This window comes from Streptomyces sp. NPDC047072, from assembly GCF_040643855.1.
In the GTDB taxonomy this organism is placed as follows: Bacteria; Actinomycetota; Actinomycetes; order Streptomycetales; family Streptomycetaceae; genus Streptomyces.
Window position 1 is genome coordinate 1 of sequence record NZ_JBEYVC010000052.1, and the last position, 56,980, is coordinate 56,980.

Here is a 56,980-nt window from a genome sequence, read left to right on the forward strand (position 1 = left end):
GGGCAGGACCCCGGAGGCACGAGACCGCTCAGGTGCTGCCGAGCGCAGGATGGACGTCAGTACCGGCCGGCCAGGGCGATCAAGGCGTTGACCCCTGGTCGGGAAGGCGCAGTTGCCCACTGCCGACCAGGCAGATCCCGCCGCTGCCGGTCGAATTCCCGAAGCCGCTCTTCGAAGGCGTCGATCAGCGCATCGTGCTCCTGCCCGGTAGGACGGGCTTCCCGGGCGACGCTGGACAGCAGTTGCTGGATGGCCGGGATCATCTTGTTGGTACTGGCGATGATGTACGGATGCACGTCCGCCGCGAGTGCGTCCGTCGTCGCGTACAGCTTCGAGTGGAGCGCCCTGTACTCGTCGCCCCCAAGCCGGGTGCCCTGCTCCCAGTGTTTCAGGACGCTCTGCGCGATCTCCGTGACGGCGGCTGCGTACCGGCGGTACTCCGCCCCGCGTACGCCTGCCGCGCGCCGGCGGCCCCCGCGAGTCGTCACACGCGCCGCTCCTTGCCGGCCACAAACCAGGCGGCGACCCGAGCGCGCCCGAACAACCTTTCGCGCTAGGCACCACGGGGCACAGTGAGGGGACCCGGGCCGCCGTGGTGGACAGCCTCGCCCGCGACGAGCAGCCGTAGTCCAAGGACGGTCACGTTCACTCACGTCCGTGCCCAGCCGGTCACTTCGTGCGGTCAAAGACGCTCAGTTTGTCCGGATCTGCCGCGGTCGGCGGACGCGCCCGGGTCCCGGTGCGATACTGGGCCGATGCCGGGCGGGACACAGCGCACCAAGTCGCCGAAGGAGTACGTGACTTCGGGCGAATGGCCCTACGCCGAGCTGGAGGAGTACCGACCTGCTCGTGTCGCCCAGCACGTGGCCCGGACCCTGAAGGAGGCCATGACGTACGGCGAGATCAGCGCCAAGGCTCTTGGCCGGGCCAGCGAGGTCAACCGGCAGTGCATCGCTAACGTCCTGCACGGACGCGTCTGGCCCGATCTGCTCACCGTCGCCAGTCTCGAAGAGACACTGCAGACCATGCTGTGGCCGCTGGAGGAGTCCCCGGCTGGCTGACAGACGATTCCCCCTCATCGTTTGCCCCTCAGCTTCCACCGCCGAAGAGGATCAACAGAGCACATGACCGCCCCCGCCCCCGTCCCCGCGCAGGAGCGCCGTCACCGTGCCGCCGCCGCATTCGGCTGCACGACCGGTGATCTGGCCGCCGGACTGCTCCGGTTCGCCGGACTGCCACAGCCCCCACAGCCCACCGACGGCCCGGCTGGCACCGCGCTATCCATGGCCCTGGACCTCGTTGCCGAGGAACCCCACCTGCCCGACTGGCTCGAACTCGCCCGGATCTGGATGTGGCACGCACGGCTACATCCCCTCACCGACGTCGAGGTCCTCGCCCCGCCGGCCCGGTCGGTACTACAGCAACTGGGCCAGTATGCGCAGGACATGGACGGCGAGACCCTGCGCGGCGCCACCCTCGCCCTGGTCCCCGACGGATGGCTGCTGGAGGTCTTGACCGACGCCGTGGAGGCGCACGCCGCCGGACCGGACACCGAACCGCCCGCACACGCCGTGCAAGACGCCGCACGGGACGCGGCCCTGCAGACCGCGGCGGAACATGAACTCGAAGCCCTCAGGAACGACCCGCCCTCCACCTGGGGAAGGGCGGCATGGACCGCCATGCGTGCCGCCTTGGTCGGGCGCCTGGCCTATCTGAGCTCCGTCTTCGCCGAGGTGGCAGGACTGCCGCAGGCTCCCCCGCTGACATGGCAGGAAACCGGACCGGGGTACTGGCGCGCCGTGGAGATCCTTCCCGGCGCCACTGCCCCGGTCGTCGTCACCGCACAGGAGAATCCAGCCCCCACGGACGACACCGACGCCTCACCGAATCTGTCCGTGTTCGGCCCCGTCCACTGGAACGTGACCTGGGACGCCCTGGACGCCTCAACGGCCACGTATGAGGCCGGCAACACCTCCGGGCTCGCCTTCGCCCAGTGGCACGCCCACCAGCACGTGCAGCGTCTGCGGCAATCCCCGGGAGGCGCCCGCCGCGGTGGGCGCCTGCTGATCCCCGTGGACCCGTCCGCCCCCGCCCCCGCTGTGGTCCCGGTATGGCATCTCGGCCTGGGCCACGTGCTCAACTCGGTCATCAGCCGGTGGGAGGACGACCTCCTCGCCCCCAGCCTAGTCGGCGGCCTGTGGGTCTCCCAGCCGCACAGCCTTCCCGACGGCGCCCCCGCCAGCGCCGCGGCCGTGCTCCTCCACGATCTCGAAGCTCCCTGTCCCACCGCCACGGAACCCGCCAACAGCGCCGCCGTCGACGACCCGCTCTTCGCCGGCTTCCTCGCCGCCCACGCCGTCTGCCTGACCCCGGCCGCCCGCGCCTACCTCGCAGGCCTCGCCGACTGCGGCCCCGGCCCGACCACGTTCCCACACCGGCACACGACCGCCATGCGCGCCGTCCTGGCCCTGCTCCTCGCCCCGGCCCACGCCGCCGCAGTCGCCGCAGAGATCGGGCCGCCGCCCGCCGACGGCGGCTACCAGACGCTGCTCGATCCACACCGCTTGGCCGACCACCTACGCCTGCACACTCGCGACGACGAACCACCCGACGGACTCGATCCCACCCAACTGGCTGCCGTCCGACAGGACATCTGCGACGGACTCGCCGCCGTCGCCCGCCTTTACATGCGCCGCGACCTGCTCCGGAAACACACTCCGTACGAGGACCTCAAGGACGTTGCCCTCGACGTCATCGCCCAGCGCAACACCTTCCCCGATCCCGACAGCGAACCGGCCGGACCGGGCCCCTACGACCACCTTCTGCCCGATCCTCCCCTCGCCTTCGCCGTCTCCTTCTGCACCATGGAGGAGTACTACGAGACCGGCTTCACCCACACCACGGCCGAACCCGGGCCCGCAGCCCTTACCCTCAACATCACTACCGGCTGGGGCCGGAAGGTCGCCGCGCCAGGCTGGGCCGTTCTGGCACGACGGCCCGTACTCGACATCCTTCGGACAGACGGCCAGGGCCGCCCGGACGTGCTCCGCATCCTCGACCTCGATGCCACCAGCCGGTCCAGCGCCACGAACCCCGTGTGGCACCTGGGCGCCTACTGCCCGATCGTCAACGTCGACTGGAGCTCAGGCCGTCCCCACCTGTACATGCCCCAGCCCGCCCAGGAACGCTGAGCCCTGCTCCATGCCCCTGTAGATGCCAGGGGGCCCAGCTGCACGACGGCGCGAAAGTGTCCAAGGCATGTTCGTGAGAGTCACCACGGGGCGTTCCGCGAGGACCTCCACCGCGGCCAGCACCGCGGACATTTCCCGTGCGCGGCTATGAGACCGCGCCCGGTTCGGCCCTCCACGTTCCCGCCCTCACGGGAGCGCGCGTCCACCCACGGAGCGTCTCCAGCACGATCCTGATGCGGAAGAGCCAGAATGCGGGCGTCAGCGGCGGGCTTCCGCGGCCGCCTTGCGCTTGGCCTCGACTTCGGGCGGAAGCGGGAGGACCGGTGCGGCGCCCGGGTTGGTCGGCCCCTCGTCACGGACGCCGTCGGGCCCGGCGACGGCCGACCAGCGGCTGACCTCACGGACCTGGTGCGCGGAGACCTCCCACAGCGAGTGCCCGGCCCCCATCGAGTCCGCACCGCCCATGTCGAACCAGTTGATCCGCATCCACCCGCCGTACAAGGCCAGCGCCGTCGACATCCACTGCACCGACAGCGGGTCGACGTCGCAGGCCCACCCGTCGTGGTGCGGATGCGTCCGGTACTCGAAGTAGCCGAAGCCGTTCCTCCGGGCGAACGCGGGCAGCGGGCCGGACGCCGGCACACGGCCACTGCCGTCACTCGTCAAGTACATCTCGCGCGCCGCGCACCTGGGATCGTCACAGGACACCTCGGTGTCGGACAACCGCAGCCACAACGCCACCTGTGCGTCGGTGCCGTTCTCGGTGGGCAGCGACCACACTCGCTCACGGCACTGCGACGCCTCATGGTCGCGCACTCTCCACTGCTCGGGGAGGTCATGTGACAGCCGGTGCAGGTAATGGCCGACCAGCCGCCACCCCTCCTCGGCCGACGGGTTGATGACGTGGGCGGTCTCGGCAGTCATGCCCGGATTCTAGGGCCGCCACAGACGCCCTCTGCGCCGTACGCCGGGAAAGCCTACGAGCTGGGAGGCGTCGCACCCGGAAGCTGCCCCGCAAAGTCGAGCCACTGTTCGATGGTCCATATGACTGTGCTCCTGCGGTCGGTTGACATGCGCATCCACACCTCGTCGCCACCAGGCATCAGGGCCACCTCTATGTGCGGTTCGTCCCACGTTCCCAGGGGGTAGAACCAGTCGATGCCGTCGGGCCAGGTGCGCATGGCGACCGTCTGCACGCTGAGCGCCGCGGCCATCGCGTCAAGCGCCGCGCGCGGGATCCGCACTTCCGCCGGCTCCATGCCGAACGCTGCCATGAGGGCTCCATTTCTGTGTGAAGCGTCGCTTCGCGGTCGGTACCCATAGCCATGTCCACTGCGGCGCGAGCCACACCCAGCCTGCGGTGACAACGATTCCGCGGACGATGATGCCCTGGGTACCGGGGCAACCGTGTGCGCCGAAGAATCCCGGCACCGCGAGGGTGTGTGCGGAGACGAGAAGACGCGCCTGATCGTCTGCCGGATGGCCGGGCTCGAGGGAAGATCGACGCAGCGGATCGCGGCCACCCGCTGACGCCCACGGCAAGGTTCCGATCGTGGGACGTCAGCGCGTGGCGGCCGATTGCGGTCAGGCAGTGCCGTCTTCGTGCCGGCGGCCGTGGAACATCATCGAGGTTCCGTCTTCGGGCAGGTACCAGCCGTCCGCGGCCATGTAGGGCGGGATGTAGGCCGGGTTGGTGTCGGTGTTCCGCTTCGATTCCGGGTCGGTGACGTCCCGGATGACCCGGCGCTGGACCTCCCGGAAGCCGTAGCCGTCGGGTCCGTCGACCTCCCAGGTGATGTCGCGCAGTACGGCCTCGTGCTCGGTGGGATCACCCGTCGCGGTGGCGGTCTCGATCATGGGATGGGCCTCGATCAGACCGCCGTACAGGCACAGGACGATGAGGAGCTGGCAGACGCGGTCGGAGAACTCGCCGAAGCCGTACTCCTGGCCGCAGCCGCAGGACGGGTCATGAGCGTGGACGTCGAATTCCACCTCGAAGGGCTTGCCGGTCAGGGCGTACGCGGGCAGGGCCTGGGCCGGTCCGCTCGGGCAGGGGTGCGCGGTGTCGAACAGGTTGATCCACACCTTGACCCTCGTGGCCGCGAATCCGGTGTACTCGGCCTCCAGGGCCTTCTCAAGGCGCTGGTGGGCGGCGTAGGCCTTCTCGTCGACGCTCTTCCAGCCCTTGCCGAGCCGGTGTCCTGCCAGATGAAGGAACTGGTTGGTCAGCAGCGACAGTTCACCGAGCGTGGGGAGCGCCCCCTCCGCCGTGCCGGGGCTCGTCCCCTTGGCAGGGACCTCGTCCGTGGAGTCGGGGGAGCTGGGGGAGGGCCAGACCTGGGTGAGGTCGTCTCCGGGTTCGGCCTGGCGGACCAGCGCGATGTCGGTCAGCGTCAGCCCGAACACGGAGTGCCCGTCCCATACGCTCAGCCACGGCAGATCCCGGGGGCCGGTGCTGTGCTGGTGGACGCCGGTGGCGTCGACGCAGATCTGCACGGGTTCGGGGAGCTGTCCGTCGGGCCCGAACCACAGCACTTGCACCCGTGTCTTCGAGGAGAGGAACTGCTGCGCCTGGCGCACCGCGTGGGGAGCGTGGTCCGAGGGAATCCACCAGCCGTTACGGGCCCACGCCTGGTCGGCGTCGACCGCCGCCGCGGACCCGTCGAGGTCGTAGAGGGCCCCGGCCGCCTGCTGGCGGGCCTCGTCCCGGACCGCCCGGCACAGATCGCTCGCGGGCGCGGTGCTGCCCAGGCCCTGGGCATCGGCTCCGGATACTGCTGCGCCGTCCCAGACGGGGACGCCGGGCGGAGTGAAGGGGATCGTGCCCAGGATGACAGCGACCTGGTTCGCGCGGTCGATGCCGTGGCTGAGGTGGGCTTCGGTCCGGCTTGGGGCGGGACGGTCGTCGTCGGGCTGGGCTCCGTACCGGCGTCGGGGGTCGTCGGGTTCTTCGTCGAGGCGGTACCCGAGGAACATCGGGAGCAGCTGGTGCTTGAGGAGTGCTTCGAGCCCGTACTCGATGTTCGAGGCGTCCCCGGTGACGGCGAACGGCTTCATGGTCTGCTCGAGCCCGTCGCCGAGAGAGTGGACGACGTGGAAGGGGGTGCGGTGGCGGTCGCGCTCATGGGCTTGGGTCGTGAAGGCCACGGCGTAGGCGACCACTTCCCTATTGAATGAGCTTGTTGAAGCTGGTCAGAAGGGGTGCGTACGGATGGATTGGCGAGTGTTCTGGGTGCCACGAGACGCGGAACGAGTCGGCGTACGGAAGGGGGTGCTTGAGGGGTGGGGCGACCTCTCCTCGCGGGAGGACGAGGTGGGTGTACGGGCCGGGGATCCGATCTTCCTCTCGCCTGATCACTGGGTGGATCCGGTTCTGAGCCTTTACGGGCAGTCCCGCGTCTTCCGTAAATACACGGCAGAAACGAAGCGGAACTACACGACGGATATCGCCTTGCTCTTGACCTCTCTGTCGAACCGCGGAAAGTCATGGATCGAGGCGACGCCGAAAGATCTGGAGGATTACGAAGACTGGCGGTGCAATGCGGCAGCGAACCCAAGGCAGATCGGGGGCTCCAAGTGGAATCGCGAGCTCGCGGCATTCACGAGTCTGTACGGGTGGGCCAAGAAGGCGGGCTACCTGACTCGAAACCCGGTGCTCATGAGGGAGGTGGTGGGCACAAACGGCGAGGTCCGGACGGTCGCTGAGCAGAAGGCCGTGGACTCCCGGCCGAGCAATGTGCACTGGTTGACGCCACGCACCTGGGATTTGTGGACCGACGTGGGCCTTCGTGGTCACACCCGGGACGGGGTTCCGCAGCCGGGCTGGGTGGGGCGGCTTGAGGACCGCAACGTCGCGTTCGTACGGACGGTGAGGTCGTCAGGTCTGCGGCGGCTGGAGGCGGGGTCGCTGCTGACCTTCGAAGTGCCCGAACTGCGGCTGGACGGCGGGCGGTACTACCACGGGAAGGTCGCCGCGCAGGTGACCCGATCGAAATCGGCCCGGACGTACTACGTCTCGGCCGGCGCGGTCGGCGACACGGAGACCTACAGGGAGTCCTCGCGGGCTTGGGCGGTTCGACAGGCCCAGATAGCCGGCCGCTACGACCGTCTGCCAGAGATGTGGCTGGTCACTGAGGTCACCCGAGGCCTGAAGCCGAAGGTCCGCTGGTGCGACCAGAACGGCGTCATCGGCGAGCGCGAGCTCAACAAGCTGACCTGGCAGGAGCGGACGCTGCTGTTCGAGGAGGGGCCGCACGGGCCGGAGCCGTTGTGGCTGTGGCTCAACGAGCAGGGCCTGCCGTTCCAGCCGCACTCGTGGGACGGGGTGTTCCGCACGGCGAATCAGCGCTGCGAACAGGTACTGACCCCGCCGCGGCACCTGGGCATGGACCCGCACAAGGTCTACGCCCCCTACGCGACGGTGCATGCCGCCCGGCATTCCTTCGCCTTGTTCATGCTGGTGGTCCTGAACGATCTGATGGACCGGAAGTACGGGCTCACGCCTGAAGAGCGTCGGGACTTCCGGCTTCTCTACGGTGACCCGTGGTTTCTGGTCCAGAATCTGCTTGGCCACGCCAACCGGAAGACCACCGTCAAGCACTACCTCTCGCCGGTCGCGAACTTGCAGCTGGAGTCGATGCTCGCCACAGCTGATGCACCGATCGATGCTCCGATGCCCGACCTGGACCGCGTGTTTGCCCGGGTCGCCCGGAATGCGGAGGGAATCCAGGACATCGACGCCCGTATGGAACCCCCTGCCGGTGGCGCCGCATGAGCGGCCGTGGGCGCAAAGCCTCGTTGCCTCCCGCAGACCACTCGCGTCCCGAGCCGTTGGGGCCCGACGGACTGGTCGTTCATCACTACAACAAGGCGGGCCGCGTCAAGGACTACGACTTCGCCGCACTGCCGGTCGCGGAGCCGCTGCAACGTTCTCTCGCGGTGCTGTTCGCAGCCCGCTGCACACCCAATCGCTGGACCTCTCACGGGTCTTCGAAGCAGCCGTGGAACTACCTGAAGACGTTCACGAAGTACCTGTCCGAACAGCACCAGCCTCCTCGTGATGTCGACGAGTTGACCGGCCCCCTGATCGACCGTTGGTGGGAGGACAAGGGCAAGACGGCCGGCGGCCGCTCCACCTTTCGGAGTGTCTGCGGACTGCTGCGGGAGGACGCGCGACTTCAGTCCGGGACCGTGGCTGATGCCTTGGCCCGGCGCATCTCGGCCTCCAAGAGCACGACCCAGTCCTACGGCACGAAGGAGTTCGACCGGATCGTAGCGGCAGCACGGCGGATGTTCCGGGCTGCTTTGCTGCGGATCGAGGAGAACGCTCTGCACTTGGACCGCTGGAGGGCAGGAGAGTTCGAGGAGGGCAGTCGGGACTGGATCATCGGGGAGGCACTGGACATCCTGGCCGGCACCGGCGAGCTTCCCTACCTCGTCGGCCCCACGGGGAAGGCCGACCTGGTCAAGAAGTACCGCCGCGCGCTGGGCGGCCAGGCCACGGAACTGACGTGGCAGAGACTGTTCCTCTCGCGAGCCGAGGCAACCGCGCTGGCAGTTCTGCTGCTGGCCGAGTACGGATGGAACCTGTCCGTGATCAACCGGGCCGTCGTCCCGAAGGCTACTCCGGACCCCGGTCTGGACGGCCGTCCGACCTACCGCATCCCTATCGAGAAGCGTCGCCGTGGTGGCGGGAGTTGGTACGCGACTGAGAACGTCACCGATCACGGTGCTGACTCTCCGGGACGCCTGATCACCCAGGCACTGCAGGCCACCCGTTTCGCCCGGGCGATCGTCGAGGACATGGCTCCTGGCACCGACCTCCTCATCGTCTTCCGGGTCGGCAGGCGCGGGCGCGACACCATGGACCAGGAGACGACGGACAAGGACTATCACCCCCACGTCGGCCCGTTCGCCTTCACCCTCAACTCGAGAAACGGCTACGACTGGGCGAAGTCGGCAGGGTTCCGCGGTTCCCCGTTCCGGCGGGGACGCAGGACGGCGGTCGCGGTCAACCGTCGTGAGCCGACCCAGCACTCACAGGAATCCCACGACCGGGACTACGTCCTGCCCGACAAGCAGGTCCAGGATGCGGCTGTCCCCGTCATCGCGGCCGCCGCCGAGGCCGCGGCCCTGCGCGCTCGCGAAACGGTGCTGGTCGCCGAGATGCGGGACACCCGGGACCCTGATGATGTCGAGACCGCGACCGCGGACTGCTCGGACTTCGACAACGGTCCCTATCCCTCCCCCGACGGGGGCTGCGGCGCCTCGTTCCTGATGTGTCTGGCCTGCACGAACGCACGCGTTCACGCCGACCATCACCCCCGCCTCGCCCACCTGCACGAGGCCCTGACGAACGTGCGCTCAGTGCTGCCGCCACCACGCTGGGAGAGGGACTGGAGCGATCCTCACGCACGCCTCACAGACCTCAAGAAGAAGATCGGCCCCGGCGGCTGGCAGCGGGCCCTGGCACGGGTCACCAGCACCGACCGCGAACTGATCCACCTCCTGCTGACCGGAGATCTCGACGCATGAGCACGGCCCTGGAACTGGACCCCTACCGCCTGCCTCTGCCCAACCCCACCACCGCTGTCGTCCCGGCCCACCGGGTCGTCGCCCAGCATGCGCACCTGAATGCCCGCTACGCGGACCAGGTCTGGCCCCTCGCCCCCTTGATCGAAAACCCCAGCACACGGAGGTACTCGATCTACTGGAAAAATTGCCCGGCTTCCCTCCGGGAGGAAATACGCCTGGCGGCCTGGACGATGATCAACGGGCAGCTGCGGCCCACCTTCCTCAAGGAACGCTCCAGCCGCCTGAGGGCCCGCCTCTCCGGAGAAAGTACGAGCGACACGCTGGGCTTCTGGATGGCCCTCGGAACATGGCTGGAGACCCGCGGCATCCACACCCTCGCCGACTGCGACAGCGGCATCCTGCACGAGTACGGCCTGCACGTGCGGGACAGCGGAAGCAGCCGAGACCACGTTCAGAAGATCCTGGGCAGCCTGACGCGGTTGTGGGCATTCGACCAGCTCAGCGCCAGGCCGACAGGGATCGGACGCCCGCCATGGGACGAGCTCGGCGCGGACGACTATCTGCCCCAAGAGTCGTCTGCCGCCGGCGAGAACAGCAGAGAGCCCCTGGCCGAGCAGACGATGGGCCCGCTGTTGGTCTGGGCCATGCGCATGATCGACGATCTGGCCGACGACATCCTCGCCGCGTGGGCCGAGACCAAGCGCATCAGCGACATTGCCGAGCAATGCAGATACACCGCGACGGCTTCGGGCAAGGCTGTCCTGGACGACTACCTTGCCGCGGCGATCACGGGTCAGGCTCCCGTTCCCGCGTCCAGCACGCAGGGGAAGCCCGCCTTCGCGCGGACCTACGTGATGGGGCTGACGGGCGCCTCAGCAGGTCAAGTCGACAGGTTGAACGAGCGCCATCGTCTGACACAGGCAGCAGCTGAACGCCCCGGGCCTTGCCCTCTGGACGTTCCAGTGACCGGGCTGATCGCGGGAGCACCCTGGCGGGAAGCGCTCGACTTCAACGAGACCCCCACCCTCATGAGGCATCTAGGCACCGCCGCGTTCATCGTCTGCGCCTTTTTGACAGGTATGCGTCCAGAAGAGTCGCTCGGCATGCGGTCCGGCTGCTGCCCCGACCCGGAGCCTGACGAAGAGGGCAAGATCGGGCGCCACCTGATCCGCAGCTACGAATACAAGTCCGCCACCGACGACGACGGCAATCACCTGTCGGCCGGCATCGAACGAGACGTGCCCTGGGTGGCCATCACGCCCGTCGTCAACGCGATTCGTGTGCTGGAACGGATAGTGCCTGTCGGCAGCCTTCTCTTCGACCAGCGCACCCACGACATTCGGGCCTCTCGCGCAGGCACCGGGTCTCTGAAGCTCAGTGCGATGCGGAAGCGGATCGAGGACTTCGTCAGCTGGGTGAACACAGAGGCCGCCGCTCAAGGGCTCCCCCACGAGGTGATTCCTCCAGATCCGCACGGCAAGATCGGCACCTCACGATTCCGCAGATCCCTGGCCTGGCACATCGCACGCCGCCCAGGCGGACTTGTCGCTCTCGCCATCCAGTACGGCCACATGCGCACCGCACTGAACACCGAGGTTTCCGGACAATACGGCTCCCGCAGCCGCAACGGCATCCACAACCTGGTCGACATGGAAACGGTCCTGGCTACCGCCGAGACAGCCGCTGAACTCCGTGAATCGTTCGACTCCGGCGGTGGCGTCTCCGGGCCCGCGGCCAGGCAGGCGCTGCACGCAGCCCTTCACACTCCGCTCTTCGAGGGACAAGAGGTGAAGGCCGACTACGCCCGCAAATACCTAGCGCGTGACGGAGCCGTGCTCTATGACAACCCTCAAGCTCTCTTGATCTGCCGCTTCAAACGCGATCGGGCACTCTGCCAGCGCGACGGCATCAAGGACACTCCCAGCTTGGACGGTTGCGTCCGCGGGTGCGGAAACATCGTCCGCACCGATGCCCACGCAGCCGAACTCCGCATCCGTGCCGACATCCGCGACAAGCGTGCCGTCCACACACCGGAGCCCGTCAGCGCCCGCCTCCGGGCCAAAGCCGCTCAGGACCGCGCTGACGCCGACGCCCACGACCAAACTCGGATCACCCGCCAGGAGGCTGCCGCGTGAGTCCCGCCCTTGACGAACGTGATCGGATCCGCGCGGCGATGGATCGCATCCTGACCGGGGCTCCTACGGCCTCCACCGGGGCTCTCACAATCGTCGCCCTCGCTCAGGAAGCCGGCGTCCCGAGGAATGCCCTGACCCAGCGGCATCTCGATCTGAAGAATGAGTTCTACGACCGTGTCAAAGAGCGCGGGGCAACCCCAGACGTTGAAGCAAGACTTCGCGAGAAGATCGTGAAGCTCAAGAAGACGATCGCCAACAAGAACGAAGAACTTGATCAGCTTCGTTCCGACGTCCCCGCGCTCGTTCGTGCCGTCAACCAACTGACGCTGGAAAACCAGCAGCTCCGCGAGGCACTCGCCCAGCCCGCACCGAACGTCGTCCAGTTCCGCAGCAAGCGATCAGCCCACCTGGGCGAGTGACAGCGCGCCTTACAGATCTCCTGGCAGGGGAGCCTCCGGCTCCCCTGCCACAAGCCAACAGACGGGCCCTCCGGGCCCTTGGACAGTCCCGACACGCTGACTTGACAGGGAAGACGACCGCCGCCCGAACCCGGTCCTTGCTCTCCGTCAAACTCTTGTCCGGCAACCCCACCAGCGTGAACGCCGCCACCCCCGGCTCCAGATCCGCCTGGACCTCGACCACCACGCCCTCGACGCCCACCAGCGCCACCGAGCACGTCCGCGCGAACCCCATCTCAGGCCACCCCTCGCGCGTGCTCGACGACCGGCGCCCCGCGCTGCGGCAGCAGGACGCCGACCAGGTCGATGCGGACGCCACCCGGTGGCGCACCCCCGTGCGCGTGGATCCAGTGCGCCGCGAGCCCCCGCAGCCGCTCCGCCTTCTCGGGCGTCACCGCGGCCATGGGGTGCTCGAAGGGCCCCGCCCGCCGCGTCTTGACCTCGCAGACGACCAGGACGTCCCCGTCCCGCGCCACGATGTCGATCTCACCGGTCCTGCCACAGCGCCAGTTGCGCTCCAGGACCGTCATCCCGGCCTCGGTCAGCCGCCTCGCGGCCAGACTCTCGCCGTACTTGCCGAGTGCACTGCGTGCGTTCATGTCGGCACCACCTCCGGCACCGACGATCACGCAATCCCGCCCACCGAGTTGATCTTGGTGGACTACTCACCGGTTGTGGAAAACCCCGTCACCCACACGGGCCACAACAACACCACCGGTCAGCTGCCCGGCAATTCCAGATCACTCTTGTTCAGCTCCTCGATGTTCACGTCCTTGAACGTCAACACTCGGACCTGCTTCACGAAGCGAGCCGGCCGATACATGTCCCACACCCACGCATCCGCCATCGACACCTCGAAGAACACCTCACCCTGGACCGAGTGCACCTGCATCTCGTAGTCGTTGGTGAGGTAGAAGCGCCGCTCGGTCTCGATCACGTATTTGAACAGCCCGACGACATCGCGGTACTCCCGGTAGAGCTTCAGCTCCATCTCGGTCTCGTACTTCTCGAGGTCCTCGGCGCTCATGGCATGTTCCCCTTCAGCCGTGCGATCCCACCATTGTGCGCCAGTCCCGTCAGCCCCTAGACGATTTCGGTGTCGAGGGTCACGGGTCCGGCCGGGGGACCTTCGTCGAGCAGCCTGCGCAGCAGCTCGGCGAGTCTGGTCGGATACACCGTCTCATGTGCCCGGGTCAGTTCCTGACACGTCCACCAGCGCGCTCCGGCGACACTGCGCCGTTCCAGGTCGGTCAGGCCCAGTGCCCGCGTGGCCGTCCGGGTCGTCCGGGCCAGGTAGTACCACTCGTCCTGGTCCCAGCGACGGCCCGCGAAGGGGAAGGAGCACATCCGCCGCCAGAGCACCGGGCCCAGTTCGACCTCGGTGATACCGGTCTCCTCGGCGAGTTCCCGGAGAGCGGCCTCTTCACGAGTCTCGTCGCCCTCCAGTCCGCCGCCGGGCGTGAACCACCAGTCGTCGGCCGGATCGTCCGGCTCATGACCGTGCAGCAGCAGAATCCGGTCCTCGGGATCGAGCAGCACGACCCGGGCGACCTTCCGCAACCCGCCCTCGAACGCGTCGGCCGCCCCCTCCACAGCCCCGGTCTCACCCGGCACGAACAGCCTCCACCCGCCCCCGCGAGCGCCGCGACCGCTTCACCAGGCCCTCGATCGGCCCGTACGCCCCACCGCCGAGAACCAGCACCCCGCCCACGACGATCACCGCGAGGATCGTGTTCAGCGGTCCCGGCGAGGAGAGCGCGCCGAGTGCCTCGAAGCCGGTCGGGCGCCCCAGCATGCCCTTCCAGGGCCACACCACGGAGTCCACCCGGGCCTGCACGGCGGTACGCGCCACCGTGCCCTGGGCGGCGTCGGTGAGGTGGGCGGAAGAGTCCAGGGAACCCTGACGCTCGTCGCCCAGCAGGAAGAGCCGTCCCTCAGGGACCTTGACCGTCCCGAAACCCGTCACCTCCGCCGCGCTGCCTTTGGGCAGGTACGGCTCCTCGATCTGCTTGCCGTTGACGGTCAGCTTGCCGTCCGTGCAGCAGGAGACCGTGTCCCCGCCGACCGCCACGACCCGCTTGACCACGTCGGCGTTGGTCACCCAGCTCTTGTCCTTGAAGACAACGACGTCACCCCGGCGCACCTCGTCGCCGTCGACGCGCTGGGCGAGCACCCGGTCGCCCGCGGCGATGGTGGGCGACATGGAGCTGGTGGGCACGGTGTAGGGCCGGTAGAGCACCGCTCCCCAGGCGAATCCGCCGAGAAACAGCACGATGCCCAGTGCGACGGCCAGACCAGACAGTCGCTGTCCGGTCCGGCTGCCCACCGGGCCCGTGCTGGTGCCGCCGCTCTGCGGGGCCGTACGTGTTGCGCTCTCGCCACCCATGGGTCCGCACCCTACCCGGCGGTACCGGACGGGGTCAGCCCTTCCCGGCCGCCCGGAGCCGCAAGCTCCGCAAAGCTTTCACCAGGCGGTGTTTCAGCGGGTCCGCTCGATCGTGGACTTCCTACGGCGCCACAGCGCCACCGGCACCACCCCGGCCAGCGCCAGCCCCTGCGGGGCGACCGTCAGGGCCGCGGACGCCGAGGACTGGGTGTTGATGCCGGCCTGGTCGAAGGTGTCCGGCTTCGGCAGCGTGCCCCAGCGGTCGATCGGCCAGGCCTTGACGATGGCACGGCCCACGACGTCCTTCACCGGGACCATGCCGTGGTGCCTGTCCGTCTGGTTGTAGCGGGAGTCCCGGGAGTTCTGGCGGTGGTCGCCCATCACCCAGATGTAGCCCTTGGGCACCTTCACCGTGAACTGGCCGCCCTGGTCGTCCTGGCTGCACGGGGTGTTGCCCGCGTAGACGTACGACGTCTCGTCCAGCGCGTGGCCGTTGACCTTCAGCGGGCCGGTGCCCTCGCAGGAGACCGTGTCGCCGCCGACGCCGATGACGCGCTTGATGAGGTCCTTCTCCTCTGCGGACGGCATCAGGCCGATCCAGGAGAGGAACGTCTGTACGGCGTTCGGGTCCGCCGTCGGCTCGCCCGCCAGCCAGTTGTCGGGGTCGTGGAAGACGACGACCTCGCCGCGCTCCGGCTCGGAGCCGAACCACGGGGTGAGCTTGTCGACGAGAACCCGGTCGCCCTGCTGGAGGGTGTTCTGCATCGAGTCGGACGGGATCGAGAAGGCCTGTACCAGGAAGGTCTTGATCAGCAGCGCCAGCACCAGCGCGATGCCGATCAGGATGGGCAGCTCCTTCCAGAAGGAGCGCGGCTTCTTCGGCCGCGGGGTCGAGTCGCCGGAGCCACCTCCCGCGCCCTGTTCCGCCGTCCCGTCCTCGGTCGCCCCGGAGTCATTCCCGGAGGTCACGGCGCTGTCCGCGGCCGGGTCGGCTGCATCCACGGGGCGTCCGCGGTGCTCCTCGCCGTCGTGCCCGGATCGTGCGCCAACCGCCACATCCCCCACGCCAACTCCTTACTCTGTGCCGCCGCCTGCCCCAGGTACGACGCAGGCCCACCACTCCCATAACGAGCGGGAGTTCCGCAGGGCTCGGGAGTTGGATCGATCCGTTCGGATCGTCGGGAGCAACCCTAAGCGACGCCTGGGAGGCTGCGGTCGCCCCGGACACAGAGTCGGCAACGGAAGAGTAAGTTTTCGGTTCTTTCAGCGAGGTCCAGTGACCGAAAGGCCAAGCGATGACCATGGCTCGGCCCACCACGGAGTCCTCGGAGACCGTGCCGCCGTAGTCGGTGTTCTGGTGCGAGCGGGAGTCCGCGGAGTTGGCCCGGTGGTCGCCCATCACCCACAGCCGGCCCTGCGGGACGGTGATGTCGAACTGCTGGGTGGAGGGGGCGTTCCCGGGATACAGGTAGTCGGTCTCCTGCAGCGGAACGCCGTTGACGGTCACCCGGCCCTGTGTGTCGCAGCACTTGACGCGGTCGCCGCCGACGCCGACGACCCGCTTGATGAGGTCCTTCTCGTTGTCGGAGGGCAACAGGCCGATGAAGGTGAGCCCTTCCTTGACCTGCTTGACGACGATGGGGTCGTTCTTGGTCGTGGTGCCCTGCTCGTCCTGGAGCCAGCCGCCGGGGTCCTTGAACACCACGACGTCCCCGCGCTGCGGCTTGGAGCCGAACCACGGGGTGAACTTGTCGACCAGGACCCGGTCGCCGATCCGGATCGTCTGCTCCATGGAGCCCGACGGGATCACGAACGCCTGGACCAGGAAGGTCTTCAGGACCAGTGCTATCAGGACCGCCACGCCGACGAGGAGCGGTATCTCCTTGACCGCGCCGCGCCTTCTGCGCCGCTTGACCTTGCGCTGGAGCTTGCGCCGCTCCGCGCGCGAACGGCCGCCGGAGGGGCTGGCGGCGCGCCGGACGCCGGTGGGCAGCAACGGGGCGGCGGCGCCGCCGTCCACGCCGCGGGGCTTGCCGCGGTTACCCATGCGCGCCCCCCGCCGCGGGCACGCGCGCGTAGGCCGCGGGACGGTGCAGACGGGTCAGATGGGCGTACGGCCATACGATCCAGTCGGCCCGCCCGATGACCTCGTCGACGGGGACCATGCCGCCGCCCGGGGAGCCCAGATGGTCGCGGGAGTCGCTGGAGACGCTGCGGTGGTCACCGAGGACGAACAGGGTGCCGTCGGGCACCTCGACGTCGAAGGGCACCGAGGACGGGCCGTCGCCCGGGTACAGGAAGCCCGACTCGTCGACCGAGCGGCCGTTCACCTGGATCCTCCCCTCCTTGTCGCAGCAGACCACGTGGTCTCCCCCCACACCCACAACGCGTTTGATGTAGTCCGCGTCCCCGAAAGAGCCGGTTCCGTCGAACACGACGACATCTCCCCGCTGTGGCCGGGCACCGAAACGGTACGCCAACTTATTTACGAGAACCCGGTCCCCGATCCTCAATCCGTTTTCCATGGATCCGCTGGGAATCTGGAAAGGTTTGACCACGAACGTGCTGAGCAGGAGGAAAAACACCAGGCAGGCCAGCAGGCCGAGGGTGATCCGCCCGCCGGGCACCTGTTCGGTGATCCGCGCCACCAACGCGGAACGCGACCGCCCCTCCCGCCCCGAACCGAGGGGCGTGGAGGACCGGTCGCGCTCCGTCTGCTGTGCTTCGGTGTCCATCGGTGCCAGATGCTATCCGGCGCCGCTGTGACGTCCGAAGAGCGCTCAGTTGTCGCGCTTCTCCTTGATCTTCGCGGCCTTGCCACGGAGCTCGCGCAGGTAGTACAGCTTCGCGCGACGCACGTCACCGCGGGTGACGAGCTCGATCTTCTCGACGATCGGGGTGTGCACCGGGAAGGTGCGCTCGACGCCGACCGAGAAGGAGACCTTGCGGACCGTGAAGGTCTCGCGGACACCGGAGCCCTGACGGCGGATGACGACGCCCTTGAACTGCTGCACACGGGAGCGGTTGCCCTCGATGACGCGCACATGGACGTTGACGGTGTCACCCGGGCGGAAGGCCGGGATGTCGCTGCGCAGCGACGCGGAGTCGACGGAGTCGAGCAGGTGAGACATTTCGTCTGCTTTCTTCACCCATGCCACAGGTCATAGGCGGGAGCTAGGTGTATCGGAGGATGCTGTCCGTGTCGGGACGGGCGTCGTGTCCCCCTGTGGCAGGGGCGCACGCCGGACGACGCACAACAGCGACCTATTCTTCCACGTCGTCGACCCGACGCCAAAATCGACCGTACGGCTCCCCCGCCGGGTCGGGCGCCCAGCCCAGGATCGAGAGCATCTCGCGGTCCTTCTTGTCGAAGGCCTTGGGCTCGCAGCGCTCGATCAGGTCGGGCCGGTTGGCCGTGGTCCGCTTGAGCGCCTCGTCGCGCCGCCAGCGGGCGATCTTGCCGTGATGGCCGCTGAGCAGCGTCTCCGGGATCTCCCGGCCGCGCCAGGCGGGCGGCTTGGTGTAGACGGGCCCCTCCAGGAGGTTCGCCATGGCGCCGGGCGCGAAGGAGTCGTCCCGGTGCGACTCGGCGTTGCCGAGGACCCCGGGCAGCAGCCGCGCCACGGCTTCCGTGATCACCAGGACGGCCGCCTCGCCGCCGGCCAGGACGTAGTCGCCGATGGACACCTCGTAGACCGGCATCCGGGTCGCGTACTCGTCGATCACCCGGCGGTCGATGCCCTCGTAGCGCGCGGGCGTGAAGACCAGCCAGGGGCGCTCGGAGAGCTCTACGGCGAGTTCCTGGGTGAAGGGGCGGCCGCTCGGGGTGGGGACGATCAGGACGGGCCCATGGGAGCCCGTCTCGTAGCCGTCGGCCAGCGCCGCGTCCAGGGCGTCGCCCCAGGGGCCGGTCTTCATGACCATGCCCGGGCCGCCGCCGTAGGGGGTGTCGTCGACGGTGTTGTGGCGGTCGTAGGTCCACTCCCGCAGGTCGTGCACATGGACGTCGAGCTGCCCACGCGCGCGTGCCTTGCCGACGAGGGAGACGTTCAGGGGGTCGAGGTACTCGGGGAAGATCGTGACGACGTCGAGCCTCATGCGCCGTCTTCCTTCGACGAGGCGACCTCGGCCTGATCGTCGATCAGCCCGGGCGGCGGCGCGATGACCGCCCTCTGCTCCTCCAGGTCGATCTCCGTGACGATCGCCTCGACGAACGGGATCATCACCTCGCTGCCGTCGGGCCGCTCCACGATGAACAGGTCCTGCGAGGGCAGATGCGAGATCTCGGTGATCCGGCCGACCTCCACCCCGTCGACGGTCACCACGTCCAGGTCCATGAGCTGGTGGTCGTAGTACTCGTCCTCCTCCTCGGGCAGCTCGTCGGGGTCGACGTCGGCGATGAGGAGGGTGTTGCGCAGCGCCTCGGCGCCGGTGCGGTCGGTGACGCCCGCGAAGCGCAGGAGGAGGCGGCCGCTGTGGACGCGGCCGGTCTCGATGGTGAGCGGGCCGGTCGAGGCGGGGTCGGTCGCCAGGACGGCGCCGGGCGCGAGCCGGAGTTCCGGCTCGTCGGTACGGACCTCGACGGTGACCTCGCCCTTGATGCCATGGGCGCGGCCGATGCGCGCGACTACCAGCTGCACTGTGCTTGATCTCCTGGACGACAAGTAGGTACGACTACGGGCCGGGGACGGCCCGATGGCCCTCCCCGGCCCGAGCCGGTGTTGCGTTGCGTCAGCGGACGTGGTCCACGTCGACGAGGTCGACCCGGACTCCGCGGCCGCCGATGGCACCCACGACGGTGCGCAGGGCACGCGCGGTGCGGCCGTTGCGGCCGATCACCTTGCCGAGGTCGTCGGGGTGCACCCGGACCTCCAGCACCTGCCCACGGCGCAGGTTGCGCGAGGCGACCTGCACGTCGTCGGGGTTGTCGACGATGCCCTTCACGAGGTGCTCGAGAGCCTCCTCGAGCATGCTCAGGCCTCGGCCGACTCAGACGAAGAAGACTCAGCGGCGGCCTCGTCCTTCTTCTCCGCCTTCTTCTTCTGGGTGATGGCCTCACCCTTGCCCTCGTCGTCGCCGCCCAGGGCCTCGAACGAGGGGCGCGCCTTCTTGGGCTCGGCCACGAGCAGCGGAGCCGGGGCGGGCTCGCCCTTGAACTTCTGCCAGTCGCCGGTCTTCTTCAGGATGGCGAGGACGGGCTCGGTCGGCTGCGCGCCGACACCCAGCCAGTACGCGACGCGGTCGGCGTCCACCTCGATGACCGACGGGTGGTAGGTCGGGTGGTACTTGCCGATCTCCTCGATCGCACGGCCGTCACGGCGGGTGCGGGAGTCGGCGACGACGATGCGGTAGTGAGGCGAACGGATCTTGCCCAGACGCTTCAGCTTGATCTTGACTGCCACGGGAGTGGGTTCTCCTGGATTTGACGTGGTTGGGCACGGCGAGATTGCCGCGTGGGGTTGCGGTACCCGAGTGCCCGATGGACGCGTCAGCCGGAGGCGAGAGGGTTCCTGTGCGGCTGTCGAGTACAGCTAGCCATTGTGCCACACCCGGCGGGCCGCGTCGGACGGCCGGCCCCGCGCCGGGGCATGCCGGAACGGCGCCCGGGGTCCCGGGCGCCGTCACACGGACGGCGGCTGTACCGGCAGCCACGAGTTGCCGGTCCTGCGCGCTCCGCTGTTACGCGGCTCCCACGACCTCGGGGATCCGGAACGGCTTGCCGCACCCGCCGCAGACGATCGGGGCCTGGGCCAGGACGGAGGGCACCACACGCACGTTGCGACCGCAGTCGCAGACCGCCTTGACCCGGACGCCGCCCCCGGAGGAGCCGTGCCGGGCCGCCGGTCCGCGGAAGGAGCGGGCGGTGTCGGCGGAGGTGGCCGCGGTGTGGGCCTTGAGGGCGCGCTGGAGCCGCTCGATGGTCGGGCGGTAGCGGCGCTTCGCGTCGGGGGTGAGCGTGACCAGCGAGAAGCCGCTGCTGGGGTGCGGCTCCTCGGGGTGGTCCAGGCCCAGCTCCTCGGCGATCGCGAGGAATCTGCGGTTGTGGTAGCGGCCGGCGCGGGAGGTGTCGCGGATGCCTCGGGCGGCGGCGATGCCGTGGACTGCCTCGTGAAGCAGTCGCTCGAAGGAGAGCTCGTGACCGCAGGCGGACGACGACTCCCCGATCAGTGACTCTGGCGCGGCAAGGTCGGGCAGCTCGGGGTGGTACCGCTGAATGTCGGCCCACGCCTCTGCCAGCTCTGCGGCGAGAACAGGTGGTGTCTGTGTCGTGCTCACGTAATGACAACGAGCCAGAGTGCCGCTGTGTTCCTATTCCGGGCCATCCCAAATAATTTGCACGTACCCGTCAGTTGCCGCTGATGCGTGGAGACGAGGGCGGGTGCGCTGATCTGCGGAGAAGCCTCACAGCTCGTACCAAGCCGGTGCGTAGTGTGAGGTACGCCCCAGCGCGTAGATCGCGTCCACGCGCCGGGGCGGTTGTGATCCGCGGGTGCGCAAGGGGCGTTTCGGTCGCTCTCGCGCCGGAGGCCGCTGTCTCAGTAAGCGCGCGCTACCACTGCGACGTTACCGGGGGCGTCATCGGTTCCCGGCACCGCCCCGTCCTCCGCGACCAGACACCGTACGGTCGCCCCGTGCTCGGCCAGCCTGGCCTCGCCCTCCTCGCCGAGCACCGCCCACGGGATCCGCGCCCAGCCGCCGCCGACGGCCGCCTCCACGGCCTCGTCGAACGTCGACACGTCGGTCGTCCGGGACTCGCGGCGCTCCCGGGACTGGGCCAGCAGCAGCGCCTGGTCCTCTTCGAGAACGGCCGGCAGCAGTCGTACGAGATCGTCGAGCGCGACCGCTTCCTTGCCGCCCGGGATCCGGCGGGCCACCATCGCGGTGCCGTTCTCCAGGTCACGGGGCCCGACCTCGACGCGGACCGGCACGCCCTTGAGCTCCCAGTCGACCGCGCGGCGGCCGAAGGGGGTGTCGGTGCGGTCGTCGACGTGGACGCGCAGGCCCGCCGCCTTCAGCCGGTCGCCGATCTCGCGGACCTTGGCCAGAACCGCCTCGTCCCCCTTGATGGCGAGAACGACGACCTGGGTCTGCGCGAGCCGGGGCGGGACCCGCAGACCGTTGTCGTCGCCGTGCATCATCACCAGCGCGCCGATCATGCGCGTGGTGGAGCCCCAGGAGGTCTGCCAGACGAGTTCCTGGGTGCCGTCCTTCGACAGGTACGTGGTGTTGAAGGCCTTGGCGAAGTTCTGGCCCAACTCATGGCTGGTGGCCATCTGGAGGGCCTTGCCGTCGCCCATCATCCCTTCGAGCGTGAGGGTGTTGATCGCTCCGGCGAACCGCTCCTTGACGGTCTTGCGGCCGGGGACGACGTCCATGGCGAGGACGTTCGTCATGAAGTCCTCGTAGACCTCGCGGTGGATGTGCGAGGCGAAGTCGCGCGCGTCCTCAAAGGTGGCGTGCGCGGTGTGGCCCTCCTGCCACAGGAACTCGGTCGTACGGAGGAAGAGCCGGGGCCGCAGTTCCCAACGCACCACATTGGCCCACTGGTTGATCAGCAGCGGCAGGTCGCGGTAGCTCTGCACCCACTTGGAGAAGTAGTCGTTGATGATCATCTCGGAGGTGGGGCGGACGACCGCGGGCTCCTCCAGCTCCTTGCCGCCGCCGTGGGTGACCACCGCGAGTTCGGGCGCGAAGCCCTCCACATGGTCCGCCTCGCGGGTGAGGTACGACTGGGGGATCAGCAGCGGGAAGTACGCGTTCTGGGTGCCCGTCTCCTTGATGCGGGCACCCATCTCGGCCTGCATCCGCTCCCACAGCCCGTACCCGTACGGTCGGATGACCATGGTGCCGCGCACCGGGCCGTTGTCGGCCAGCTCCGCCTTGGTGATCAGATCCTGGTACCAGCGGGGGAAGTCCTCAGCGCGGGGCGTGAGGACGGGTGCCTTTGCCATGGCGCGATGGTACGGGCGCACGTTGCCGTGATGTGAATTCTTTTCGCTCGCGCGGCGAACCCGTAAACCGGGCCCTTCGGCCTCTGGACGAGCGGTCGGGTGCGGAGTTACCTGGCATACGGGGGAAGTGCGAGCGCACGTCACGGGGGCCGGTCAATCGGGCACAACGGCAACTCTCGTCGGATTGGGGCGTTTGTTCATGACACCTACGCTCGTGCGGCAGCACCGGACTCCTGCGGACGAGACGTCCCGCACGGATCTCGGTGCACGCGCGCGTGACTGGTCCGAGATCCAGGAGCGGATGCTGGTCCCGCTCTACGAGACCGTCTACGAGCGACTTGAAGTGGGGCCCGCGACACGGCTGTTGGGGCTCGGCTGCGGCAGCGGACTCGCCCTGCTGATGGCCGCCTCCAGAGGCGCGGCCGTCGCCGGCGTCGAGGGCGGCTCACCCGAGCGCCTCGCGCTCGCGCGGGAACGGCTGCTGCCCGAGGGGACGTGGCACGCGCGCGCCGGCACCCGGCTCGTCGCGGGGCCGCCCCGGGACGCGGCGGCCCCGGACGCACCGCTGTTCACCGCGGTGACCGCCTTCGAGCCGATCGGCTGTCTCGCGGGCGACTCGGAGGGGCTCGAAGAACTGCTCGCCTCGGCGACACCGCTCGCCGAGCGGGGAGCGCCCGTGGTGCTCGCCGGCTGGGGTCCGCCGGAACGCTGCACCACGTCGTCCGTGCTGCGGGTGGCCGCCAAGCTGGCGGATCCGCTGCGCAGCACGGGCAGTTGGCGCCCGGCGCTCCGGGACGACCTGGAGGAGGTCGCCCAGCGGGCGGGCCTACGGCCGGACGGCTCGGGGCGGGTCTCCTGCCCCTTCGGGTACGCCGATCTCGCGAGCGCCCTCAAGGGGCTGCTGTCGACGGGCCTGTTCGACGCGGCGATCGAGGCGACCGACCGGGCGCAGGTGGACAAGGAGTTGGCGGAGGCGGTCCACCCGTACCGACGCCAGGACGGCACGGTGTGGATGCCGAACGTGTTCCGGTACCTGATCGCGAGGGTTCCCTAGGAATCCTTGGCGAGCCGTGTGATCCCCGCGATCCGGTACGCGTCCGCCTCCTCCAGCGTCTCCCGCTCCAGCAACGCCCCGGCGAGCGCGTCCAGTTGACCCCGGTGGTCGCGGAGCTTGCGGCAGGCCTCCTCGTAGCACTCGTCGACGATCCGCCGCATCTCGCCGTCGATCACGTCGAGGGTCTGGGGCGCGGCGGCGAGGCCGTACGCCTGCTGGGCGTCGTTCGGGAGGGCGGAGAGCCGTCCGACCCGGTCGCTCATCCCCCACCGGGCGACCATCCCGCGCGCGATGTTCGTGACCTGCTCCAGGTCGTTCTCCGCACCGGTCGTGATGACGCCGTAGACGACCTGTTCCGCGGCCATGCCGCCGAGCGCGCCGATGATCCGGCCGCGCAGGTACTCCTCGGTGTACGCGTACTTGTCGGCGTCCGGCGTGGACAGGGTCACGCCGAGCGCGCGTCCGCGCGGGACGATGGTGATCTTGCGGACGGGGTCGGCGCCGGGCTGGAGCATGCCCAGGAGGGCGTGTCCGCTCTCGTGGTAGGCGGTGCGCCTGCGTTCCTCCTCGGGCATCACCAGGGGCCGTTCCGCGCCCAGTTGGACCTTCTCCAGGGCTTCCGAGAGGTCGGTCTGCGTGACGCGTTCCTGCTTGCGCTTCACCGCAAGCAGCGCGGCCTCGTTGGCGAGGTTGGCGAGTTCCGCGCCGGTCATGCCCGGGGTCGTACGGGCGACCTGGGCGAGGTTCACGTCGTCGGCGAGCGGGATCTCGCGGGTGTGGATCTCCAGGATGGCCTCGCGGCCGCCGCGGTCCGGGGGCGAGACCATGACCACCCGGTCGAAGCGGCCGGGGCGGGTCAGGGCCGGGTCCAGGACGTCGGCGCGGTTGGTGGCCGCGATGACGATCACGCCCTCGGAGCCGGAGAAGCCGTCCATCTCGGTGAGGATCTGGTTGAGGGTCTGCTCGCGCTCGTCGTGACCGCCCATCCCCGAACCGCCGCCCCGCGCGCGTCCGATGGTGTCGATCTCGTCGATGAAGATGATCGAGGGAGCCACCTTGCGGGCTTCGGCGAACAGTTCCCGCACCCGTGAGGCGCCGACGCCGACGATCATCTCGATGAACTCGGAGGCGGAGGCCGAGAAGAACGGCACCCCCGCCTCACCGGCGACCGCCCGCGCGAGCAGCGTCTTGCCGGTGCCGGGCGGGCCCGCGAGGAGGACGCCCCGGGGCATCTTTGCGCCCATCCGGCGATACGCGTCGGGGTTCTTCAGGAAGTCGACGACGTCGTTCAGCTCGCCCTCGACCTCGTCGATGCCGGCCACGTCCTCGAAGGTGGTGCGCCGGGTGCCCGCCTCCAGCTCGACCGGCTTGGGCGGCGCCTTGCGGCCGAGCATGCCGCCCGCGCCGCCGAGCCCCGCGCTCATCCGCCGTGCGATGAAGATCCACAGCACGACGAGGAGCAGCATGGGGGCCAGCGCGATCAGCAGGTTGGCCAGGAAGCTGCGGTGCTGGACGACCGGCTCCGCGGTGACCGTGACGTTGTGCTTGGTCAGGTCCTCCCAGAGCTGGTCGTCCGCGAAGGTCGGCCGCTCGGTGTTGAACTTGGTGTAGGTGCCGTCGCCCTCGGGGTTGTCCTGCTTCTTCTTGAGCTGGCCCTGGATGGCGTCGCCCTTGGCGTAGATCTTGCTGACGTTGCCGGCGTCGACCTGCTTGCTGAACTCCGTGTAGGAGATCGTCGGCTCGTCGCCCTCGTTGAAGAAGGACAGCACGAGGTTGGCGATCAGGTAGACGACCAGCGCGGTGACGATCAGGCTCCACCAGCCGCCGCGCGGCCGCCGCCCACCGGACGGCGGCTTCGGCGGCTCCTCGGGGGTGCCCTCGGTACGCCAGGGCTGCTCGGGAGACTTGCGCGGCGGGGCGGGGTTGGTCATATCCGGACGTTACGACATGGACCAACCCCTGGCACTCGCAGAGCTGAACTCAGCCCATGAACTTCTTGAACTCGTCCGGCAGCTCGAAGTCCTGCGGGGCCTGCTGACCCGGCACCCCGAAGGCGCCGCCCTGGGCCGCGGCCGCGCGGCGCGCCGCCTCCTCGGCCTCCTGCTGCTTGCGCTTCATCGGGTTGCCGGAGCGCTGCTTGCCCTTGGCCTGCTTCTGCTGCTTGCGCTGTCGGCCGGGGCCGCCACCCATGCCCGGCATCCCGGGCATCCCCGGCATGCCGCCGCCCTGGGCCATGCGGGACATCATCTTGCGGGCCTCGAAGAACCGCTCGACGAGGTTCTTCACCGCGCTGACCTCGACACCGGAACCGCGCGCGATACGGGCGCGACGGGAGCCGTTGATGAGGTGCGGGTCCTGGCGCTCGCCCGGGGTCATCGACTTGATGATCGCGGCCGTGCGGTCGACGTCCCGCTCGTCGAGGTTGTTGATCTGGTCCTTGATCTGGCCCATGCCCGGGAGCATGCCGAGCAGTTTGGAGATGGAGCCCATCTTCCTGACCTGCTCCATCTGGGCCAGGAAGTCGTCGAGGGTGAAGTCCTGACCCTTCTTGGAGGCCAGCTTCTCGGCCATCTTCTGGGCTTCGGCCTGGTCGAAGGTCTTCTCCGCCTGCTCGATCAGGGTGAGCAGGTCACCCATGTCGAGGATGCGGGAGGCCATCCGGTCCGGGTGGAAGGCGTCGAAGTCCTCGAGCTTCTCGCCGTTGGAGGCGAACATGATCGGCTTGCCGGTGATCTGGCGGATCGACAGGGCCGCGCCACCGCGGGCGTCGCCGTCGAGCTTGGAGAGCACCACGCCGTCGAAGCCGACGCCGTCGCGGAAGGACTCGGCGGTGTTGACCGCGTCCTGGCCGATCATCGCGTCGACGACGAAGAGGATCTCGTCCGGGGAGACCGCGTCCCGGATGTCCGCGGCCTGCTGCATCATCTCGGCGTCGATGCCGAGACGGCCTGCGGTGTCCACGATCACGATGTCGTGGACCTTGGACTTGGCGAACTCGATGGAGTCCTTGGCGACCTTGACCGGGTCACCGACGCCGTTGCCCGGCTCGGGGGCGTACACGGCCACGCCCGCCCGCTCGGCGACGACGCTGAGCTGGTTCACGGCGTTCGGGCGCTGGAGGTCGCAGGCGACCAGGAGCGGGGAGTGACCCTGCTCCTTGAGCCAGCGGCCGAGCTTGCCCGCGAGGGTGGTCTTACCGGCGCCCTGGAGACCCGCGAGCATGATCACGGTGGGCGGCTGCTTGGCGAAGCGCAGCCGCCGGGTCTCGCCGCCGAGGATCGTGACGAGTTCCTCGTTGACGATCTTCAGGACCTGCTGGGCGGGGTTGAGCGCCCGGGAGACGTCGGCGCCGAGGGCGCGGTCCTTGACGTTCTTGATGAACGTCCGCACCACGGGCAGCGCCACGTCCGCCTCGAGCAGCGCGATACGGATCTCGCGCGCGGTGGCGTCGATGTCCGCCTCGCTCAGACGCCCCTTGCCGCGGAGGTTCTTGAAGGTCGCTGAGAGGCGATCGGAGAGAGTATCGAACACGGCGGCGTCGGTCCTCGGAGTCGGGGGCAGTGTGAGCGCCTTCCAGGGTATCCCGGCTCGGTGCGGTGCCGGGATCCCGTGTCACGCCCGCAACATCTCCTCCAGCTTCCGCGCCACGGCGGCCGCGTCGCCGCTCGCCAATGGGGCGTCCTTGCCGTCGGTGACGTAGAACGCGTCGACCGCGTTGGCGCCGAGCGTCGAGACGTGTGCGCTGCGCACCCGCACCTCGGCGTCCTCCAGCGCCGCCCCGATCCGGAAGAGCAGTGCGGGGGCGTCCTGGGCGCGCACCTCGATGACGGTGGCGTGCCGGGAGGCGGCCGGGGCGACGGTCACCCGCGGCGGGGGCGCCACGACACCCCGGCGCCGCGGATAGGCGGCGTCGCGCTCGGCGAGCCGCCCGGCGATGTCCAGCGAGCCGTCCAGGGCCCGTACGAGATCGGCGCGCAGCCGGGCCGCCTGGGGCAGCGAGCCGTACTGGGCGGCGACCCGCCAGTTCAGCAGCAGGACCGAGCCCTCGACGCCGTCGGGCAGGGCCAGGGTGCGCAGTTCCGCCGTACGGACCGTCAGGCGGTGCATCGCCAGGATGCCGGCCACCGCGGGCAGGACGCCCGGCTGGTCCGGTACGGCGATCACCAGCTCCACGCCCAGTGGCTCGGGGTCCCCGGACGGCTGCTCCTCGGAGGGCGCCTCGGTCTGGGCGCGCAGGGAGAGCACGGGACCGCCGGTGGCGATCGCCTCGATGGCGAGCCGCTCCTGCTCGGCGGTGGGGGCGGCCGCCTCGGGCTCGTCGGGTTCGTCCCCGGCGAGCACCGCGGCGACCCGTTTGACGAGGTCGGCGACCAGGGAGCCCCGCCAGGTCGACCAGGCTGCCGGTCCGGTGGCCAGGGCGTCCGCCTCGGTCAGCGCGTGCAGCAGCTCCAGGGTGCCCTGCGAGCCGACCGCCTCGGCGACCGCGCGCACGGTGGCCGGGTCCTCCAGGTCGCGCCGGGTGGCGGTGTCGACGAGCAGCAGATGGTGCCGTACGAGAGCCGCGAGAACGGCGACGTCGTCGCGGTCGAAGCCGATCCGGCCCGCCACGTCGCGCGCGATGATCTCGCCGGCCACCGAGTGGTCGCCGGGCCAGCCCTTGCCGATGTCGTGCAGCAGGGCGGCGACGAGGAGCAGGTCGGGGCGGTGGACGCGGCGGGTGAACTCCGAGGCGCGCACGGCGGTCTCGATGAGGTGCCGGTCGACGGTCCAGATGTGCACGGCGTTGCGCTGGGGGCGGCAGCGGACCCGCTCCCAGTCGGGCAGCATGCGGGTGATCAGGCCCTCGGCCTCCAGCGCCTCCCAGACCTCGATGGTGGGCTGCCCCGAGCCGAGCAGGGTCACCAGTTGCTCGCGCGCCTCGGCGGGCCACGGCGTGGGCAGGGGGCGCACCCCGGCCGCCATGCGCCGCACCGCGTGCAGGGAGAGCGGGAGTCCGGCCTGCGCGGCGGCGGCCGCGGCGCGCAGTGGGAGCACGGGGTCGCGGTCGGGGCGCGCGGCACGGGCGAGCACCACCTCGCCGTCCTGCTCGACCACGCCCTCGGCCAGCGGGGACCGCTCGGCGACCGGCTTGCCGCCGCCCAGCATGGCGCGCAGCCGCGGCCGCACGGAGCGCGACCTGAGCACCCGCCCGACCTCGCGCCAGGTGACGTCACTGGCGTACGAGATGACGCGCGCCGCTTCGTAGACCTGGCGCAGCAGGGTGTCGGCGTCCAGGAGGCCGAGTTCGGCGGCGACCTGGTCCTGCTCCTGGAGGGCGAGCCGGTCGGTCGCGCGCCCGGTGGTCAGGTGCAGGGCGTCCCGGACGTCGAGCAGCCGGCGCCGGGCGTCGTCGAGGCCCTCGCGCGGGGCGTCGGCCAGCCAGGAGGCGGCGACGGCGCGCAGGGCGGTCGCGTCCCGGAGTCCGCCGCGGGCCTCCTTGAGATCGGGTTCAAGGAGGTACTGGAGTTCGCCCTGGCGCTCGGCGCGCTCGGCGCACAGCTCCTGGAGCTCGGGCAGACGCTTGGGCGCCTGGTTGCGCCAGTCGGCGAGGACCGCCGTGCGGAGTCCGGCGGTCAGCCCCAGGTCACCGGCTAGGTGACGGGCGTCCAGGAGACCGAGTTGGACTTTCAAATCCTCCCCGGCGGTCTTGCGGGCCTCCGCGGGGGTGCGCACGGAGTGGTCGAGGGCGAGGCCCAGGTCCCACACCGGGTACCAGATGCGGTCGGCCAGGGCGGCGACCGCGCCGGAGTCGCTGCCGTCGTGCAGCAGGACCAGGTCCAGGTCGCTGCGCGGGGACAGCTCGCCGCGGCCGTAGCCGCCGACGGCGATCAGGGAGACTCCGCGCAGCCCCTCGCCCGCGGCGCCGAAGAGGCCGGCCAGCCACTCGTCCGTCAGTTCGGAGAGGGCGGAACGGCGCGGCGGCCCGGACCGCGCCCCCTCTTGGAGGAGGCGCAGCCGGGCCGCCGCGTAGCCGCTGGGTCCCGAGTCCTCTGCATCCTTGCGCACGTCCGTGCTCGTCACCCAGCAGCTCCTGTTCTGTTCTTCGGTCAGAGCGCGTCCGGGCCGCGCTCGCCCGTCCGGACCCGTACGGCGGTCTCGACCGGGAGGGACCAGACCTTGCCGTCACCGATCTTGCCGGTGCGGGCCGCCTTGACGATGACGTCGATCAGCTGCTCGGCGTCGTCGTCCTCGGCGAGGACCTCGATGCGGATCTTCGGGACCAGGTCGACGGTGTACTCGGCACCGCGGTAGACCTCGGTGTGGCCCCGCTGACGACCGTAACCGCTCGCCTCGGTGACCGTCAGGCCGTGGACCCCGAAGGCCTGGAGGGCTTCCTTGATCTCGTCGAGCCGGTGCGGCTTGACGACGGCGGTGATGAGCTTCATGCGTCCACCTTCTTGGACTCGACAGCGACGGCGACCTTGGCGGCACCGCCACCGGCACCGCTGAAGTCGTAGGCGGTCTCGGCGTGCTCGGCCTGGTCGATGCCCGAGATCTCCTCGTCCTCGTCGACCCGCATACCGATGGTCTTGTCGAGGAGGAAGGCGAGGATCGCGGAGGCGATCAGGGAGTAGGCGAGGACCGCGAAGACACCGGCGCACTGCTTCCAGAACTGGTCCAGGCCGCCGCCGTAGAAGAGGCCCTCGACGTCGGACTGGCCCTTGCCGCTGGCGAAGAAGCCGATCAGCAGGGAGCCGATGACACCGCCGACCATGTGGACGCCGACGACGTCGAGCGAGTCGTCGTAGCCGAACTTGTACTTGAGGCCCACCGCCATGGCGCACAGGACACCGGCGATGACGCCGACGCAGATCGCGCCGATCGGGGTGACCGCACCACCGGAGGGGGTGATGGCGACCAGACCGGCGACCGCGCCGGAGGCGGCGCCCAGCGTGGTGAACGCGCCGTGGCGGATCTTCTCGTAGAGGAGCCAGCCGAGCATGGCCGCGGCGGTGGCGATCTGGGTGTTGACGAACATCAGGGAGCCGACGCCGTCGTCGTTGCCGAGCCACGAGCCGGCGTTGAAGCCGAACCACCCGAACCACAGGAGGCCCGCGCCGAGCATGACCAGCGGGAGGCTGTGCGGGCGCATCGGGTCACGCTTGAAGCCGACGCGCTTGCCGATGACCAGGATCACGCCGAGTGCCGCGGCACCCGCGTTGATGTGGACCGCCGTACCACCGGCGAAGTCGATCACACCGAGCTCGAAGGCCCAGCCGCCGGTGCCCCAGACCCAGTGCGCGACCGGGAAGTAGACGACCGTCGCCCACAGCACGACGAACAGCGACCAGGCGCTGAACTTCACGCGGTCGGCCAGGGCGCCGCTTATCAGGGCGGGGGTGATGATGGCGAACATCATCTGGAAAACCGCGAAGGCGAAGACGGGGATCGTGTAGCCGGACCAGATGTCCGCCTTGTCGATGCCGGTCCAGCCGAAGAAGTCGTTCTCCCAGCCGATGAGCGAGCCGTGGTCGGTACCGAACGCCATGGAGAAGCCGTAGACCACCCACAGGATGGTGACGATCCCCATGCTGATGAAGCTCATCATCAGCATGTTGAGGGTGCTCTTGACGCGGACCATGCCTCCGTAGAAGAAGGCGAGACCCGGGGTCATGATCAGCACCAGGGCGGAACAGATCAGCATGAAGCCTGTGTTGGCCACGGACAGCTTGTCCGCGGCGAGCGTGATGGCTGGTGCCATCGGCGTCTCCTCGTCGTAGGTACGGCCCCGTGCGGGCGAAGCCAGAGCGGATTGAGGGGTGGGCCGGTTATGCGCCATGAGATTGGCGCAGCGCGGTTTCGGTGGAAGCCCCTCGTTGTTTCGCCGCCGTGACGAAGGCGCCGCGTGTGTTACGCGTCGATGAACTGGCAGATTCCGGCCGCGTCGATCGTTATCGTGGCGCAACCTTCGTAGAAGGAAAGAAACCGGCCGCGGTCGGCCTTCCGATGACCTGGCATGGGGGAGCCGAGTCGGGCAGTTCGGGAGGGCCGGCCGCGGCCGGGGTTCAAGGGATCCGCGGGGTTGTCAGACGGCTTCCGCGGTCTCGGGCAGTTCGACGGCGAGCTTCTCCGTCAGGTCCACGACCTCCGCGAGATCACCGAAATCGCGTACGGCAGTGTCGATCGTCTTTCGGATACGAGTGTTGACGCGCTCGGAGCGGACTTTCCTGGCGATTCCCATGGCCTGTTCCGCCAGGACCGTGCTCTGCTCGGGCTCGCGCTGGAGCAGATGGACCGTGGCCATCCCGATGAGGTTCAGTGCGTACGACCGCTGGTGCTCGGTGTCCTCGGCGAAGAGCTCCACGGCCTTCTGCATGAGGGGCTCGGCCAGCGAGGCGTAGGTGGGGCTGCGACCGGCGACGTAGGCCAGGTCGCGGTAGGAGTGTGAGTTCTCGCCGTACAGCTCGGCCTCGGAGAAGAAGCGGATCCAGTCGGGGTCCGGCTCGTCCCACTCGCCGGCGTCGGCGAAGGTGTCCTCGGCCATCCGGACCGCCCGCTTGCACCGGCCGGGCTGGCCCATGTTGGCGTAGGCGCGAGCCTCCATCGCATACAGCATCGACTGGGTGCGCGGGCTCGCGCAGTCCCGGCTGCCGTACTGCGCGAGGTGGATCAGCTCCAGGGCGTCCTCGGGCCGGCCGAGGTGGATCATCTGGCGGCTCATGCTGGACAGGACGTACGAGCCGAGGGGCCGGTCACCGGCCTCCTTGGCGGCGTGCAGCGCGAGGACGAAGTACTTCTGGGCGGTGGGCTGCAGCCCCACGTCGTACGACATCCAGCCGGCCAGCTCGGCCAGCTCGGCGGCGACCTTGAAGAGCTTGCGGGTGGTGGCCTCGGGCTGGGGCTCCTGGAGGAGGTCGGTCACCTCGTGCAGCTGGCCTACGACCGCCTTGCGGCGCAGGCCGCCGCCGCACTGGGCGTCCCACTCGCGGAACATCTTGGTCGTCGACTCGAGGAGCTCCAGCTCCGGCCGGGAGAGCCGGCCCGCGCGCCGGGAGGCGGGCTCGGGTTCGCGGTGCGGGGTGGCGGGGCCGGGGACCAGCCAGCGCTGCATGGGCTCGATGAGGGTCGGGCCCGCGGACAGGGCGAGCGAGGTTCCGAGGAAGCCGCGCCGCGCCAGCATGAGGTCGCTGCGCGAGAACTCGCTGAGCAGGGCCACCGTCTGCGGGCCCGTCCAGGGCAGGTCGACGCCGGTCGCGGAGGGCGACTGGCGGGCGGCGCGCAGTCCGAGGTCCTCGACGGAGACGACGCAGCCGAACCGCTCGGAGAACAGCTCGGACAGGATCCTGGGGATGGGTTCGCGGGGGTTCTCGCCGTCCAGCCAGCGGCGCACCCGCGAGGTGTCGGTGGAGATGTGGTTGGCCCCCAGCTGGCGGGCCCTGCGGTTGACCTGGCGGGCGAGCTCGCCCTTCGACCAGCCGCTGCGCACGAACCAGGAGGTGAGCAGTTCGTTGGGGCGCTTGTCGACCGGGGAAGAGCCCTGCGCAGCGCTACCGGCGCTCGTCCCGCTCCCGCTGTTGCCGCCCACTGGAACGCCCCCATCCCTGAGACCACTTGCCCTGAGGCCACTCGCCGTCGAGTGCGCCAAGCCCTATCAGAATGCCGGTAAATACGGCCGTCCGTCCGGCGGTTGTCATCCTTCGAACGGGAAGCCGACTTGCCTCCGGCATACCCACAAGTGCATGTGCCCCCAGGACTCGTGCACTCAAAGTAATCCTACGATCACCCGTCCAGCCATGGCGATCCCGGAAACGCCACCATTCGCCACCCCTTCGAATGAACTCACGGTCGCCTCCACACGATTCACTTGACATAGACCGACCGGGGGTGGGCGGAGCGATGCACTCAGGGGCGCACTCGGCCGAGCGCACCACCCGGAGCACATCCGAGCGCCACCGGAACCCGAAAGGGGAGACGGAGAGTGACCGGGCGAGTCCGTCACGTAACCACCGGCGCGCTGGACCCGTTGGAGGGGGCATGGGCTTCACGATCGGCGGCATCCGGGAGATGCGTTCGGGCACGCGTCGGCGCGGCCGCTCCTCGGAGTGCACGGCCGTCGCCGAGTTCACCGGACTCTGGGGCTGGGACGTCGTCCCGGGCGCGCGGGCCGCGGCGGGCGCCTGCTCCTGCGGACACGCGGACTGCCGTGCCCCGGGGGCCCATCCGCTCGACTTCGCGCCCCACATCCCCGCGGGTGCCACGCTCGACGACGTGACGAAGGCCTGGTCGGAGTTCCCGGGCGCCGCGGTGATGCTCCCCGTCGGCCGCGCGTTCGACGTCATCGAGGTGGCCGAGCCCGCCGGCCGCCGCGCCCTGGTCCGCCTGGAGCGCATGGGCCTGCCCCTCGGCCCGGTGACGGCGACCCCCGAGGGCCGCGCCCAGTTCTTCGTCGCCCCGGGCGCCGCGGCCGACCTGACGGAGCTGCTCTACCGCATGGGCTGGGACGACGCGACCTCCCTCGACCTGCGCGGCCTGGGCCCCGGCACGTACGTCACCGCTCCCCCGTCGGACCGGGGCGGCCTGGGCCCGGTCCAGTGGCTGCGGCCGCCCTCGCTGGACACGGCCACGAAGCCGCCGGCGGCCCGTCTGCTGCTGGGGACGCTGGCGTACGTGGCGCACCGGTCGCGCGCATAGCCGTACATGACGAAGCGCCCGCTCCAACTGCACCTTGGGGCGGGCGCTTCCTACAGCACCTACGGACATCCGGAGGTGGTCAGTCGCCGATAAGCGCATCCACGAACGCCTCCGGCTCGAACGGCGCCAGATCGTCCGCCCCCTCCCCCAGCCCCACCAGCTTCACCGGCACGCCCAGCTCCCGCTGGACCGCGACCACGATGCCGCCCTTGGCGGTGCCGTCGAGCTTGGTCAGGACGATGCCGGTGATGTCGACGACCTCGGCGAAGACGCGGGCCTGCACCAGGCCGTTCTGCCCGGTGGTGGCGTCGAGGACGAGCAGCACCTCGTCGAGCGGCGCGTGCTTCTCCACGACCCGCTTGACCTTGCCGAGCTCGTCCATGAGCCCGGTCTTGGTGTGGAGGCGGCCGGCCGTGTCGATGAGGACCACGTCGACCCCCATCTCCTTGCCCTCCTTGACCGCGTCGAAGGCGACGGAGGCGGGGTCCCCGCCCTCGGGCCCGCGCACGGTGTAGGCGCCGACCCGCTCGCCCCAGGTCTGGAGCTGGTCCGCGGCGGCGGCCCGGAAGGTGTCGGCGGCGCCGAGGACGACCGTACGGCCGTCGGCGACGAGGACGCGCGCGAGCTTGCCCGTGGTGGTGGTCTTGCCGGTGCCGTTGACCCCGACGACCATCACGATGCCGGGCTTGCGGTCGTCCGGCTCGGTCTTCACCGTGCGGTCGACCTCGGTGCCGACGAGCTTGAGCAGCTCCTCGCGCAGCAGGCCGCGCAGTTCGACGGGGGTGCGGGTGCCGAGCACCTTCACGCGCTCGCGCAGCCCGTCGACCAGTTCCTGGGTCGGGGCCACGCCGACGTCGGCGGTGAGGAGGATGTCCTCGATCTCCTCCCAGGTGTCGTCGTCGAGGTGCTCGCGCGACAGCAGGGCGAGGAGCCCCTTGCCGAACGCGTTCTGGGAGCGGGAGAGCCGGCCACGGAGCCGGACCAGGCGTCCCGCGGTGGGCTCCGGGACCTCGATCTCGGCGGGTGGGAGCTCTTCGGCGACGGGCGGCGCGGAGCCGTCCGGGAGGTCCACCTCCTCTATCGTCCGGCGCGGTTCGTCGCGCGGGGTCTCGGCCTCGTCGCCGACGTGCGGCTCGGCCGGAGGGGCGGTGATGTCGGGAGCGGCGGGAGGGGGCGGGGGCAGCGACTTCTTGCGCCGGCTGCCGACGACGAGCCCGCCGAGCACACCGAGCACGACCACGGCGATGACTACAGCAAGGATGACGGTTTCCATAACGCGTCCAGTATCCATCCCTCCCTCGCGGGGGCTCCCTGGAGGACATGGGCCGATCCCGTGGTCATTTCATCCCCTATATGGTGATTGACCATGAGTGCCCTCGAAACCCACGGCCTGGAACCGGTTCCCGACGCCGAGCGCACCGCCCGGACCCGCGGCCTCTTCCCCACCTGGGTGGCCGCCAACATCAGCGTCCTGCTGCTGACCATGGGAGCGGGCCTGTCCGTCTCGTACGGCCTGAACTTCTGGCAGGCACTCGTGGTGGGCGTCGCCGCGCCCGTCGTGTCGTACGGCCTCGTCGGCCTGATCGGTGTCGCCGGCAAGCGCGGCGGCGCGCCCGGCATGGCCCTGTCCCGCGCGGTCTTCGGGCAGCGCGGGAACCTGCTGCCCGGGGCGCTGATCTGGGTCGCCCGCTGGGGCTGGGAGACGATCAACGCGGTGACCGGCGCCTATGCGCTGCTCACGGTCCTGGACATCCTCTTCGGCGTCCGGAAGAGCACGCCCCTGATCGTCGCGACCCTGCTCCTCTTCGTGGCCACGACCTTCGTGATCTCGGGCCTGGGCATCGAGGCCGTGCGGGTGTGCAACCGCTGGGCGACCCGCCTCTTCGCGGTCTTCTCCGCGCTGGTCCTGGCGTATCTGGTCGCCGAGACGGACTGGAGCGAGGTCTTCGGGCGGCCCGCGGGACCGGCGTCGGCGGTGGTGGCGGGCGTCGGCCTGATCGCGGCGGGCGGGATCAGCTGGGTGCCGACCTCCCCCGACTTCACGCGCTATCTGCCGCGTACGGCGTCCTCGGCGGCGATCGTACGCAACACGGTGGGCGGCGCCGGGATCGTCGTCCTGCCGATGGTGCTCATGGGCGCGGTGATGGCCTCCGGCACCCCGGACCTGGCCTCGGCGCCGGATCCGGTCTCCTTCCTCGGCGAGATCCTCCCGCTCTGGCTGGCCGTCCCCTACCTGCTGATCGCCCTGGTCGGCACCCTCCTGATCAACGCGATGTCGATGTACTCCGCGGGCTTCACCGCCCAGACACTCGGCTTCCGGGTCCCGCGACACTGGGCGGTCTCGGTCAACGCGGTCATCTCGCTGACCCTCGGCGCCGTCCTGATGCTGGCCGCGACGAGCTTCATGGGCACCTTCGTCACCTTCCTGTCCCTCCTCGCGGTGGCCTTCTCGGCCTGGGCGGGCGTCTTCGGTACGGACATGCTCCGCCGCCGCTTCTACGACCCTGAGGCCCTCCTCGACACCGGCCGCACCAGCGCCTACTGGTACCGGGGCGGCTTCAGCCCGGCCGCCGTCACCGCGTGGGCGGCCGGACTCGGCACGGGACTCCTCTTCACGGCCTCCGACTGGTTCAGCGGCCCGTTCTCCTCGGGCAACCCGATCGGCGAGTACGGCCTCGGCTGGCTGGCCACGATCACCGTCTCGGGCGCGCTGTACGCGGCGCTGCCCAAACCTGCGGTGGTCACGTCCGCCGACCGGCGCCTGCCTCTGGCCGTCTGACGCACCGTCAGCTACCGTCCCCCGCACCAGCCGCCCGGTGAAGGGGGACCCCCATGCCCGTCACGGTCGTACGCTTCAACCTCGTCGAACCCGGCGCGACCCCGGCCTCCCTGGGCGCGCGCTACAAAGCGGCCCTGGAGATGGCCGCCTACGCCGACGAGCACGGCATCACCACCGTGCAGACCGAGGAGCACCACGGCGTCGCCAACAACTGGCTGCCCTCGCCCTTCGCCTTCGCGGCCGCGGTCTTCGGCGCGACGCAGCGCATCGCGGTCACCGTCTCCGCCGTCATCGGCCCCCTGCACGACCCGCTCCGCCTGGCCGAGGACATCGCCGTCCTGGACCTGCTGAGCGGCGGCCGCCTCGTCACGGTCGCCGGCATCGGCTACCGCCCCGAGGAGTACGCCCAGTTCGACGTCGACTGGAAGCGCCGGGGCCGCCTCCAGGACGAACTCCTGGAGACCCTCCTCAAGGCCTGGACCGGCGAGGAGTTCGAGTACCGCGGCCGTACGGTACGGGTCACCCCGCGCCCCTTCACCGACCCGCACCCCCTCCTCCTGGTCGGCGGCTCCTCCAAGGCGGCGGCCCGGCGAGCCGCCCGCCTCGGCCTCCCCTTCTTCCCCAGCGCGCATCTGCCGGAGCTGGAGGCGTACTACAAGGAACGGCTCGTGGAGTACGGCACGGAGGGCTGGACCATGATGCCGACGGCCGAGACACCGCTGCTGCACCTCGCCGAGGACCCGGACCAGGCGTGGGCCCGGTACGGCGGGCATTTCCTGCACGAGGCGCAGACCTACGCCTCCTGGCAGTCCGGGGACATCCGCTCGGCGGTCCGGTCGGCGGCCACGTCCGTGGACGAACTCCGCGCGGAGGGCGTGTACCGGATCCTCACCCCGGACCAGTGCGTGGAGCAGGGTCTCGACAACCTCGTACTGCATCCGCTGGCGGGCGGAATGCCGGTGGAGGAGGGCTGGCGGAGTATGCGGCTGTTCGCGGAGCGGGTGATTCCGGCGCTGGGTGACTGAGCCGGGGCGTCACGGCCGGGGAGGTGCACGCGTTTCTGCGGGAGATCGCGCTGCTGCGCGCGCATCTCGACCCGCTCGCCTACAGCACCGAGCGCCGGCGGGCGACGGCCGAGGAGCACGAGCAGCAGATCGCGGAACTGCTGCGGATCATCGAGGAGGCCGCCCTGCGGGCCCTGTTGATCGGCGGCGGGGTCCTCGTCCGGTGACCCCCGGCGCGTAGGACACCGCCGCCCCCGGTCCAGGCGGTTGCCGGGCCGGGGGCGGCGGAAGGTTCGGGGAGAGGGGCAGCGGGGTGGTGACCCCTCCCCCCGGGCTCGTGGGCGGGCCGTCAGCCCATCTCCTCCAGCGCCTTGCCCTTCGTCTCCTTGACGTACTTGAGGACGAACGGGATGGAGAGCGCGGCGAAGACCGTGTAGATCACGTAGGTGACGGAGAGGTTCCAGTCGGCCAGCGACGGGAAGCTCGCGGTGATGGCCCAGTTGGCGATCCACTGCGCGGAGGCGGCGACGCCCAGCGCGGCGGCGCGGATCCGGTTCGGGAACATCTCGCCGAGGAAGACCCAGACGACCACACCCCAGGACAGGGCGAAGAAGAGCACGAAGACGTGGGCGGCGATGAGTGCGGTCCAGCCCTGCGCGGCGGGCAGCTTGCCGTCGACGAGGTCGAAGGAGAACGCCCAGGCCTCCAGACCGAGCCCGATCACCATGCCGACCGAGCCGATCAGCGCGAGCGGCTTGCGGCCGATCCGGTCCACGAAGATCATCGCGATCACGGTGCCGACGATGTTGATGATCGACGTCGTGAAGGAGTAGAAGAACGAGTCCGTCGGGTCGACACCGACCGACTGCCACAGCGTCGAGGAGTAGTAGAACGCGACGTTGATGCCGACGAACTGCTGGAAGACCGACAGCCCGATACCGACCCAGACGATCGGCTTGAAGAAGAACGAACCGCCGAGCAGGTCCTTGAAGGTCGACTTGTGCTCGCTCTTCATCGCGTGCTCGATCTCGGCGACCCGGGCGTTCAGGTCGATCTTGTCGCCCTCGACCTCGGCGAGGATCTCGCGGGCCCGCTCGTGCTTGCCGACGGAGATCAGGAAGCGCGGGGACTCGGGGATGGCGAAGGAGAGCAGCCCGTACAGGACGGCCGGGACCACCATGACGCCGAGCATGACCTGCCAGGCCTCAAGACCCATCAGCTTGCCGCGCTGGTCGCCGCCGGCCGCGTTCAGCAGGCCCCAGTTGACCAGCTGCGAGATGGCGATGCCGATGACGATCGCGGCCTGCTGGAAGGAGCCGAGGCGGCCGCGGTACGCCGGCGGGGCGACCTCGGCGATGTAGGCGGGGCCGATGACCGAGGCCATGCCGATGGCGAAGCCGCCGACGATCCGCCAGAAGGCGAGGTCGTACAGCGCGAAGGGCAGCGCCGAGCCGACGGCGCTGATCGTGAAGAGGACGGCCGAGATCTGCATGCAGCGGATCCGGCCGATGCGGTCGGCGATCCGTCCCGCGGTCGCCGCGCCGATGGCACAGCCGATCAGGGCGATGGCGATGACCTGTGCCAGGGCCGCGGAACCGATGTCGTAGCGGTCCCGGATGGCCTCGACGGCACCGTTGATCACGGAGCTGTCGTAGCCGAAGAGGAAACCGCCCATCGCGGCCGCCGCCGCGATGAAGATGACGTGCCCGAGGTGATCGGGATGAGCCGTCCGGGCTCCTGACTGCTGCGCCTGCGCTGTATTGGTCACGTTCAACTCCTAAGGCCACACAGACCCTATGCCTTCAATTCCTAAAGTCAAAGGTGGGGTGATGTGAGAAAGCAGGCACTGATCGAGACTCTTGTGTTCAAGTCTTGAAGGAATGGAAACGGAGTGGACCGGCTAGCGCAGCCGCTGGCTGATGACCTTCGAGACGCCGTCGCCCTGCATGGAGACGCCGTACAGCGCGTCGGCGACCTCCATCGTCCGCTTCTGGTGCGTGATCACGATGAGCTGCGAGGCCTCTTGCAGTTCCTGCATGATTCGGATCAGCCGCTGGAGGTTGGTGTCGTCGAGCGCGGCCTCGACCTCGTCCATGACGTAGAACGGGCTCGGCCGCGCCTTGAAGATCGACACGAGCAACGCTACGGCGGTGAGTGAGCGCTCGCCACCGGAGAGCAGGCTCAGCCGCTTCACCTTCTTGCCCGGCGGCCGCGCCTCGACGTCCACGCCCGTGGTGAGCATGTTGTCGGGGTCGGTGAGGATCAACCGCCCCTCGCCACCCGGGAAGAGCCGGCTGAAGACGCCCTCGAACTCCCGCGCCGTGTCCCGGTACGCCTCGGTGAAGACCTGCTCGACACGCTCGTCGACCTCCTTCACCACCTGAAGCAGGTCGGCGCGGGTCTTCCTGAGGTCCTCCAGCTGCTCACTGAGGAACTTGTGCCGCTCCTCCAGCGCCGCGAACTCCTCCAGGGCGAGCGGGTTGACCTTGCCGAGCTGCTGGTAGGCGCGCTCGGCGGCCTTGAGCCGCTTCTCCTGCTCGGCCCGGTGGAACTGCTTCGGCTGGTTGCGCGGATGCTCCGGATCCTCCGGCAGCTCCTCGCCCTCGGCGGGCAGCGAGGGCGGGACGAGCTGATGGGGGCCGTACTCCTCGACGAGCCCCGCGGGCTCCACGCCCAGCTCCTCCAGCGCCTTGGTCTCCAGCTGCTCGATCCGCATCCGCTTCTCCGCGCCGAGCACCTCACCCTTGTGCACGGAGTCGGTCAGCTTGTCGAGCTCGGCCTTGAGATCGCGGCCGGTGGTGCGGGCCGCCGCGAGCTCCTGCTCGCGCCGGGCCTTGGCCGCGTCGGCGACGGTCCGCTCCTCCTGTGCGCGGCCGAGCGAGACCTCGACGTGCGCGAGCAGCTGCCGGGCACCGTTCGCTACCGCTTCGGCGACGGTGGCCTCGTGGCGGAGCCTTGCCTTGCGCTGCTCGGCACGCGCGCGTGCGTCGCGCTCCGCTCGGGCGGCGCGGTCGAGGGAGTCGGCCCGTCCGGCCAGTCCCTTGACGCGTTCCTCGTGCGTACGGACCTGGAGGCGGGCCTCCATCTCGGTCTGCCGTGCGTTGGCGCCGTCGGCGGCGAGACGGTCGCGTACGGAGGTGTCCGGTTCCTCCTCGACCGGCATCTCCTCGGCGACGGCGAGGCGTTCGGCGAGCTCCTCGACCTCTTCGAGGGCCTTCTCCAGGGCGTCCTGTGCGCGGGCTGCTGCTGCCGTGGAGCGTTCTGCCTCGCCTGCCGCTCCGCGGGCCTGGCCTGAGAGCCTGCCGAGTTGCTGGGCGACCGCCGACTTCTCACGGTCTGCGGCTCTACGGCGTTCTCCCAGCTCCTCCACTTGGGCGGCTGCGGCTTTGCGGTGCTCTACGGCGGTGTGCTGGGCCTCGGTGAGTTCCTCGCAGCGGACTGCCAGCTCTTCGAGTTCCGCCGCCGCCTCGTCCACCGAAGCCTGTACTTCGAGGAGGCTGGGGGCGCCTGCGGAGCCGCCGTGGGCGAAGTGGGCGGCCAGGAGGTCGCCTTCTTCGGTGACTGCGGTGAGGTGGGGGTTCGCGTAGACGAGGTCTTCGGCGTCTTCGAGGGTGCCGACGATGACGATGCCGTGGAGTAGGCGTCTTACGGCCGGCATGAGGTCCTGTGGGGCGCGGACCAGGTCTGCCGCGTGTTGATGGGTGGCGTCTGCGGGGCCGTCGTGGCTGGTCGCGCAGTTCCCCGCGCCCCTGGGTTGGTCTGCCGACCCTGCGACAAGAAGTGAAGCCCTGCCTCCGTCTTGTTTCCGCAGCAAGCGGATTGCGTCTGCCGCTGCCTGTGGGGATGTCACCGCCAACGCGTCCGCTGCCGCGCCGAACGCCGCTGCCAGGGCCACCTCGTGGCCCGGTGTCACCGTCAGGAGTTCTGCCGCCGGGCCGAGCAAGCCGGTGAGGCGGTCCTTTGCGTTCAGGAGGGCTCCTGTGCCGTCCTTCCTTCGCAGTCCCAGCGCCAAGGCCTCGTGTCTCGCCTGGGTCGCCGCCCTCTTGCGTTCCGCTGCTGTGGCCGCCTCTCGGGCCGCCGTCAGTGCGGACTCCGCTTCGGCCAACTGCCGCTTGGCCGTCTCGTGTTGTGCCGCCAGTTCCGCGTCGTCCGCGTCCAGGCCGTCGACCTCGGCCTTGAGGGTCTCGTACTCCTCCTGGGCAGCGAACGCGCGCTCCTGGGCCTCGTCCCGCGCCGCCGCCAGGCGGTCGATCTCGGCCTGGGCGGAGGCGGCGCGTGAACGGGCCGCGTTGACCTGGCCGTTGAGACGGGCGAGGCCCTCGCGGCGGTCGGCGATGGCGCGGGCCACGTCCTTCAGGCGCCGCTCCTCCTGGACCAGCGTGCGCTCCAGTTCGGCGCGGTGGGCGACCGTGTCCTCCAGGGCGTGCTCGGCCGCCTCCAGGGCCGCCTCCAGCTCGGCCTCCTGCTCGCGGATCCGGGCGGCCTCGCGCTCCATGTCCTCGGGGTCGCGGCCCCGGCGCTCCTCGGGCGGCGCCGAGGTGGCGCTCTTCACCCGCGCGTCGGCCAGCGAGATCGTGCCGCGCACCCGCTCGGCGAGCTGGGAGAGTTCGTACCAGGTCTGCTGGGCCCGCTGGAGCCGGGGCGTGAGCTGCCGGACCTCGTCCTCCAGGAGGGCCTCGCGCTGGAGGGCCTTCTTCAGCTCCTGCTCGGCGGCCTCCTTGCGCTCCTTCAGCGCGGCCTCGTCCGCGACCTCGGTCTGGAGCGCCTGGCGCAGTCGTACGAGATCGTCGGCGAGGAGGCGGAGGCGGGCGTCCCGCAGGTCCGCCTGGATGACGGCGGCCCGGCGCGCGACGGCCGCCTGGCGGCCCAGCGGCTTGAGCTGCCTTCGGAGTTCGTCCGTGAGGTCCTGCACGCGGGCGAGGTTGGCCTGCATCGCGTCCAGTTTGCGGAGGGCCTTCTCCTTGCGCTTGCGGTGCTTCAGGACACCCGCGGCCTCTTCGATGAAGGCGCGGCGGCCCGTGGGGTCCGCGTGCAGGACGGAGTCGAGCTGGCCCTGGCCGACGATGACGTGCATCTCGCGGCCGATACCGGAGTCGGAGAGCAGGTCCTGGATGTCGAGGAGACGGCAGGTGTCGCCGTTGATCTGGTACTCGCTGCCGCCGTTGCGGAACATGATCCGCGTGATGGTGACCTCGGCGTACTCGATGGGCAGCGCGCCGTCGGAGTTGTCGATGGTCAGGGACACCTCGGCGCGGCCCAGCGGGGGACGCCCGGTGGTGCCGGCGAAGATGACGTCCTCCATCTTGCCGCCGCGCAGCGACTTGGCGCCCTGCTCGCCCATGACCCAGCTGAGGGCGTCGACGACGTTGGACTTGCCCGAGCCGTTCGGTCCGACGACACACGTGATGCCCGGCTCGAACCGGAGTGTGGTCGCCGAGGCGAACGACTTGAACCCTCGGAGGGTCAGGGCCTTGAGGTGCACGCCGCTGGACTCTACCTTCCGGGGGTGTCTCACTCCATGAACGCGGAGTTTCCCGCGGTTTCACCTTTGAACGTGCAGGGCACATCAAACGTTGAAGAGAGTGAAGGGATTGCGCGGGGGCAAGAAAGAAGGGACGCCGAAGCGTCCCTTGCAAACTCTGACAACTTAGCGGTTGATACAGGCCTACCGACCACTGCGTGAGCTGTCGTGGAGCGATGCAGTGATCAGGTGAGCGCAGGCTCCGCCTGGTGTGCGTCGATGCTCTCCAGGAGACTTTCGTGAGAAGCGGCAGCCGCGAGCGCGTCGTTCTCCGCCTGGATCCGAACGAGCTCGGATTCCAGGTCCTGGACACGCTGCTGGAGCCGTCGCATCTCGGCGAGGAGTCGCGGGTCGGAGCCGCCGACGTAACCGAGAAGCGCCTTTGCCATGATGGATGGTCCTCCACACTGAGTGACCGACCGAAGCGGTGTGGGTCGTGAGGGATTCGCACCCGCGGTGCTTGACACTCTTGAGTTCGTGCTGCCGTTCATCCATGCCAAACAGCTAAGGTGCGCGGGGTGCTTTCAGCGTCTCACCAAAAAGTTTGACGGTCAACACGATCACGCCCCGTATTGGGGGCGACCCCGGCGCGCGCGGCCTGGAAACGGCGGCGCTGCTGCTCCTCGGGGGCCCGTGGGGCGTGACGATCAATCTTAGGTGCGGAGCCTGCCACGAGAAGCCCTTCTTGGCAACCACCAGCGCCTTTCTGCTCCGGGCAGGTGCCGGTGGCATGTCCCTCCGCTTCCACCGGGGCCGGTTTACAGAATCGGCTCAACGGATGGCGAAGCCGTCGTAACCCCCACGAGGTGTGTCCCAGATCTCGGTGACGCCGTCCACGCGCCCGGGCGTGTCGTCACCCTGGAGCCAGTCGAGGAGTCCTTCGCAGCCCCGTTTCGGTCCTTCCGCGACCACTTGGACCCGTCCGTCGTCCAGATTGAGAGCAAAACCACTCAGGCCGCCGATCTCCAGCGCCTTGGCCCGCGTGAACCAGCGGAAACCCACACCTTGGACGCGTCCGCGCACCCAGGCGACCAGTCGTACATCCTCGCTCATGGGTGCAACCTAACCGGCCAATGTCTCTCCGGGCACTCCTTCCTCTGGCGCCATGCGGTACCGTCCCCTGCCAATGAATCTCATACGAAACTCACTCGATCGTGTGAGTTTTGTGACTTTGGTTGACCGGGGGGACGCGTCGACCTCACGAACAGACGAGGAAGGCAAGGACATGGGACGCCACCGACGCTCCGCCGCCGGCCGCGCCGCCACGGGCCGCGCCACGGGGGTCACGGAAACACTCGGCTCCTACCCGAGCGACTACGCCCCGCAGGACTCGTACAGCAACAGCTACGGCTACGCCCCGCAGAACCAGTTCGCCACGGTGGGCGCGGCCGCTTCGGCGGACTTCTCTTCCGCGGACTTCTCCGCCTCCGACTTCTCCGCCCCCGACTTCCCCGTCGTCGGCGAGACCTCGGCGGACTCCTTCGCCCGCAGCGACGCCTACCTCTTCGCCTCCGAGGAGGAGTACGCCCTCTACCGCGGCGAGAGCTACGTACCCGCCGACGGCCCCCGGCGCGGCTCGCACCGCCGGCGGAAGAAGAAGGTCGCCACCCCGGTGAAGTCCGGCCTGCTCGGGGTCTCCGCGGCCGTCGCCATCGGCACCGTCGCGGTCGCCACCGGCATGGTGCCGGGCCTGGACAACTACAAGATCGGCAGCACCAAGAACCCCGGCGGCGACGTCCAGGCCGCCGGTTCGCCGACCAACTCCCCGGCCGAACAGGGCGGCACCTCGGGCAGCGCCGAGGGCCGCGAGGAGGGTTCCTCGACCAGCCGGGACTCCGAGCGCGCCTCCTCCCCCGCGCCGGCCCCCTCCACCTCGACGGCGGCACCGGCCGAGAAGCAGACGGAGAAGCCCTCGGCCACGCCCAGCGAGGAGCCCGAGACGACCCCTTCGAAGGAGAAGACGAAGGAGCCGGCGGAGAAGGAGACCACCGCCCCCGCGCCGGTCTCCGTGGAGGCTGCCGCCGAGGCCGAGGTCCTGCGGCTCGTCAACGTGGAGCGGGCGAAGGTCGGGTGCAGCCCGGTCGCCGCGAACAGCGCGCTGACCGAGCTGGCCACGGCGTTCAGCAAGGCCATGGCCGACGAGGACTTCTTCGACCACACCGACCCGAGCGGGGCCACGCCCTGGGACCGCGCGGCGAAGGCCGGCATCACCAGCCTCGGCGGCGAGAACATCGCCCGCGGCCAGGCCGACGCGGCCGCGGTGATGGAGGCCTGGATGGAGAGCCCCGGCCACAAGGCCAACATCCTGAACTGCGACTTCCAGACGCTGGGGGTCGGTGTGCAGTTCGGGGCGGGCGGCCCCTGGTGGACGCAGGACTTCGGCTACTAGATCCTTTACGGCCGTCCTTTACTGACCGATACGGGCAGCGCTTTCCATTGGTTAGCGCTCCCTGTCGGTCAGTGCTTTCTTCACGTACTGTTGACATATGGACATCACGCACGACCTCCCGTTCGACGTGTTCGCCAAGGCCTGTCCCTCGCGCGGCACCCTGGAGCACGTCACGGGACGCTGGGGCGGGCTGACGCTGGGCGCGCTGTACGAGGGCTCGCTGCGCTTCAACGAACTGCGGCGCCGGGTGGACGGCGTGAGCGAGAAGATGCTGTCCCAGACCCTCCAGGCCCTGGAGCGCGACGGCCTGGTGCACCGCGAGGCCCAGCCCACCAACCCGCCCCGGGTCGACTACGAACTCACCCCGCTGGGCCGCGGTGTCGCCGAGCGGCTCATCGGCCTCATCGAGTTCCTGGAAGGGCGGATGGGCGACGTCCTGGCCGCCCGCGAGCGTTACGACGTGACGCGCGGCGCCCGCTGACACCGCGGGCAGAAGTAGCTGGACCGGTTCATCCAGGCCCGCCTGCGCATCGGCGTACCGCACCTCTTGCACGGCAGTCCTTCACGGCCGTACGCGTCCAGGGACCGGTCGAAGTAGCCGGACTCGCCGTTGACGTTGACGTACAGGCTGTCGAAGCTGGTGCCGCCGACCGCGAGGGCCGCGTTCATCACGTCCCTGATGTGACCCAGGAGTTCGGCCGTGCGCGGGCGCGTGAAACCGGCGGTGGGGCGCTCGTAGTGGATCCGCGCGCGCCAAAGCGCCTCGTCCGCATAGATGTTGCCGACCCCGCTGATCAACGACTGGTCGAGCAGGGCCCGTTTGATGGTGCTGCGCTTGCGGCGGAGGTTGTCGTGGAAGGCCTCGTCGTCGAACTGCTCGTCGAGGGGGTCACGGGCGATGTGCGCGATGACGTCCGGCAGCCCGTCGGGGGTGTTGTCGTGCAACGACAGCCCGCCGAAGGTGCGTTGGTCCACGAACCGCAGCTCGGTGTCGACCTCGTCCGCGAACCTGACGCGAATCCTGAGGTGCTTCTCGTCGGGCGCGGCGTGCGGCTGGACGAGCAGCTGGCCGCTCATGCCGAGGTGCGCCAGGACCGACTGGTGCGTGTCCTCCAGCGGCAGCCAGAGGTACTTGCCGCGCCGGCTGGGCGTACCGACACGGTGCCCCTTGAGCCGGCGGACGAAGTCGTCGGCCCCGGCGATGTGCCGGCGCACGGCACGCGGGTGCAGCACCTCGGCCTCGGCGACCGTGCGATGGGCGACCCACCGCGCAAGCCCCCGCCGTACGACCTCGACCTCGGGCAACTCGGGCATGGGGTTCCCCCGTCACAAACCGGTGTATGAGCCGAGCGCCCGTCCCGGTTGTCCGGGGCAGGCGCTCGGATGCGCTGTTCGTTCGGCCTTCAGAGGGTCAGGCGGAGACGGAGGACGGACCTTCGTCGTCGTCCTCGGCAGCTGCGGCGGCTTCTTCGGCCGCTGCCTTGGCGCGCTCGTCCGCGGCGGCCCTGATGGACCTCCACGCGGACTCCGCGGCCTGCTGCTCCGCCTCCTTCTTGCTGCGGCCGGTGCCGGTGCCGTACGAGACGCCTCCGACGCGGGCGGCAGCAGTGAAGGTCTTCTCGTGGTCGGGGCCGGTCTCCGTGACCAGGTACTCGGGCACGCCGAGTCCTTCGGTCGCGGTGAGCTCCTGGAGACTGGTCTTCCAGTCCAGGCCGGCACCGAGGTTGGAGGACTTCTCGATCAACGGGTCGAAGAGCCGGTGGACGAGCTCGCTCGCCGCATCGAGACCCTGGTCGAGATAGACCGCGCCGATCACCGCTTCCAGGGTGTCGGCGAGGATGGATGCCTTGTCCCGGCCGCCCGTGCCCTCTTCACCGCGGCCGAGCCGGATGAAGGAGCCGAGTTCAAGGCCGCGACCGACCTCGGCCAGCGCACGCGAGTTGACCACCGCGGCCCGCAACTTGGCCAGCTGGCCTTCGGGCAGGTCGGGGTGGGTGGTGTACAGCGTGTCCGTGACGACGAGCCCCAGCACGGAGTCCCCGAGGAACTCCAGACGCTCGTTGGTCGGCAGGCCGCCGTTCTCGTACGCGTAGGACCTGTGGGTCAGCGCACGCACCAGAAGGGCGGACTCGAGCTTGTACCCGAGCCGCCCTTCCAACAGCGTGTGGGACGAGGCCTGGTTGTCGCCCGAGTTCTTCTTCGGAGTGGACACAGTGCCTCTCACCAGCCCGCTCAGACCTCGAGGACCTGGCGCTTGTTGTAGGTGCCGCAAGACGGGCACGCGATGTGCTGCAGCTTGGGCTCGTGGCAGCGCTCGCACGCAACCAGGGTGGGGACCGCAGCCTTCCACTGCGACCGGCGGTGGCGCGTGTTGCTGCGCGACATCTTCCGCTTCGGAACAGCCACGGCTACTTCTCCTGCTTCTCGTCGACGCCGGTTTCAGCGCCGCTGATCTCGTCCTTCTCGCTGTCCTTGCCGGATACAGCGAGTCCCTGCAAAGCCGCCCAACGGATGTCGACGGCGTCGTGATGGTGGTCCGGGTCGTCCGTGAGCCGCGCCCCGCACTCGGAGCACAGGCCCAGGCAGTCGTCCTGGCACACCGGCTGCATCGGCAGTGCGAGCACCACCGCATCACGCAGCACGGGTTCGAGGTCGAACAGGCCGTCCTCGATGAAGAGCCTGTCCTCGTCTTCCTCGGCGTCGTCGGCCGGTTCCGCCTTCACGCGGCCCCGGTCGTCGGCGTCAGGGTACGAGAACATCTCCTGGAAGTCCGCTTCGAGCTCCAGCTCCAGCGGCTCCAGACACCTTACGCACTCCCCCTTGGCCTGTGCACGGGCGGTGCCTGTGACAAGCACCCCTTCCATGACCGACTCCAGGCGGAGTTCGAGCTCGACCGGGGCGCCTTCCGGCACTCCGACCACTCCCTGGATCCCGAGATCCTTGGGGGCGTCGATCTCACGGGTCAGGCGCTGCAGCGCGCCAGGACGCCGACCCAGCTCGTGTGTGTCGAACACGAGAGGGTTGCGGTGGTCGAGGCGAGCGTTGGGAGCCATTCCTGCTTTCGATCTTCGAGCTCAGAGGGACGCTGCCCTACGGTGTTCCCGGGCAGCGTTGATCGCGGACGTACGCGCGACCGAAGAGCCAGGATACTGGACCTTTCGCTCACGGCCCAATCCGGTGCTCTCCTACCGGTTCGTTATTGGCCGCGCCCCTGCTCGTACGCCCGCAGCTGCTCCGGCGTGATCATGCCGGTGTCGAAGAGGCTGGTCTCGTCGAGGGCGTAGGCCTGGTGCGCCTGCTGGACCTGCTGGGCCTGGTTCGGGTCGTAGGCCGCCTGCTGCTGGTCGTAGCCCTGGTACGCGTAGGGATCGGCCTGCTGGTAGCCGTACGGATCCTGCTGGGCGTACGGATCGGGCTGCTGCTGGTAGCCGGCGTAGGCCTCGGTCTGCTGCTGGTAGCCGTACGACGGCTGCTGGGCGTACTCCGGCTGCTCGGCCGGGGCCGCCTGCGCCTGGGACCCCGCCCGGCTGTCCTGCTCGGCGAGGGCCGCGAGGTCGGCGAGGTAGTCGGCGTCGCTGGAGTGCTGGACGGTGGTGGTGTCGTCGGCGAGGGCGCCGAGGTCGTCGCTGGCGATCCGGCCGTGCAGCTTCTGGCGGCCCTTGCCGACGGCCTCCAGGGTCTTGGTGAGCACCGCCTCGAAGGCGCCGAGCTTGGTGTCGACGTAGGCGTCGGCGTCCCGGCGCAGGGTCTCCGGGTCGTGGCTGCGCTCGGGGGCGTCCTCGTCCTCGTACCCCTGCTCGTCGAGGCCGGGACCGGTGCCGAGGAGCTTCTCGCGGCCGCGGCCGACCGAGCCGATGGTCTTGGTGAGGACGACCTCGAAGTTGGCGAGCTTGGAGTCGACGTAGTCGTCGGCCTCCGCGCGGACCTCCTCGGCCTCCTGGCGGGCCTCGTTCAGGATCCGGTCGGCCTCGGCCTGGGAGCGGCGGGCGATCTCGGTGTCGGAGATCAGCGAGCCGCGCTCGGCGTGCGCGGTGGTGATGATCCGCTCGGCCTCCTGGCGGGCCTGCTCGACCATCTGCTCACGTCCGCCGATCAGCTCCTGGGCCTGGGCGAGGGAGTCGGGCAGGGCGGCCCGGACCTCTTCCAGCATCGCGAGCAGCTCGGCGCGGTTGACCACGCACGAGGCCGACATGGGCATCGACCGGGCACCGGAGACCGAGGCCACGATCTCGTCGAGCTTCTTCTGCACGTCCACCTGTGCTCGCCACTCTCTACAGCTGTGTTGGAGACGGACGGGACGACTGTAGCCCCATCAGTCTTTGCGGAGGCGCTCGTTCAGGGCTTCGAGGACGGTGGGCGGCACGAGGTGGGAGACGTCGCCGCCCCAGGTGGCGACCTCCTTGACGAGCGAGGAGGACAGGAAGCTGTAGGTGGGGTTGGTCGGCACGAAGAGGGTCTCGACACCGCTGAGGCCGTTGTTCATCTGGGCCATCTGCAGTTCGTAGTCGAAGTCGCTGACCGCGCGCAGGCCCTTGACGATGGCCGGGATGTCACGCTGCTTGCAGTAGTCGACGAGCAGGCCGTGGAAGGCCTCCACGATCACGTTGCCGTACTCGGCGGTGACCTCGCGGATCAGGTCGATCCGTTCGTCGATCTCGAACAGGCCCTTCTTGGACTTGTTGATCATCACCGCGACGTAGACCTCGTCGTAGAGACGCGAGGCGCGGGAAATGATGTCGAGGTGTCCATTGGTGATCGGGTCGAACGACCCGGGACAGACGGCGCGGCGCACTTGAGATCCCTCGCTCTCCGGTCCGGTCATCGTGCGTCTTCGCACGTAGAGGCGGCGCGACCGTACCAAAACGTTCCCTCGCCGTAACGACGGGCCTTGACCGGCTCGAAACCGGGCGGCCAGCCGAATTCTCCGCCTCTGGTGCTGCGCTCCACGGTGACGATCGCCTCCGGCGCCAGCCAGCCTTGGGTGCGGAGTGTGAGGAGTATCTCCCGAAGATCGTGATCTGTGACTCGGTACGGCGGGTCCAGGAAGACGATGTCGTACGGGTCTGTCGGCGCCGGTTGTTGAACGATCTGCTCCGCTTTGCCCGCCCGCACCTCGGCGCCGGGGAGGCCGATGTTCTTGACGTTCTCCCGGATGGTGCGGGCCGCTCGCGCGTCGGCCTCGACGAGGAGGGTGTGGCTCGCACCCCGGGAGAGGGCCTCCAGGCCCACGGCGCCCGAGCCCGCGTAGAGGTCGAGGACGCGCTCGCCTGCCAGGGGGCCGCCGAGGAGGGACTGCCAGGTGGAGAAGAGACCTTCGCGGGCGCGGTCGGAGGTGGGGCGGGTGCCGGTGCCTGGCGGCACGGCGAGTCGACGTCCGCCGGCTGCGCCGGCGATCACGCGGGTCATCTTCGTTCCTCGGTCCGTGGGCGGCTTCCGGTCTCAGTGTGGCTGGTCGCGCAGTTCCCCGCGCCCCTAGGGGGTCTTCCTCAGCCCTTTTCCAAGTACTGCTCCCTCTCGTCGTCCAGGAGGGCGTCCAGAGCCGTACGCAGGCCCGGAAGATCCCCCAGCTCCGGATCCGCCGCCACCACTGCCGCTGCTTCCTCCCGCGCCTCGGCGATGATCTCCTCGTCCTCGATGACCGTCAGCATGCGCAGGCTGGTGCGGGCGCCGGACTGGGCCTGGCCGAGGACGTCGCCCTCGCGGCGCTGTTCCAGGTCGATGCGGGAGAGTTCGAAGCCGTCCAGGGTCGACGCCACGGCGTTCAGGCGCTGGCGGGCCGCGCTCGCCTCCGGCATCTCCGTGACCAGGAGGCACAGGCCCGCGGCCGAGCCCCGGCCGACCCGGCCGCGCAGCTGGTGCAGCTGGGAGACGCCGAAGCGGTCGGCGTCCATGATGACCATCGCCGTGGCGTTCGGGACGTTGACGCCGACCTCGATGACCGTGGTCGCGACGAGGACGTGGGTCTCGCCGGCGGCGAAGCGGCGCATCACCGCGTCCTTGTCGTCGGGGTGCATCCGGCCGTGCAGGACCTCCACGCGCAGGCCGTTCAGCGGCCCCTTGGTGAGCTGGTCGGCGACGTCCAGGACGGCGAGCGGCGGGCGCTTCTCGGCCTCGTCCTCCGGGGACTTCTTCTTGGCGGACTTCTTGGGGTCGTCCTCCTCGTCACCGATGCGGGGGCAGACGACGTACCCCTGATGGCCGTTCTCCACCTCCTCGCGGACCCGCTCCCAGGCGCGGGTGAGGAAGTGGGGCTTGTCGGCGGCCGGGACGACATGGCTGGCGATCGGCGAGCGGCCGGCCGGGAGCTGGTCGAGGACGGAGGTCTCCAGGTCGCCGAAGACCGTCATCGCGACCGTACGAGGGATGGGGGTGGCCGTCATGACGAGGAGGTGCGGGGGCTGCTTGCCCTTGCCGCGCAGGGCGTCCCGCTGCTCGACGCCGAACCGGTGCTGCTCGTCCACGACGACGAGCCCCAGGTCGTGGAACTGCACCTTGTCCTCGATCAGCGCGTGTGTGCCGATCACGATCCCGGCGTCACCGGTGACGAGGTCCAGCATCGCCTGCTTCCTCGCGGCCGTGCCCATGGATCCCGTCAGCAGCACCACCTTGGTGGCATGCTCGGCGCCGCCCAGCATCCCGCCCTCGGCCAGCTCGCCCATCATCTCGACGATCGACCGGTGATGCTGCTGGGCGAGCACCTCGGTGGGCGCCAGCATGGCGGCCTGACCGCCCGCGTCGACGACGGCGAGCATGGCGCGCAGCGCCACCATCGTCTTTCCGCTGCCGACCTCGCCCTGGAGCAGCCGGTGCATCGGGTGGTCCGTGGCCAGGTCGTCGAAGATCTCCTTGGAGACCTTCTGCTGGCCGTCGGTGAGGGTGAAGGGGAGGCGGTCATCGAAGGCCGAGAGGAGGCCGTCCGGGGCCGGTTTCCTCGGCACCGCCGGGAGTTGGGCGTCCGCGTGGCGGCGGCGGGCGAGGGCGACCTGGAGGACGAAGGCCTCGTCCCACTTGAGGCGGGCGCGGGCGTCCTCGATGTCGGCCTTGGTGTGCGGGCGGTGGATCTTGAGGAGGGCCTCGGGGAGGGTGACCAGGCCGCGGCCCGCGCGGAGGGACTCCGGGAGGGGGTCGACGGCCTCCTGGGCGCTCGGCAGGACCGTCTGCAGCGCCTTGCCGATCTTCCAGGACTCCAGCTTGGCGGTGGCGGGGTAGATCGGGATGAGGGTGCCCGCCCAGGTCTCCACCGCCTCCTCGGCGTCACCCCGCAGCAACTCATAGGCCGGGTGCGCCAGTTGGAGTCGGCGGTTGAAGAGGGAGACCTTGCCGGCGAACATCGCGCGGGTGCCCGGCAGGAGTTCCTTGTGGGGCTTGTGAACGCCGTTGCCGAAGAAGACCAGTTGGAGGCGGCCGCTGCCGTCCGTGATGGTGACCTCCAGGCGCTGCCCCTTGCCGCGTGGCGCCTTGGCGGAGGCGAAGGTGTGCAGGCGGGCGTCGGCGACCTGGGCGACCACCGTGACGTGTTCGTCCATGGGGAGGTCGGCGAGGTGGGTCAGCTGCCCGCGCTCCTCGTATCTGCGCGGGTAGTGGTGCAGGAGGTCGCCTACGGAGTGCAGGCCGAGGTGCTCGGCCATCACCTTCGCGGTGGCGGGGCCGAGCACCTTCTTCAACGGTTCTTCCAGTGCGGGCACGAGATCCATTGCACACCACGCCACTGACATTGCCGTATACATACCGGGAAACCCCTGGTCAGACGGCTGGTTGAGGCTTAGGATGACGCGCTCCGGCCATCCCTCGCGGTCACCGCCCCATCCGGGACCGCCCGACCCCGCGCCGTGCGAAGGTCCCCCCACCGGCGCTGCGACGATGGATTCCCAGACCTCACAGTCATCCCAGACACCCCAGGTGCCTCAGCAGCCCCATACGTTCCAGGTCGACCTGCGCGGTCTGGTGGACCTGCTCTCCCATCACCTCTACTCCAGCCCCAAGGTCTATCTGCGCGAGCTGCTGCAGAACGCGGTGGACGCGATCACGGCCCGGCGGGCCGAGCAGCCCGACGCCCCGGCGAGAGTGCGGCTGTACGCCGAGCAGGGCGCCCTCAGGGTCGAGGACTCCGGCGTCGGGCTCACCGAGGCGGACGTGCACAGCCTGCTCGCGACCATCGGGCGCAGTTCCAAACGGGCCGAGGGACTTCAGGAGGCCCGCTCCGACTTCCTCGGGCAGTTCGGCATCGGTCTGCTGGCCTGTTTCGTGGTCGCCGAGCGGATCCGGGTGGTCAGCCGCAGCGCCCGGACGCCGGACGCGCCGCCGGTGGAGTGGACGGCGAGCGACGACGGTTCGTACCGGGTGCGGACGCTGCCGCACGACGCCCGCCCGGAGCCGGGGACCACAGTGCATCTGGTCGCACGCGCGGGTGCCGGCGAGTGGCTCGCGCCCGCGCGCGTGCTCCAGCTCGCGCGGGACTTCGGCTCGTTGCTGCCGTACGACGTCCGGGTCGGCGACGAGGCGGTCACCGATCTGCCGGCGCCCTGGGACCGGCCGTACCCCTCCCCCGCGACCCGCAGGGTGGCGCTGGCGCGGCACTGCCACGACCTGTTCGGCTTCACCCCGCTGGACACGATCGAGCTGAACGTCCCGCTGGCCGGGATCCGCGGGGTGGCGTACGTGCTGCCGTCGGCGGTCAGCCCGGCGCAGCGGGCGACCCATCGCGTGCACCTCAAGGGCATGCTGCTGACCGAGCGGGCCGAACAGCTGCTGCCGGACTGGGCGTTCTTCGTGCGCTGCGTCCTGGACACCGACAGTCTGCGGCCCACGGCCTCGCGCGAGGCGCTGTACGAGGACGAGACGCTGGCCGCCGTACGGGAGTCGCTCGGCGAAAGGATCCGGTCCTGGCTGACGGGCCTGGCGGCCGGGGATCCGGAGCGGCTCGCGGCCTTCCTGGCGGTGCACCACCTGGGCGTGAAGTCGCTCGCGCGGCACGACCGGGAGATGCTGCGCACGATGCTGCCGTGGCTGCCCTTCGAGACGACCGACGGACGGCTGTCCCTGGAGGAGTTCGCGCAGCGGCACCCGGTGGTGCACTTCACCCGGACCGTCGAGGAGTACCGGCAGGTGGCGCCGATCGCGTCCGCGCAGGGCGTCGGTGTGGTCAACGGCGGTTACACGTACGACAGCGACCTGGTCGAGGCGCTGCCCTCGGTGCGGCCGGGCACGGTGGTCTCCGAGCTGGACGCCGACACCGTCACCGCCCATCTGAACGCGGTCGACCCGGCCGAGGAGCTGGCGCTGTCCGGCTTCCTGGCGGCCGCGCGGGCGAAGCTGGACCCCTTGGGCTGCGATGTCGTCCTGCGGGCCTTCCATCCGCTCTCGGTGCCCGCGCTGCACCTCGACGACCGGGACGCCCGGCACGAGCAGGCGCGCGCGGACGCCGAGGAGCAGGCCGACGACCTGTGGGCGGGCATCCTCGGCTCGCTGCGCGGGAGCGCCCCACGCGCGCGTCTCGTGCTGAACCATCTCAACCCGCTGGTACGGCGGATCGGTTCGCTGGGCGATCCCGACCTCATGGGCACCGCCACCGAGTCGCTGTACGGACAGGCCCTGCTGATGGCGCAGCGGCCCCTCAGGCCCGCCGACTCGGCGCTGCTGAACCGGGCCTTCATCGGCCTCCTGGAGTGGGCCACGAACGGCGAGGAGGGCCGCTGATGAGCGGGACGGATCAGGACGCGGCCTTTGACGCGCTGCGCCGGGCGATGGCGGAGAACTCCGAGGAGCCGGAGGGTCCCGCCCGCAACGCGCGCGCGGAGCAGCTGCTCGCCGAGGCCGAGAAGCTGAGCATCCCGCTCGCCGTGATCGAGGCGCTCGGACACCAGCTGAAGGTCTACAACTACAGCTCCGAGAAGGCCAAGATGTTCGTCCCCTTCGCGCGGCTGCTGCGCATGTGGGACGAGCACCCGGAGGACTTCGACGAGTACGAGACGCACTCGCTGCACTGGGTTTTCAAGTGGATGACGACCGGCATGCTCGACCAGCCGCACATCCCGCTCGCCGCGATGGAGAAGTGGCTGGGCGAGATGGAGCACCGCTACCGGCTGGCCGGGCACTCCGAACGCGCGGTGCGCAGCGCCGAGTACAGCGTGGCCGCGCACGTCGGTGACCTGGCGCGGGCCGAGCGGGCGTACGCCGCCTGGCTGGCCGCCGACCGGGACGCCATGGCCGACTGCCACGCGTGCGAGCTGCACGAGCAGGGCTGGTGGCAGGTGCGGCAGGGCCGGGACGCCGAGGCGCTCGACCTGTGGGCGCCGGTCCTGGCGGGCGAGTTCACCTGCGCCCACGAGCCGCACGCGGCCCTCGCATCCTCCCTGACGCCGCTGCTGCGGCTGGGCCGCCTGGACGAGGCCCGCGCCCACCATCTGCGCGGCTTCCGGCTCGTGCGGTCCATGGAGAGCATGCGCGGCGCCTACGCGGACCACGTGGAGTTCTGCGCGCTCAGCGGCAACGAGGCGCGCGGCCTGGAGCTGCTCGCCGAGCGGCCCGCGTACTTCACGGACGACGGCCATCCGCGCAGCAGGCTGGAGTACATGGCGGTGGTGGCGCTGCTCATGGACCGTCTCGTCGAGCTGGGCCCGGCCGACCGCCCGGTGCCGGGGCCCGCGGGCCGGTCCTGGACCGCGGCCGAACTCGCCGCCCACGCGCGCGAGGAGGCCCTCGCGCTGGCCGCCCGCTTCGACGAGCGCAACGGCACGGACCACGTCAGCGAGCGGGCACGCGCGCGGATGGCGCAGCGTCCGCTGGTGGAACGGCTGCCCTTGGGCGTACGGGCGGTCAGAACCGCCCCAATAGTGGCCCCGTCGGCCCCCGTGACCGAGGCGGAGCAGCCCGACCTCGCCGCGCTGCTCACCGAGGCCCGGCGGCT

General features: G+C 69.8%; 51 protein-coding genes and 2 pseudogenes (1 of these 53 cut by a window edge). 15 read left to right on the top strand and 38 right to left on the bottom strand.

Going from position 1 to position 56,980, the window contains the following annotated elements; genetic code table 11:
• Positions 1-56: 56 nt before the first annotated feature.
• Positions 57-488 carry a hypothetical protein gene (locus tag ABZ896_RS22515; protein WP_360931786.1) on the bottom strand — a complete coding sequence of 144 codons (432 nt, stop codon included), beginning with the start codon at positions 486-488 and terminating at the stop codon, positions 57-59.
• 267 nt (positions 489-755) lie between these two features.
• On the opposite strand from ABZ896_RS22515, the gene ABZ896_RS22520 reads away from it, so the two are divergent.
• Positions 756-1,061, top strand: a complete 306-nt coding sequence (locus ABZ896_RS22520) for an XRE family transcriptional regulator (RefSeq protein ID WP_360931789.1) — start codon at positions 756-758, stop codon at positions 1,059-1,061.
• Between the two features lie 63 nt (positions 1,062-1,124).
• On the top strand, positions 1,125-3,191 hold the full coding sequence (locus ABZ896_RS22525; protein WP_360931792.1) for a hypothetical protein: 2,067 nt from the start codon (positions 1,125-1,127) through the stop codon (positions 3,189-3,191).
• A gap of 258 nt (positions 3,192-3,449) precedes the next feature.
• Here ABZ896_RS22525 and ABZ896_RS22530 read toward each other — a convergent pair whose 3' ends face one another.
• The 3 genes from ABZ896_RS22530 to ABZ896_RS22540 all read right to left on the bottom strand — a co-directional run bounded on the left by ABZ896_RS22530 (position 3,450) and on the right by ABZ896_RS22540 (position 6,353).
• Positions 3,450-4,115 carry a hypothetical protein gene (locus tag ABZ896_RS22530; protein WP_360931795.1) on the bottom strand — a complete coding sequence of 222 codons (666 nt, stop codon included), beginning with the start codon at positions 4,113-4,115 and terminating at the stop codon, positions 3,450-3,452.
• Between the two features lie 53 nt (positions 4,116-4,168).
• Positions 4,169-4,465: a hypothetical protein gene (locus ABZ896_RS22535; protein ID WP_360931798.1), complete on the bottom strand. Its 297-nt coding sequence runs from the start codon at positions 4,463-4,465 to the stop codon at positions 4,169-4,171.
• A gap of 310 nt (positions 4,466-4,775) precedes the next feature.
• On the bottom strand, positions 4,776-6,353 hold the full coding sequence (locus tag ABZ896_RS22540) for a hypothetical protein (RefSeq protein WP_360931800.1): 1,578 nt from the start codon (positions 6,351-6,353) through the stop codon (positions 4,776-4,778).
• 49 nt (positions 6,354-6,402) lie between these two features.
• On the opposite strand from ABZ896_RS22540, the gene ABZ896_RS22545 reads away from it, so the two are divergent.
• Genes ABZ896_RS22545 through ABZ896_RS22560 form a run of 4 tightly spaced genes read left to right on the top strand, consistent with a single transcriptional unit; the run spans position 6,403 to position 12,279 of the window.
• On the top strand, positions 6,403-7,965 hold the full coding sequence (locus ABZ896_RS22545; protein ID WP_360931803.1) for a site-specific integrase: 1,563 nt from the start codon (positions 6,403-6,405) through the stop codon (positions 7,963-7,965).
• Positions 7,962-9,725: a hypothetical protein gene (locus ABZ896_RS22550; RefSeq protein ID WP_360931806.1), complete on the top strand. Its 1,764-nt coding sequence runs from the start codon at positions 7,962-7,964 to the stop codon at positions 9,723-9,725. The genes ABZ896_RS22545 and ABZ896_RS22550 overlap by 4 nt, the downstream gene beginning before the upstream one ends.
• Positions 9,722-11,860, top strand: coding sequence for an integrase (locus tag ABZ896_RS22555; RefSeq protein ID WP_360931809.1), 2,139 nt, complete (start codon positions 9,722-9,724; stop codon positions 11,858-11,860). The genes ABZ896_RS22550 and ABZ896_RS22555 overlap by 4 nt, the downstream gene beginning before the upstream one ends.
• On the top strand, positions 11,857-12,279 hold the full coding sequence (locus ABZ896_RS22560) for a hypothetical protein (protein ID WP_360931812.1): 423 nt from the start codon (positions 11,857-11,859) through the stop codon (positions 12,277-12,279). Before ABZ896_RS22555 ends, ABZ896_RS22560 begins: the two co-directional genes overlap by 4 nt.
• Before the next feature lie 112 nt (positions 12,280-12,391).
• Here the strand turns inward: ABZ896_RS22560 and ABZ896_RS22565 are convergent.
• The 15 genes and pseudogenes from ABZ896_RS22565 to proS form a co-directional block, all read right to left on the bottom strand.
• Positions 12,392-12,553 (bottom strand): annotated as a pseudogene (locus tag ABZ896_RS22565) (magnesium chelatase domain-containing protein); the annotation flags it as partial.
• Between the two features lies 1 nt (position 12,554).
• Positions 12,555-12,917, bottom strand: a complete 363-nt coding sequence (locus tag ABZ896_RS22570; RefSeq protein WP_360931815.1) for a YraN family protein — start codon at positions 12,915-12,917, stop codon at positions 12,555-12,557.
• A gap of 119 nt (positions 12,918-13,036) precedes the next feature.
• Positions 13,037-13,345: a DUF2469 domain-containing protein gene (locus ABZ896_RS22575; RefSeq protein ID WP_005311352.1), complete on the bottom strand. Its 309-nt coding sequence runs from the start codon at positions 13,343-13,345 to the stop codon at positions 13,037-13,039.
• 56 nt (positions 13,346-13,401) lie between these two features.
• Positions 13,402-13,932: an NUDIX hydrolase gene (locus tag ABZ896_RS22580; protein ID WP_360931818.1), complete on the bottom strand. Its 531-nt coding sequence runs from the start codon at positions 13,930-13,932 to the stop codon at positions 13,402-13,404.
• A complete protein-coding gene (gene lepB, locus ABZ896_RS22585; RefSeq protein ID WP_360931821.1) occupies positions 13,922-14,704 on the bottom strand; it encodes a signal peptidase I in 783 nt (260 codons plus the stop codon). The genes ABZ896_RS22580 and lepB (ABZ896_RS22585) overlap by 11 nt, the downstream gene beginning before the upstream one ends.
• A 93-nt stretch (positions 14,705-14,797) precedes the next feature.
• The gene (lepB, locus tag ABZ896_RS22590) at positions 14,798-15,769 is read right to left on the bottom strand and encodes a signal peptidase I (protein WP_360931823.1); all 972 of its coding nucleotides are present in this window, start codon (positions 15,767-15,769) and stop codon (positions 14,798-14,800) included.
• Positions 15,657-16,751 (bottom strand): signal peptidase I, encoded by a 1,095-nt coding sequence (gene lepB / locus ABZ896_RS22595; protein ID WP_360931826.1) that lies wholly within the window; start codon positions 16,749-16,751, stop codon positions 15,657-15,659. Before lepB (ABZ896_RS22595) ends, lepB (ABZ896_RS22590) begins: the two co-directional genes overlap by 113 nt.
• Positions 16,744-17,439 carry a signal peptidase I gene (gene lepB, locus ABZ896_RS22600; protein WP_360931829.1) on the bottom strand — a complete coding sequence of 232 codons (696 nt, stop codon included), beginning with the start codon at positions 17,437-17,439 and terminating at the stop codon, positions 16,744-16,746. The genes lepB (ABZ896_RS22595) and lepB (ABZ896_RS22600) overlap by 8 nt, the downstream gene beginning before the upstream one ends.
• Positions 17,440-17,484: 45 nt before the next feature.
• Complete coding sequence (gene rplS / locus ABZ896_RS22605) at positions 17,485-17,835, bottom strand: 50S ribosomal protein L19 (RefSeq protein WP_356594058.1); 351 nt, start codon at positions 17,833-17,835, stop codon at positions 17,485-17,487.
• Between the two features lie 133 nt (positions 17,836-17,968).
• Positions 17,969-18,802, bottom strand: a complete 834-nt coding sequence (gene trmD / locus ABZ896_RS22610; protein WP_360931832.1) for a tRNA (guanosine(37)-N1)-methyltransferase TrmD — start codon at positions 18,800-18,802, stop codon at positions 17,969-17,971.
• The gene (gene rimM, locus ABZ896_RS22615) at positions 18,799-19,344 is read right to left on the bottom strand and encodes a ribosome maturation factor RimM (RefSeq protein ID WP_360931835.1); all 546 of its coding nucleotides are present in this window, start codon (positions 19,342-19,344) and stop codon (positions 18,799-18,801) included. The genes trmD and rimM overlap by 4 nt, the downstream gene beginning before the upstream one ends.
• A 91-nt stretch (positions 19,345-19,435) precedes the next feature.
• A complete protein-coding gene (locus ABZ896_RS22620; protein ID WP_115744409.1) occupies positions 19,436-19,675 on the bottom strand; it encodes an RNA-binding protein in 240 nt (79 codons plus the stop codon).
• Positions 19,676-19,677: 2 nt separating this feature from the next.
• Positions 19,678-20,106: a 30S ribosomal protein S16 gene (gene rpsP / locus ABZ896_RS22625; protein ID WP_360931838.1), complete on the bottom strand. Its 429-nt coding sequence runs from the start codon at positions 20,104-20,106 to the stop codon at positions 19,678-19,680.
• 277 nt (positions 20,107-20,383) lie between these two features.
• Positions 20,384-20,980 carry a hypothetical protein gene (locus ABZ896_RS22630; protein ID WP_360931841.1) on the bottom strand — a complete coding sequence of 199 codons (597 nt, stop codon included), beginning with the start codon at positions 20,978-20,980 and terminating at the stop codon, positions 20,384-20,386.
• Between the two features lie 260 nt (positions 20,981-21,240).
• Positions 21,241-22,656: a proline--tRNA ligase gene (gene proS / locus ABZ896_RS22635; protein ID WP_360931844.1), complete on the bottom strand. Its 1,416-nt coding sequence runs from the start codon at positions 22,654-22,656 to the stop codon at positions 21,241-21,243.
• Positions 22,657-22,855: 199 nt separating this feature from the next.
• On the opposite strand from proS, the gene ABZ896_RS22640 reads away from it, so the two are divergent.
• The gene (locus ABZ896_RS22640; protein ID WP_360931847.1) at positions 22,856-23,710 is read left to right on the top strand and encodes an SAM-dependent methyltransferase; all 855 of its coding nucleotides are present in this window, start codon (positions 22,856-22,858) and stop codon (positions 23,708-23,710) included.
• Here the strand turns inward: ABZ896_RS22640 and ftsH are convergent.
• From ftsH to ABZ896_RS22670, 6 genes are all read right to left on the bottom strand, one after another.
• Positions 23,707-25,641, bottom strand: coding sequence for an ATP-dependent zinc metalloprotease FtsH (ftsH, locus tag ABZ896_RS22645; protein ID WP_360931850.1), 1,935 nt, complete (start codon positions 25,639-25,641; stop codon positions 23,707-23,709). The two genes, ABZ896_RS22640 and ftsH, sit on opposite strands and share 4 nt — an antisense overlap.
• 49 nt (positions 25,642-25,690) lie before the next feature.
• A complete protein-coding gene (ffh, locus tag ABZ896_RS22650) occupies positions 25,691-27,241 on the bottom strand; it encodes a signal recognition particle protein (protein ID WP_360931853.1) in 1,551 nt (516 codons plus the stop codon).
• Between the two features lie 81 nt (positions 27,242-27,322).
• Positions 27,323-29,770, bottom strand: a complete 2,448-nt coding sequence (locus ABZ896_RS22655) for a [protein-PII] uridylyltransferase (protein WP_360931856.1) — start codon at positions 29,768-29,770, stop codon at positions 27,323-27,325.
• A gap of 26 nt (positions 29,771-29,796) precedes the next feature.
• A complete protein-coding gene (locus ABZ896_RS22660; RefSeq protein WP_003997576.1) occupies positions 29,797-30,135 on the bottom strand; it encodes a P-II family nitrogen regulator in 339 nt (112 codons plus the stop codon).
• Positions 30,132-31,451, bottom strand: coding sequence for an ammonium transporter (locus ABZ896_RS22665; protein ID WP_360931859.1), 1,320 nt, complete (start codon positions 31,449-31,451; stop codon positions 30,132-30,134). The genes ABZ896_RS22660 and ABZ896_RS22665 overlap by 4 nt, the downstream gene beginning before the upstream one ends.
• 324 nt (positions 31,452-31,775) lie before the next feature.
• Complete coding sequence (locus ABZ896_RS22670) at positions 31,776-33,275, bottom strand: hypothetical protein (RefSeq protein ID WP_360931862.1); 1,500 nt, start codon at positions 33,273-33,275, stop codon at positions 31,776-31,778.
• 449 nt (positions 33,276-33,724) lie between these two features.
• Here ABZ896_RS22670 and ABZ896_RS22675 point away from each other — a divergent pair, with 449 nt between their 5' ends.
• On the top strand, positions 33,725-34,381 hold the full coding sequence (locus tag ABZ896_RS22675; protein WP_360931865.1) for a bifunctional DNA primase/polymerase: 657 nt from the start codon (positions 33,725-33,727) through the stop codon (positions 34,379-34,381).
• Positions 34,382-34,460: 79 nt separating this feature from the next.
• On the opposite strand, the gene ftsY is transcribed toward ABZ896_RS22675, so the two are convergent.
• Positions 34,461-35,654, bottom strand: coding sequence for a signal recognition particle-docking protein FtsY (gene ftsY, locus ABZ896_RS22680; RefSeq protein ID WP_360931868.1), 1,194 nt, complete (start codon positions 35,652-35,654; stop codon positions 34,461-34,463).
• A gap of 93 nt (positions 35,655-35,747) precedes the next feature.
• On the opposite strand from ftsY, the gene ABZ896_RS22685 reads away from it, so the two are divergent.
• The 3 genes from ABZ896_RS22685 to ABZ896_RS22695 are packed head-to-tail and all read left to right on the top strand — an operon-like array spanning position 35,748 to position 38,391.
• Positions 35,748-37,160 carry a cytosine permease gene (locus ABZ896_RS22685; protein ID WP_360931870.1) on the top strand — a complete coding sequence of 471 codons (1,413 nt, stop codon included), beginning with the start codon at positions 35,748-35,750 and terminating at the stop codon, positions 37,158-37,160.
• A gap of 53 nt (positions 37,161-37,213) precedes the next feature.
• Positions 37,214-38,185, top strand: coding sequence for an LLM class flavin-dependent oxidoreductase (locus ABZ896_RS22690; protein WP_360931875.1), 972 nt, complete (start codon positions 37,214-37,216; stop codon positions 38,183-38,185).
• A 23-nt stretch (positions 38,186-38,208) separates the two neighbouring features.
• The gene (locus tag ABZ896_RS22695) at positions 38,209-38,391 is read left to right on the top strand and encodes a hypothetical protein (RefSeq protein ID WP_360931877.1); all 183 of its coding nucleotides are present in this window, start codon (positions 38,209-38,211) and stop codon (positions 38,389-38,391) included.
• A 122-nt stretch (positions 38,392-38,513) separates the two neighbouring features.
• Here the strand turns inward: ABZ896_RS22695 and ABZ896_RS22700 are convergent, their stop codons facing one another.
• The 4 genes from ABZ896_RS22700 to ABZ896_RS22715 all read right to left on the bottom strand — a co-directional run bounded on the left by ABZ896_RS22700 (position 38,514) and on the right by ABZ896_RS22715 (position 44,738).
• Positions 38,514-39,932, bottom strand: a complete 1,419-nt coding sequence (locus ABZ896_RS22700) for a sugar porter family MFS transporter (protein WP_360931880.1) — start codon at positions 39,930-39,932, stop codon at positions 38,514-38,516.
• Between the two features lie 132 nt (positions 39,933-40,064).
• A complete protein-coding gene (gene smc / locus ABZ896_RS22705) occupies positions 40,065-43,646 on the bottom strand; it encodes a chromosome segregation protein SMC (RefSeq protein WP_360931883.1) in 3,582 nt (1,193 codons plus the stop codon).
• Positions 43,647-43,870: 224 nt separating this feature from the next.
• Positions 43,871-44,074, bottom strand: coding sequence for a hypothetical protein (locus ABZ896_RS22710; RefSeq protein WP_057616507.1), 204 nt, complete (start codon positions 44,072-44,074; stop codon positions 43,871-43,873).
• Positions 44,075-44,456: 382 nt separating this feature from the next.
• Positions 44,457-44,738 (bottom strand): acylphosphatase, encoded by a 282-nt coding sequence (locus ABZ896_RS22715; RefSeq protein ID WP_360931886.1) that lies wholly within the window; start codon positions 44,736-44,738, stop codon positions 44,457-44,459.
• 172 nt (positions 44,739-44,910) lie between these two features.
• On the opposite strand from ABZ896_RS22715, the gene ABZ896_RS22720 reads away from it, so the two are divergent.
• Both ABZ896_RS22720 and ABZ896_RS22725 read left to right on the top strand, forming a co-directional pair.
• Positions 44,911-46,074, top strand: coding sequence for a CAP domain-containing protein (locus tag ABZ896_RS22720; protein WP_360931889.1), 1,164 nt, complete (start codon positions 44,911-44,913; stop codon positions 46,072-46,074).
• 97 nt (positions 46,075-46,171) lie between these two features.
• Positions 46,172-46,555 carry a helix-turn-helix domain-containing protein gene (locus tag ABZ896_RS22725; RefSeq protein ID WP_360931892.1) on the top strand — a complete coding sequence of 128 codons (384 nt, stop codon included), beginning with the start codon at positions 46,172-46,174 and terminating at the stop codon, positions 46,553-46,555.
• Here ABZ896_RS22725 and mutM read toward each other — a convergent pair.
• The 8 genes and pseudogenes from mutM to recG form a co-directional block, all read right to left on the bottom strand.
• On the bottom strand, positions 46,528-47,388 hold the full coding sequence (gene mutM, locus ABZ896_RS22730) for a bifunctional DNA-formamidopyrimidine glycosylase/DNA-(apurinic or apyrimidinic site) lyase (protein WP_360931895.1): 861 nt from the start codon (positions 47,386-47,388) through the stop codon (positions 46,528-46,530). The two genes, ABZ896_RS22725 and mutM, sit on opposite strands and share 28 nt — an antisense overlap.
• Before the next feature lie 97 nt (positions 47,389-47,485).
• A complete protein-coding gene (gene rnc / locus ABZ896_RS22735) occupies positions 47,486-48,286 on the bottom strand; it encodes a ribonuclease III (RefSeq protein WP_360931898.1) in 801 nt (266 codons plus the stop codon).
• A gap of 20 nt (positions 48,287-48,306) precedes the next feature.
• Complete coding sequence (gene rpmF, locus ABZ896_RS22740) at positions 48,307-48,480, bottom strand: 50S ribosomal protein L32 (RefSeq protein WP_007493396.1); 174 nt, start codon at positions 48,478-48,480, stop codon at positions 48,307-48,309.
• Between the two features lie 2 nt (positions 48,481-48,482).
• Positions 48,483-49,127, bottom strand: a complete 645-nt coding sequence (locus tag ABZ896_RS22745; RefSeq protein WP_360931901.1) for a YceD family protein — start codon at positions 49,125-49,127, stop codon at positions 48,483-48,485.
• 143 nt (positions 49,128-49,270) lie between these two features.
• Complete coding sequence (locus tag ABZ896_RS22750; protein ID WP_360931904.1) at positions 49,271-50,329, bottom strand: ATP synthase F0 subunit B; 1,059 nt, start codon at positions 50,327-50,329, stop codon at positions 49,271-49,273.
• A gap of 57 nt (positions 50,330-50,386) precedes the next feature.
• Positions 50,387-50,866 (bottom strand): pantetheine-phosphate adenylyltransferase, encoded by a 480-nt coding sequence (gene coaD, locus ABZ896_RS22755; protein WP_360931915.1) that lies wholly within the window; start codon positions 50,864-50,866, stop codon positions 50,387-50,389.
• Between the two features lie 26 nt (positions 50,867-50,892).
• A pseudogene (gene rsmD, locus ABZ896_RS22760) lies at positions 50,893-51,486 on the bottom strand (16S rRNA (guanine(966)-N(2))-methyltransferase RsmD); the annotation flags it as partial.
• Positions 51,487-51,560: 74 nt separating this feature from the next.
• Positions 51,561-53,768, bottom strand: coding sequence for an ATP-dependent DNA helicase RecG (gene recG, locus ABZ896_RS22765; RefSeq protein ID WP_360931906.1), 2,208 nt, complete (start codon positions 53,766-53,768; stop codon positions 51,561-51,563).
• A gap of 166 nt (positions 53,769-53,934) precedes the next feature.
• On the opposite strand from recG, the gene ABZ896_RS22770 reads away from it, so the two are divergent.
• Both ABZ896_RS22770 and ABZ896_RS22775 read left to right on the top strand, forming a co-directional pair.
• Positions 53,935-55,770 carry an HSP90 family protein gene (locus tag ABZ896_RS22770; RefSeq protein ID WP_360931909.1) on the top strand — a complete coding sequence of 612 codons (1,836 nt, stop codon included), beginning with the start codon at positions 53,935-53,937 and terminating at the stop codon, positions 55,768-55,770.
• On the top strand, positions 55,770-56,980 hold part of the coding region annotated (locus tag ABZ896_RS22775) for a tetratricopeptide repeat protein (RefSeq protein ID WP_360931912.1) (this coding region is incomplete at its 3' end). The annotated region continues 882 nt past the right edge of the window; 1,211 of 2,093 annotated nt are visible. The genes ABZ896_RS22770 and ABZ896_RS22775, both read left to right, overlap by 1 nt.

What these genes read in the sequence shown, in the direction of transcription:
- ABZ896_RS22535 (WP_360931798.1), bottom strand. Translation starts at nt 4,465, where the DNA reads ATGGCAGCGTTCGGCATGGAGCCGGCGGAAGTGCGGATCCCGCGCGCG.
- ftsH (WP_360931850.1), bottom strand. Translation starts at nt 25,641, where the DNA reads ATGACCAACCCCGCCCCGCCGCGCAAGTCTCCCGAGCAGCCCTGGCGT.
- ABZ896_RS22710 (WP_057616507.1), bottom strand. Translation starts at nt 44,074, where the DNA reads ATGGCAAAGGCGCTTCTCGGTTACGTCGGCGGCTCCGACCCGCGACTC.
- ABZ896_RS22675 (WP_360931865.1), top strand. Translation starts at nt 33,725, where the DNA reads ATGGGCTTCACGATCGGCGGCATCCGGGAGATGCGTTCGGGCACGCGT.
- ABZ896_RS22745 (WP_360931901.1), bottom strand. Translation starts at nt 49,127, where the DNA reads ATGGCTCCCAACGCTCGCCTCGACCACCGCAACCCTCTCGTGTTCGAC.
- ABZ896_RS22665 (WP_360931859.1), bottom strand. Translation starts at nt 31,451, where the DNA reads ATGGCACCAGCCATCACGCTCGCCGCGGACAAGCTGTCCGTGGCCAAC.
- recG (WP_360931906.1), bottom strand. Translation starts at nt 53,768, where the DNA reads ATGGATCTCGTGCCCGCACTGGAAGAACCGTTGAAGAAGGTGCTCGGC.
- ABZ896_RS22550 (WP_360931806.1), top strand. Translation starts at nt 7,962, where the DNA reads ATGAGCGGCCGTGGGCGCAAAGCCTCGTTGCCTCCCGCAGACCACTCG.
- ABZ896_RS22715 (WP_360931886.1), bottom strand. Translation starts at nt 44,738, where the DNA reads ATGAGCGAGGATGTACGACTGGTCGCCTGGGTGCGCGGACGCGTCCAA.
- trmD (WP_360931832.1), bottom strand. Translation starts at nt 18,802, where the DNA reads ATGAGGCTCGACGTCGTCACGATCTTCCCCGAGTACCTCGACCCCCTG.
- ABZ896_RS22530 (WP_360931795.1), bottom strand. Translation starts at nt 4,115, where the DNA reads ATGACTGCCGAGACCGCCCACGTCATCAACCCGTCGGCCGAGGAGGGG.
- ABZ896_RS22720 (WP_360931889.1), top strand. Translation starts at nt 44,911, where the DNA reads ATGGGACGCCACCGACGCTCCGCCGCCGGCCGCGCCGCCACGGGCCGC.
- ftsY (WP_360931868.1), bottom strand. Translation starts at nt 35,654, where the DNA reads ATGGAAACCGTCATCCTTGCTGTAGTCATCGCCGTGGTCGTGCTCGGT.
- ABZ896_RS22555 (WP_360931809.1), top strand. Translation starts at nt 9,722, where the DNA reads ATGAGCACGGCCCTGGAACTGGACCCCTACCGCCTGCCTCTGCCCAAC.
- ABZ896_RS22770 (WP_360931909.1), top strand. Translation starts at nt 53,935, where the DNA reads ATGGATTCCCAGACCTCACAGTCATCCCAGACACCCCAGGTGCCTCAG.
- ABZ896_RS22660 (WP_003997576.1), bottom strand. Translation starts at nt 30,135, where the DNA reads ATGAAGCTCATCACCGCCGTCGTCAAGCCGCACCGGCTCGACGAGATC.
- proS (WP_360931844.1), bottom strand. Translation starts at nt 22,656, where the DNA reads ATGGCAAAGGCACCCGTCCTCACGCCCCGCGCTGAGGACTTCCCCCGC.
- ABZ896_RS22640 (WP_360931847.1), top strand. Translation starts at nt 22,856, where the DNA reads ATGACACCTACGCTCGTGCGGCAGCACCGGACTCCTGCGGACGAGACG.
- ABZ896_RS22620 (WP_115744409.1), bottom strand. Translation starts at nt 19,675, where the DNA reads ATGCTCGAGGAGGCTCTCGAGCACCTCGTGAAGGGCATCGTCGACAAC.
- ABZ896_RS22690 (WP_360931875.1), top strand. Translation starts at nt 37,214, where the DNA reads ATGCCCGTCACGGTCGTACGCTTCAACCTCGTCGAACCCGGCGCGACC.
- lepB (WP_360931826.1), bottom strand. Translation starts at nt 16,751, where the DNA reads ATGGGTAACCGCGGCAAGCCCCGCGGCGTGGACGGCGGCGCCGCCGCC.
- ABZ896_RS22575 (WP_005311352.1), bottom strand. Translation starts at nt 13,345, where the DNA reads ATGAGCGCCGAGGACCTCGAGAAGTACGAGACCGAGATGGAGCTGAAG.
- mutM (WP_360931895.1), bottom strand. Translation starts at nt 47,388, where the DNA reads ATGCCCGAGTTGCCCGAGGTCGAGGTCGTACGGCGGGGGCTTGCGCGG.
- ABZ896_RS22685 (WP_360931870.1), top strand. Translation starts at nt 35,748, where the DNA reads ATGAGTGCCCTCGAAACCCACGGCCTGGAACCGGTTCCCGACGCCGAG.
- rplS (WP_356594058.1), bottom strand. Translation starts at nt 17,835, where the DNA reads ATGTCTCACCTGCTCGACTCCGTCGACTCCGCGTCGCTGCGCAGCGAC.
- ABZ896_RS22525 (WP_360931792.1), top strand. Translation starts at nt 1,125, where the DNA reads ATGACCGCCCCCGCCCCCGTCCCCGCGCAGGAGCGCCGTCACCGTGCC.
- lepB (WP_360931821.1), bottom strand. Translation starts at nt 14,704, where the DNA reads ATGGGTGGCGAGAGCGCAACACGTACGGCCCCGCAGAGCGGCGGCACC.
- lepB (WP_360931829.1), bottom strand. Translation starts at nt 17,439, where the DNA reads ATGGACACCGAAGCACAGCAGACGGAGCGCGACCGGTCCTCCACGCCC.
- ABZ896_RS22520 (WP_360931789.1), top strand. Translation starts at nt 756, where the DNA reads ATGCCGGGCGGGACACAGCGCACCAAGTCGCCGAAGGAGTACGTGACT.
- ABZ896_RS22545 (WP_360931803.1), top strand. Translation starts at nt 6,403, where the DNA reads ATGGATTGGCGAGTGTTCTGGGTGCCACGAGACGCGGAACGAGTCGGC.
- ABZ896_RS22570 (WP_360931815.1), bottom strand. Translation starts at nt 12,917, where the DNA reads ATGAACGCACGCAGTGCACTCGGCAAGTACGGCGAGAGTCTGGCCGCG.
- ABZ896_RS22725 (WP_360931892.1), top strand. Translation starts at nt 46,172, where the DNA reads ATGGACATCACGCACGACCTCCCGTTCGACGTGTTCGCCAAGGCCTGT.